Origin of the sequence: Mediterraneibacter agrestimuris, from assembly GCF_943193195.1 — a bacterium.
Lineage (GTDB): Bacteria > Bacillota > Clostridia > Lachnospirales > Lachnospiraceae > Schaedlerella > Schaedlerella agrestimuris.
In genome coordinates, this window is the sequence record NZ_CALPDG010000028.1 from 1 (window position 1) to 51833 (window position 51833).

Here is a 51833-nt window from a genome sequence, read left to right on the forward strand (position 1 = left end):
CAACAGATAACCCTGTTCGAATACTTTAAAATAGCGGATTGTGGGGCATGAGGAATTAAAAAATGGGGAAACTCAAAATCGGATTTTTATATGGAAAAAGCGAAATCATTATGCTATAATGAGATGATTTATACGGTCTGATGATAAAGGAGAAAGAGGATGAAAAAGAGACCATTTGTAACAAAAGAGCAGTTGGATGAAATTGTAAAGACATATCCGACACCCTTTCATTTGTATGATGAGAAAGGGATCCGGGCAAATGTAAAGGCGCTAAAAGAAGCTTTTTCATGGAATCCGGGGTTTAAAGAATATTTTGCAGTTAAAGCAACACCGAATCCGTTTTTGATACAGATTCTTCAGGAATACGGCTGCGGCTGTGATTGTTCTTCTTATACAGAGCTTATGATTTCAGAGGCGGTCGGAGCAGTGGGAGAGGATATTATGTTTTCTTCTAATGAGACTCCGGCAGAGGAATTTGTCTATGCAGATAAACTGGGGGCAATCATTAATCTGGATGATTTTACTCATATAGAATTTTTGGAGAAAACACTCGGACATATTCCTGAGACAATCAGCTGCCGTTTCAATCCAGGTGGATTGTTTAAAATCAGTAATGATATTATGGATAATCCAGGGGATTCTAAGTATGGAATGACGCCAGAGCAGATTGTTGAGGCATTCAAAGTGCTTAAGAGCAAGGGAGCAAAGGAATTTGGACTTCATGCATTTCTTGCCAGCAATACGGTGACAAATGAATATTACCCGATGCTTGCCAAAATACTCTTTGAGCAGGCTGTAAAATTACAGAAAGAAACAGGGGTACACATTAAGTTTATCAACTTGTCCGGCGGAATTGGTATTCCGTATACACCAGATCAGGAGCCGAACGATATCCGCATTATCGGAGATGGAGTGCGCCGTGTTTATGAAGAAGTTCTTGTTCCGGCAGGTATGGGAGATTTGGCAATATATACCGAGTTGGGACGTTACATGATGGGACCTTACGGCTGTCTGGTAACGACTGCTATTCATGAGAAGCATACTTATAAAGAATATATTGGTGTGGATGCCTGCGCAGTCAATCTGATGCGTCCGGCTATGTACGGGGCATATCATCATATTACCGTTATGGGAAAAGAGGAACAGTCGTGTGACCATCAGTATGACGTGGTGGGATCACTTTGTGAGAACAATGATAAGTTTGCAATCGACCGGATGCTTCCTAAGATTGAAAAGGGAGATTATCTTGTGATCCATGATACAGGAGCGCATGGATTTTCTATGGGATACAGTTATAACGGAAAATTAAAATCAGCAGAAATTCTTTTGAAAGAGGATGGGAGTACACAGCTGATACGCCGTGCGGAAACTCCGGCAGACTATTTTGCAACATTTGATTGTTTTGAGATAAGAGATAAATTGATTTGAATTTATATTTTGAATATCTTGTTAATAAAAAATTGGTTGAGTGAAAAGGTTAAGTGCATGAGGGTGGAATTTAGAATTTAGAATTTCATTCAAGGGTAGAAAAAAGTTCTTGCATTATCTGGCAGAATATGCTATGATATAAAACGGTTTGAAGAGGATGATATTCAAGCCGTTAAGCGGATGTGGCGGAATGGCAGACGCACAAGACTCAAAATCTTGCGGGGGTGACCTCGTGTGGGTTCAAGTCCCACCATCCGCATTAGAAGGCGCGAGGCAGAACGTAAGTAGTTCAGGCTTTGCGCCGTTTTGCGCAGTTAATTGAATTCACCGGATACTGTGATGAGCGGTTGTCTGGTGTTTTTTTATGATATAAGAAATTTTTGAGGGGATTCTGTGAAGTGCGAAGCAGGTGAAACGAAAGAAAGTGAAAGGGGAGCATTTATGAGTGACAGAATTACCGGGAATACAAGGCTTACAGGGCTTTTGGGCAGTCCTGTGGCACACAGTATTTCTCCGATGATGCACAATGAAGCATTTAAGAAACTTGGACTGGATTATGCATATCTGGCATTTGATGTGGGAACAGAAAAATTGGCAGCAGCAGTGGAAGGGCTGAAAGTGCTGAACGTAAGAGGATTCAATCTGACGATGCCAGATAAGAATCTGATGTGTACACTTTGTGATAAGCTGTCTCCGGCAGCGGAAATCATTGGTGCAGTCAATACGGTTGTGAATGATGATGGTGTACTTACAGGACATACGACAGATGGAACCGGATATATGATGTCATTAAAAAATGCGGGATATGATATCATTGGAAAGAAGATGACGATTTTGGGTGCCGGAGGCGCAGGAACTTCAATTCTTGTACAGGCGGCGTTGGATGGTGCAGCGGAGATTGCGGTGTTTAACAGAAGAACGCCGTTTTTTGAACGGACGCAGGAGATCATTGGGAAGCTGAAAGAACGAACGAAGTGCAGAATCCGGTTATATGATTATGAGGATCCGTCATTGCTTCGCAGGGAGATCAGTGAAAGTGTGATTCTGATAAACGCGACGTCTTTGGGGATGGCGCCAAATGTGGATGCATGTATCATACAAGATCCTTCAATGCTTCATCCGGAGCTGATCGTATCAGATGTGATTTATAATCCAAGGGAAACAAAGCTTTTGCGGATGGCAAAAGAGATCGGATGTCCGACTTTTAACGGAATGTATATGCTGTTGTATCAGGGAGCGGAAGCATTTCAGATATGGACAGGACAGGAGATGCCGGTGGAGCATATTAAAAATATGTTTTTCTGTTCATAAAAAGAGGAGTATCAAAATATTTTGATTGTTTTAAATATTTTGAATGCTCCTCTATATTTTTTGTATTCAGTGTAGTAAATGTGCAGATAGTAACGTTTATAATTCCATGTTTAATAATTCTGAAATGGAATCAATCTTTGTTTCAGCCTCAGGAACATCTCCGAATCCGTAAGCAGCAAAGATGAACGGGATTTTTGCTTCTTTGCAGGCATCTGCATCCCCTTGTGTGTCACCGATGTAAACGACATCATTCAGATTGTTGCGTTCCATCAGGGTACGGATCGTCTGTCCTTTGGAAGTCAGTGTCTGTCCATAGCAGAGGGTATCTTTAAAATAGTCTTTCAGACCACAGGTTCTTAAAAGTATTTCTATATAACCACATTGGCAATTACTTACAATATACAGATTTGTCCTGCGGGAGAGCATCTGTATGGTTTCGGCAGCACCGTCATACAGTGTACCCGGTTTTTCTTCCAAAAGTGCATTTTCATATTGGAAACACAAGTCTCCGATTCGTTTCTGTTCTGTATCGGTAAGCTGTGGGAAAAGAGCCTGATATATCTGCTCCATTGTTTTCCCGAACAGAGTTTTAAGACGTTCGCCGTCTATTGTGATATCCAGATTGGAGCCATCGCGAATTGCCTTGTTCCATGATTCTGCAACGGTATCTGTGGAATCCCAAAGGGTTCCGTCTACATCAAATATAATTCCATCCATAATTGTACCTCCATTATATGTTGTTACAGACCTTGCAGTAAATGCAAAGTCCGATGTTAAACTGCTGTCAACCATAACTATAACACAAAAGGGCAAAACTGCAAAAATAAATTTTCTATTTTCCCAACACGCATTTTTACGGAGTTTTGCAGCAAGTGCAAACCCACATGGGTGGACTGGGGTAGATGTATGAAGAGAATTGTGTTATACTTCCGTTATGTAGATTCATCAGACAAGATAGGAGAAGTATAGTATGAACGTAATGCCCGTTTCGGAATTAATAGAGAAAGTTACGGAAATCTGTAAGGAAAATGGCGTAAGGGGACTGGAGCTATTTGGATCTTTTGCGACTGGTACGGCAACTGATACCAGTGATATTGATTTTGTTGTATATGGCTGTAAAGATGTGCTGAGACTGGAACAGGCGCTGGAAGACATTGAAACACTTCGCAAGATAGATATTTTTGATTATGACAGTATTCATAATGAGTTTTTATTGGAGGATATTAAGAAATATGGAAAGAAAATATATTAATCGATACCATACATTTTGCAGGAGTATGAAGAATCTGGAAAAAAGCCGGATGGCAGATCCAAGTGCGGATTTTGTTCTGGCTGCTACCGTTTTGAACTTTAATCTTACGTTTGATATAGCATGGAAGGTTATGAAGGATATACTTGTAAAACAGATGGGAATATTGGATTTTGCAATGGGATCGCCAAGGGAAACCTTACAGCAGGCATTTACAAATGGGATTATCGAAGATGATCAATGGATGCGGATGTTGAAAGATAGAAATCAATTGGCACATGATTATGACGGAACGTTTGCGGCGGAAAAATTTCGAGACATTGTTCAGATATATTATGCGCTGTTTGAGCAATTAAAAAATAAGTGTGAGAAATATTATATTTAAGTTGATAATGCTGCAAAGACACTTTTAAAAAGATTCCTTTTAGTGTATACTAAACTGGGATTTAAGGAAGTTCTAGAAGACGGGTTATGAAACCAGCGAGGTATTCGATTTATGAGCGATAAAATAGTTTTGATTGATGGACATAGTATCTTGAACCGTGCATTTTACGGCGTGCCAGATCTGACCAATGCAGAAGGACTGCATACCAATGCGATTTATGGATTTTTGAATATTATGTTTAAGATTCTGGATGAGGAGAAGCCGGAATATCTGACTGTGACTTTTGATGTGCACGCACCGACCTTCCGGCATGAGATGTTTGCAGAGTATAAGGGTACCAGAAAGCCTATGGCGGAAGAGCTTCGCCAGCAGGTACCGGTAATGAAGGAAGTTCTGCAGGCAATGGGGATTGCTACGATAGAAAAAGCGGGACTGGAAGCAGATGATCTGCTGGGGACGATTTCCCGTATCTGTGAAGAAAAGGGGATGGAAGTGTCTATTATTTCCGGAGACAGAGACACACTGCAGCTTGCTACAGAGCGTGTGAAAATCCGGATTCCGAAGACAAAACAGGGACGTACCGAGGTGGAGGACTACTATGCGGCGGACGTTCAGGAGAAGATGGGAGTCACCCCGGTTGAATTTATTGATGTAAAAGCATTGATGGGAGACACTTCGGATAACATTCCGGGCGTGCCAGGTGTGGGAGAGAAGACAGCGACCAAGATTATTGCGGAATATGGCTCTATTGAAAATGCGTATGCTCATGCAGAAGAATTAAAACCGCCGAGAGCGAGCAAGAATATACAAGAATTCTGGGAGCAGGCATGTATGAGCAAGACGCTTGCAACCATTGATACCTATGCGGAGATCACGTTTGATCTGGAGAATGCACGGTATGGCGATCCATATACAAAGGAAGCCCATGATTATTTCCAGAGGCTTCAGTTTAAAAATCTTTTGAATCGGTTTGATGTGGAATCTACGGCCAACAATGTAGAAGAATACTTTCGGGAAGTAACTGACAGGGCAGAGATGGAGAAGATTTTTGCAGAAGCAAAGCAGGCGGAGACTGTGGGCGTGTCCATTTCCAAAGATGCGGGAAATGTACTGCCCTTATTTGCACATGAGTCGGGATACGGACGGATCGCAATTGCTTATGGAAATGAGAAGATTTATTCAATTCCATGTGATATGGATGTGACGATGGACAAATTGTTTGAAATGCTGCGGGAGATCTCTGGCACGGCGAAACAGTTTGTTATGTTTGACATGAAAACGTATCTTCCGGTTGTTCCGGTACAGAAACCCGAGCATTGCTTTGACGGAACAGTTGCAGCATACCTTCTGAATCCTTTGAAGAATGATTATACTTACGAAGACGTGGCAAGGGAGCAGTTGAATCTCATCATAGACGAGAACACAGATGAGATGAAATATTCCTGTTATGAGGCATATACCGCATTTGCGTCTGTGCAGCCTTTGACAGAGAAGCTAAAAGAGACGGGCATGTATGAACTGTTCACGGATATTGAGATGCCGCTGTTATTTACGCTGTATGATATGGAACGGGCAGGGGTTCAGGTCGAGGCAGATGAACTGAAGGAGTATGGCGGGCAGCTGGGCAGCAGAATTGTGGAATTGGAAAAAGAGATTTATGAACTGGCGGGTGAGGCTTTTAATATCAATTCTCCAAAGCAGCTGGGTGTCATTTTATTTGAAAAGATGGCGCTGCCGGGCGGCAAGAAGACAAAGACCGGATATTCCACCGCGGCGGATGTGTTGGAGAAGCTGGCTCCGGAGGCTCCGGTTGTAGATAAAATATTGGAATATCGGCAGTTGACCAAGTTAAAATCAACATATGCAGATGGATTGGCGAATTACATCGGTTCAGACGGAAGGATTCATGGGAAATTTAATCAGACCATTACGGCTACCGGACGTATCAGCAGTACGGAGCCGAATTTACAGAACATTCCGGTGCGGATGGAACTGGGAAGGCTGATCCGAAAGGTTTTTGTGCCGCGGAATGGTTATATATTTCTGGATGCGGATTACTCGCAGATTGAGCTTCGGATTCTGGCGCATTGTTCTGGAGATGAACAGTTGATCGGTGCATACAGGGAAGCACAGGATATTCACCGGCTGACGGCGTCACAGGTATTTCATATTCCGTTTGACGAAGTGACAGATCTGCAGAGAAGGAATGCAAAAGCAGTAAACTTCGGCATTGTGTATGGGATCAGTTCGTTTGGACTGAGTCAGGATCTGAGTATTACGAGAAAAGAGGCGGCTCAATATATTGACAGTTACTTTGAAACCTATCCGGGAATCAAACAGTTTCTGGATGAACAGGTGGCGCACGCCAAGGAGAACGGATATGTGTCGACTTTGTTCGGACGCCGCAGACCTGTGCCTGAATTGAAATCCAGCAATTTTATGCAGAGAAGCTTCGGGGAACGTGTAGCGATGAATGCGCCCATTCAGGGAACGGCGGCAGATATTATCAAGATTGCAATGATCGGTGTGAACAGAGAATTAAAAGAACAAAAACTACAGTCCAGACTAATCCTGCAGGTACATGATGAACTTCTCATTGAAACACATTTGAGCGAAGTGGAGCAAGTGAAAGCAATATTGCAGAAGCAAATGGAACAGGCGGCGAAGCTGGAGGTTCCATTGATCGCAGACGTTCACTCTGGACAGAACTGGTATGAGGCAAAATAAGTCGCTTGATATTACAGAAAATAGGAAAAAGTGAAATGAAAGTATTGGGAATTACCGGCGGTGTGGGTTCGGGAAAGAGCTGTGTGCTGGAATATCTAAAAACCGAATATGGCGCTGTCATATGTCAGTTGGATGAGGTGGCAAAGGCGTTGCAGAAGAAAGGGCAGTCCTGCTACAGCAGGATCGTGGAAGCTTTCGGACAGGTGATTTTGACAGATGACGGCGAACTGGACAGGGGGAAGCTTTCGCAGATCGTATTTCGGGATGCAAGCAGGCTGAAGCTGCTGAATACAATTGTCCATCCGGCTGTAAAGCAGCAGGTGCAGCGTTATATTTCCGAAGAAAAGGCGAAACGGACATCTTTGTATGTTATTGAAGCGGCGCTTTTGCCAACGGCAGGGTATGAGGATATTTGTGATGAAATGTGGTATATTTTCGCGGCGGAGGATGTGCGGCGGGAACGTCTGAGGGCATTCCGCGGATATACAGATGAAAAAATAACAGATATGATACAGTCTCAGCCGGCGGAAGAGATATTTCGCTTGGCATGTACCGCTGTGATTGATAACAGCGGGGGATTTGAAGAGACGAAGAAACAGATAGGAGAGTTACTGATATGAGAATGTGCAGCATTGCCAGCGGAAGCAGCGGCAACTGTATTTATGTGGGAAGCGACAATACCCATCTTTTAGTGGATACAGGCATCAGCAAGAAACGAATTGAAGAGGGATTAAAGCAGTTAGAAATTAAAGGAGAAGAGTTAGATGGAATTCTTGTGACCCATGAGCATTCGGATCATATTCAAGGGCTGGGAGTATTCAGCCGGAAATATGAAGTTCCGATTTATGCTACAGAAGGAACTATAGAAGGCATCAAGGCAAGTTCCTCGCTGGGGAAAATGCCCGAAGGACTGCTTCATCCGATTGTCGTTGACGAGTCATTTACGATAGGGGATATAATGGTGGATCCTTTTGAGGTTTCCCATGACGCCAGACAGCCATCGGCATACCGGATGGAATGCAACGGCAGGTCAGCAGCGGTTGCGACGGATCTGGGAATGTACAATGAATATATAGTGAAGAAACTAAAAGGACTGGATGCAATCCTTTTGGAAGCTAATCATGATGTCCATATGCTGGAGGTGGGCGGATATCCGTACCCGCTGAAGCGGAGAATTCTGGGGGATAAAGGACATCTTTCAAATGAATTGTCGGGAATGCTTCTTTGTGATATACTACATAATGGTCTGAAACACATCGTTCTCGGACATTTGAGCAAGGAAAATAATTATGCCAGACTGGCATATGAAACTGTAAAACTGGAAGTAACACTGGGCGACAACCCGTACAAAGGAGAAGAACTGGATATGCAGGTTGCGAAGAGAGACAGTGTTTCTGATATATTAACCTTCTGAGGAAGGGCGTTCGGATCAACCGGGTAGGAAACTCAGTGTAAATGAATCACAAGGAGGAAATCATCATGAAAAAATGTATTGTAACTGTATTAGGAAAGGATACCGTTGGTATTATTGCAAAGGTCTGCACATATCTGGCAGAGAATAAGATCAACATTCTGGATATTTCCCAGACGATCGTTCAGGGATATTTCAACATGATGATGATAGTGGATGTGTCTGCAATCGAGAAAGATTTTACTGTCATCAGTGATGAGATGGACTCACTGGGTGCGGAAATCGGGGTAAGTATCCGTTGTCAGAGAGAAGAGATCTTTGAGAAAATGCATCGGTTGTAAGGGGACACTGACTATGATAAATATGTATGAAGTTACAGAGACGAATAAAATGATCGAGCATGAGAATCTGGACGTGCGTACGATCACACTTGGAATCAGTCTTCTGGATTGTATTGATTCAAATCTGGAAGAACTAAATCGGAAGATTTATGAGAAGATTACCACAGTTGCGAAGAATCTTGTCAGCACAGGAGAAGAGATTGAGAAGGAATTCGGGATTCCGATCGTCAATAAGCGAATCTCCATTACTCCGATCGCACTGGTGGGGGCAGCAGCCTGTAAAAGTTCCGAGGATTATGTGACGATTGCCCGGACGCTGGACAAGGCGGCAAGAGAAGTGGGAGTCAACTTTATAGGCGGATATTCAGCGCTGGTGTCCAAAGCAATGACTCCGTCGGATGAGAACCTGATCCGTTCCATTCCGCAGGCATTGGCGGAGACAGAACGGATCTGCAGTTCTGTGAATGTCGGTTCTACAAAGACCGGAATCAATATGGATGCAGTCCGGCTGTGCGGAGAAATTGTAAAGGCTGCTGCAGAGGCAACCGCGGATAAGGATTCTCTTGGCTGTGCGAAGCTCGTGATCTTCTGCAACGCTCCGGACGATAATCCATTTATGGCGGGAGCTTTCTTAGGCGTGACAGAAGGAGATGCTGTTATCAATGTAGGTGTCAGCGGTCCGGGAGTTGTGAAAAAGGCCTTGGAAAAGGTAAGAGGAAAAGGCTTTGAAGAGCTTTGCGAAACGATCAAGAAGACAGCATTTAAGGTGACTCGTGTTGGTCAGCTTGTGGCAGGAGAGGCATCCAGACGTCTCGGCATTCCATTTGGTATTGTTGATCTGTCCCTGGCTCCGACACCGGCGATCGGTGACAGTGTGGCAGAGATCCTGGAAGAGATTGGGCTGGAACGTGTAGGCGCTCCGGGAACAACGGCTGCGCTTGCCATGTTAAACGACCAGGTGAAAAAAGGCGGAGTTATGGCATCCTCTTATGTAGGGGGCTTAAGCGGCGCATTTATCCCGGTCAGCGAAGATCAGGGAATGATTGATGCAGTCAATGTGGGAGCTCTGACTCTGGAAAAGCTGGAGGCTATGACATGTGTTTGTTCCGTAGGATTGGATATGATCGCAATTCCGGGCAAGACAAGCGCAGCTACTATTTCCGGTATTATTGCGGATGAGATGGCAATCGGAATGGTGAATCAGAAGACAACAGCGGTGCGCCTGATTCCGGTCATCGGCAAGGATGTAGGAGATGTGGCAGAGTTCGGCGGTCTGCTTGGATATGCGCCGATCATGCCTGTTAATGAATTTGGCTGTGAGGCATTTGTGAATCGTCAGGGAAGGATCCCGGCGCCGATCCATAGTTTTAAGAACTAATTACAGATAATTAAGAAGGAAAATAAGGAATAAGAATAATTATGAAAAAAATAGCAATTGTAACGGATAGTAACAGCGGAATTACACAAGCACAGGCAAAAGAATTGGGAATTACGGTTCTCCCAATGCCGTTTTTTATCAATGAGGAATTGTTCTTTGAGGACATTTCGCTTAGTCAGGAAGAGTTTTATCAGAGATTGGAAGAGGATGCGGATATTTCCACATCCCAGCCCTCACCTGGAGATGTGATTGATCTTTGGGACAAGCTGCTGGAAGAGCACGAGGAAATTGTACATATTCCGATGTCCAGCGGACTGAGCAGTACCTGCGAGACAGCAATCTCTCTGTCTCAGGACTATGACGGAAGAGTGCAGGTTGTGGACAATAAGAGAATTTCCGTGACATTGGTAGAATCTGTGATGGATGCCATTAAACTGCGTGATGCAGGGAAATCAGCGGCAGAGATCAAGGAGATTCTGGAACGTGAATGGGCAGAAGCTACGATTTACATCACTGTGGATACATTAAAATACTTGAAAAAGGGCGGAAGAATCACACCTGCGGCGGCAGCTCTTGGTACGGTGCTGAATCTGAAACCAGTATTGACCATACAAGGAGATAAGCTGGATGCTTTTGCGAAAGTACGTGGCTGGAAGGCTGCCAAGAAAACAATGCTGAAGGCAATCGACAAGGATATCAAGGAACGGTTTGCCGGAAAAGAAAAGAATCTGGTGCTGGGGATGGTATATGGCGGCAATCCGGAAGAGGCGGCTGAATGGAAACAGGAGATTCAGGCGGCATTTCCGGGATATGAAGTGGCAGAAGCACCGTTGTCATTGAGTGTGGCATGTCATATCGGAAAGGGAGCGTTGGCAATTACTTGTACGAAAAAGGCGGATTTCACACTTTAATAATGGCCTGGTGATATTCATTCTCATAAGCTGTTTTGTATTTGTCTGTAACAACAGAGTTATACAGGTTGGATGCAAGTATATCCTGGGTCAGCATCCTGCGTCCGGTGTCAGACAGAAAATCTGTATCGTACAGCTTGGTCAGAAGTGGGATCCGGCTCTGTTTTGCCACGGCAGAAATGACCTTTTCTGAATCTTTGCGGAATCCAAGTAAGTGTGCATAGGCATGAGCCCCTTCTTCAAGATAGAGGGTGACTGTGTCCTTTTTGATCCCCAGCATAATATGAAGCAGGGATCGGTTGATACGTGTCTGGGTCAGTTCCCTTGTCTTTAACAGTTCACAGTACTGTTTGTAGTTAAAGTAGTTGTTGAGCTGACCGGAGATCCGGTTGGCAAGATCCGGAGACACATCCATATACATGGTCAGTGTCTCCGGTGTTTTGTTCAGCAGTTTATATTTCAGTAAAAGAGAAAAGTCATTTTGATAAACAGGATATTTTACCCTGTGATAATCTTTTAAAAGTTCCAGACAGTCGGATGGAACCTGATCTTCCAGTGCGCCGAGAAGGTGATGGAATGTGGAATTTTCAAATGTCTCCGGGCTTTCCGTATGCACCATGGAACCAGAGTAAGCCAACAGAGACCGGATGGCAGAGGCAGAACTGTTTACCGGATGGAGAGTTTCATCGTGGTAATGGGCGCCGTGCCGTTTGATGGTGTAAGGCTTCATAGAACTGTTCAGCTTTTTTAAGGCTTTTAAGTACTCGATGCCGAGAATGTTATTTGGGTTATTTAGTAAGGAATAATTTTGAATATGCATATAAGCAGATAAAGCCGCTTGTCTGGCATGTGGATAAGAAACCCCGTTTTTTAGGTGTTTACGGAGTTCCACACGGTATTCTTCTGGTTCTTCAAGCAGAACATCTGCAATTGTTTGTAAACCATCCAAATCATTACATTCGCTGCCAAAGCAAATGGAGTCTACAACTCCCAGATGATCGAAAAAGGAGACAGCTCCTTCGGCAAATAATTCGGCGCTTCCAGTGGCATAACAGACAGGCAGTTCAAAGACCGCAGACGCACCGCTTTTGAGCGCCATTTCTGTGCGGAGACGCTTGGGCATAATTGCCGGAACACCTCTCTGAACATAATCCCCGCTCATAATGACAACTGCATAATCTGCGCCTGTAAGCTCTTTTGCTTTGGTAATATGGTGCAAGTGTCCGTTATGGAATGGGTTATATTCTGCAATTAATCCGACAACTTTCATGATTTTCTCCTTGTATATATTTTTGTAAACCATTATACTATAAAAGGGTAAAGAAGAAAAGAGGTGGATGACATGGAGAGAGAACGCATAGAAGTGTTGCTTGATGAGAGAAGGTTCAAAGAGCTAAAAGAACAACTGGAAACCATGCATCCTGTTGATATAGTGGACGTACTGAATGAACTGGAAGAACGTCAGATGATACTGGTCTTCCGTCTTTTGGCAAAGGAAGAGGCTGCTGAAGTATTTACAGATATGGAAAGCGATATGCGTGAGTATCTGATCAATACACTGACAGATGCCGAGCTGGAAGAGATCATGGACGAGATGTACGTGGATGATACAGTAGACGTATTGGAAGAGATGCCTGCAAACGTGGTAGACCGTCTTCTGATGGCAACGGATGAGGATACCCGCCGTAAGATTAACATCCTTTTGCAATACCCGGAAGACAGTGCGGGAAGTATCATGAACGTGGAGTATATCAGTCTGCGTAAGGAAATGACCGTAGAGGAAGCTATTTTGAAGATCCGGCAGGTCGGTATTAACCGGGAGACGATTTACACTTGTTATGTAACAGAAAAGAAGAAACTGATCGGAGCCGTGGATATTAAGGATCTTCTGACAGCTGGAGAATCTCGTCTTATAGAGGATATTATGGAGGAAAATGTACTCTATGCCAAGACCATGGACGACCAGGAAGAAGTAGCCAAGACTATTCGGAAGTATGGTCTTGTGGCAATCCCGATCATTGATCATGAGAATTGTCTGGTCGGTATCGTAACAGTAGATGATGCCATGCTTGTTATGCAGGACGAGACAACAGAAGATATCAGTATCATGGCCGGTGTCAGTCCGAATGAGGATTCTTATTTCGGAACCTCGGTATTTCAGCATGCAAGGAACCGTACCCTGTGGCTTATGCTTCTGATGCTTTCGGCAACTGTGAGCGGAGAGATTTTGGCATATTATGAAGATGCAATGGCAGCCATGCCGATTTTGATTACGTTTATTCCGATGCTGATGGGGACAAGCGGTAACAGTGGATCCCAGAGTTCTACCATGGTGATCCGGGGACTGGCGGTAGGAGAAATCCGGTTTAAGGATTTTTTCAAGGTGTTGTTTAAGGAACTGCGGATCGCACTGCTGGTAGGAACGCTTCTGGCAGTGGTCAACGGAATCCGTGTTTATCTGATGTATGATCAGGATGTGATGTTGGCGGTATCCATCGGAGTGACGATGATCGGCATTGTCTGTATGGCAAAATGTGTGGGCTGTGTCCTGCCGCTTCTGGCAAAAAAAATCGGACTGGATCCGGCATTGATGGCGGCTCCGCTGATTTCCACAATTATGGATACATGTACGATTTTATTGTATTTTGCGATTATCACATCGATATACAGAATGTAAAGGACAGAGGTTTCATTGGATATAGAATAGGTGAGAGCGCTTCAGGCAGAGAAAGCTGTCTGGAGCTTTTTTTATGATATAGGAAAGTTTTCATTTTCCTATATCATCTAACCTTTTTGTTTTTAGGCGATAGGAAATATGAGAGGAAACGATTGCTTTGTATGATTAGAAACAGGATGGAAAGAACTTTCAATCCCTATGTGCATCTATCAAATTGAATAAAAAATCTTTAATGAAATTAGCACATTGTGCTGAAAGAAATGAAAGTACTTTCTAAACAAAGATATTATGTTGAAAAAGCTTGCAAAATGGATATACTGAGAATATAGATGAGCGAAAGCAGAAAGGAGAATGAGATGGAAAAACAAGTTGAGCAGCTAAAAGGAAAGTTGATTGTATCCTGTCAGGCATTGCCCCATGAGCCCCTTCACTCTTCCTTTATTATGGGAAGAATGGCGCGTGCCGCAGCAGAGGGCGGGGCATATGGAATACGTGCGAACACGAAAGAAGATATCGCAGAAATCAAGCAGAATGTAGAGCTTCCGATTATCGGTATCGTAAAGCGGGATTATGATGACAGCAAAATTTATATTACCCCGACGATGAAAGAAATCGAGGAACTGAGGGAAGTGAAGCCGGAGATTATCGCTGTGGATGCAACAAATGCAATCAGACCGGGCAATATAACTCTGGATGAGTTTTACCGGAATATTCGGGAAAAGTATCCAAAACAGTTATTAATGGCAGATTGTTCGACTGTGGAAGAAGCACTTCATGCAGATGAACTTGGATTTGATTTCATTGGAACAACTCTGGTCGGATATACGGAACAGAGCAAGAATGATCGGATCGAGGAGAATGATTTCGAGATTATACGCAGGATTCTTGAAGGGATAAAGCATCCGGTGATTGCGGAAGGAAACATCAATACCCCGGAGAAAGCAAGAAGAGTAATTGAACTCGGATGTTACAGCGTGGTGGTAGGATCGATCATTACGCGTCCGCAGCTAATTACAAAGTCCTTCACAGAGGCATTGAAAAAAGCAGAATAATATGAAAAGAAATGAAGGAGCATGAAAACGGAGCGTTCAAGATTTAAGGAGGAAAACAGATGAGTAATTTGGAAAAATACAAAGGAATTATCCCGGCATTTTATGCATGTTACGACAGCGAAGGCAATGTAAGCCCGGAGGGTGTACGTGCGTTGACACAGCACTTTATTGACAAGGGTGTGAAAGGTGTATATGTCAATGGTTCATCCGGTGAATGTATTTATCAGGGTGTTGAAGAAAGAAAAATTATCATTGAAAATGTAATGGCAGCGGCAAAAGGAAAAATGACTGTGATCAATCATGTTGCGTGTAACAACACAAAGGACAGTGCAGAACTGGCAAGACATTCAGAGGAAGTGGGAGTTGACGCGATTGCTTCCATTCCTCCGATCTACTTCCGTCTTCCAGAATATTCCATTGCTGCTTATTGGAATGCAATCAGTGCGGCTGCTCCGAATACTGACTTTATCATCTACAACATCCCACAGCTTGCAGGCACAGCTCTGACAATGAGTCTGTTTGCAGAAATGATGAAGAATCCGAAGGTTGTAGGCGTAAAGAATTCTTCTATGCCGACGCAGGATATTCAGATGTTCAAGTCTGCCGGAATTGCGGCAAAGGGCGGATTTGTTGTATTTAATGGACCAGACGAACAGTTTGTTGCCGGACGTGCTATAGGAGCAGACGGCGGAATCGGCGGAACATATGGTGTGATGCCGGAGCTGTTTTTGAAAATGAATGAGCTGATTGTAAATGGAGAGCGGGAGACTGCAGCCGAACTTCAGTATGCAGTCAATGAAATTATTTACAAAATGTGCTCCAGCCATGCAAATATGTATGCAGTTGCAAAAGAGATTCTTCGTATAAACGATAACCTGGATTTGGGAGGTGTTCGTCTTCCGCTGGAAAACCTGCAGGAGAATGATAAGCTGATCGCCAAGGAAGCAGCAACAATGATCTGTGATGCAAAGGCAAAATATTTGTAAGAGAAGATTATATTTAAGAGAATGATAGAAGAGTAGAGAAAAATAAAAGACAGGGAGGTATAACATGCAAGGTTTTACAGTAGTAGATTTAGTTATTTTGATTGTATATCTGGCAGCAGTACTATTTGCGGGACTTCATTTTGCCAAAAAAAAAATGAAGGGAAAAGAGTATTTCAAGGGTGACGGAACTGTGCCGTGGTGGGTTACTTCCGTATCCATCTTTGCTACACTTTTAAGTCCGATTTCCTTTTTATCACTTGCGGGAAATTCCTATGCGGGAACATGGATCATGTGGTTTGGACAGCTTGGAATGATATTAGCGATTCCTTTGACAATCCGTTTTTTTCTGCCGATCTACAGTAAGCTGGATATTGACACGGCATATCACTATTTGGAACTGCGTTTCCACAGCAAGGGACTGCGAGTACTTGGCGCGGTGATGTTTATCGTTTATCAGATTGGCCGTATGTCTATTATCATGTACCTGCCGTGTATGGTACTTTCAAGTCTGATGGGAATCAATGTAAATATACTGATCATCATCATGGGTATTATCGCAATTATTTATTCCTATACAGGAGGACTGAAATCTGTACTTTGGACAGATTTTATTCAGGGTTCTGTTTTATTGATCGGCGTAACATTTGGCTTGTTCTTCTTGATTGGGCATATTGACGGCGGAATGGGTGCGATCTTCCACGAATTTACGACAGGACATAAATTCTTGGCGGAAAATCAGCCGATATTTGATGCAAATATTTTGAGAGACAGCGTGTTTCTTCTAATCGTCGGAGCAGGATTGAACACAATGGGCTCTTATGTATCGAGTCAGGATATCGTGCAGCGTTTTACAACTACAACAGATACAAAGAAACTGAATAAGATGATGCTGACAAACGGCGCACTGTCTATTTTTATTGCAACTGTATTCTACTTGATCGGAACAGGATTATATGTATTCTATCAGGTACAGGGCAACGTACTTCCGCCGGCAGCACAGCAAGATCAGATTTTTGCATCCTGGATTGCCTTTGAATTGCCGGTAGGTATTACAGGACTGCTTCTGGCAGCTATTTACGCAGCGGCTCAGTCTACATTGTCTACAGGATTGAATTCAGTAGCATCCAGTTGGACGTTGGATATTCAGGAACGCCTGTCCAAAAAAGAACTGAGTTTCGAGAAGCAGACAAAGATCGGGCAGTATGTGTCTCTGATTGTTGGTATCTTTTCAATTGTAGTAGCAATGGTACTGGCTAACGGCGGTGTGAAGTCAGCTTATGAGTGGTTCAACGGATTTATGGGACTGGTACTTGGAATTCTGATCGGAACATTTATTTTGGGAGCATTTACAAAGGTGGCGAATACGTTTGGCGCAACACTTGCATTTATCGCAGCATCTGCAGTGATGGTTTATATCAAGTATTTCGTACCGGCTGCAGAAATATCCATCTGGTCTTATTCCATCATCTCCATAGCGGTATCACTCGTAGTGGGTATTCCTGCAAGTATTATTTGGAGAAAGGTGAAGGGAGACAATTCCAAACCGGATCCGAATACGACAATTTTTAAGAATTAACAGGACAGAGCCGGAGGAAGAATAAATGATTTTTGGAAATATCGGAGACTTACAAGATTATAGTTATCTGGAAAAAGGAATATTGGAATGTTTTGCTTATGCCGGAGAACATGATTTGAAATTATATGAAAAAGGCAGTCATGAAATTGATGGCGACAGACTCTTTGTAAATATTGTAGAGTATGAGACAACAACATCGGAAGAACGTTTCTGGGAGGCTCACAGGCAATATCTGGATCTGCATCTGATGTTGGATGGAACAGAACAGATTGATCTGAATTTTATTGATAATCTGGAACAGGGGGATTTCGTGGATAAAGATGATTTTCTTCCGCTTGAGGGAGACAGCAACAGTCATGTAGTTCTGCGAAACGGAGATTTTTTGATTTGTTATCCGAAAGACGGGCACAGAACCGCAGTGCAGGTGAAACAGCCGGAGAAGATTAAAAAAGCCATTTTCAAGATTCGTATTGCATAAGGAGTAATGAAAATGAAAGAATACATCTGTATTGATATCGGAGGAACATCAATAAAGTACGGATTAATCCGGTCAGATGAACAGTTTGCAGAGACCGGGGAGATGCCGACGGAGGCAATGAAGTACGGCGGTCCGGGAATCGTAGAGAAAGTAAAGCAGATCATTGAAGTATATTTGCAGAAATATAATCCTTCTGGAGTTTGTATTTCTACGGCCGGTATGGTAGACTGGAAACAGGGCAGGATTACTTATGCGGCGCCTCTGATCCCGGATTATACAGGAACAGAGATGAAGAGGATCGTAGAAGAGACATATCATCTGCCTTGTGAGATGGAGAACGATGTCAATTGCGCAGGACTGGCAGAATATTTTGCAGGAGCGGCAAAGGGCAGCAGTATCAGTCTGTGTCTTACAGTCGGAACGGGAATTGGAGGAGCAATTGTTATAGACGGCAAAGTCTTTCATGGATTTTCCGGAAGCGGATGTGAAGTGGGATATATGCATCTGCGGGACGGGTGCTTTCAGGACTTGGGCGCAAGCAGTATCCTTGTAAAGAAGGCTGCCGAATATAAGCAGATAGACGAGTCGGATATTAATGGGAAATATGTATTTGAGCAAGCCAAAGCCGGGGATATGGATTGTATCCGGGCAATCGATGAAATGACAGATGTGCTTGGTATGGGGATCGCAAATATTTGCTATGTATTGAATCCGGAAGTAGTCGTACTTGGCGGCGGCATTATGGCGCAGAAGGCTTATCTGGAAGAAAGGATTCAAAAGAGTCTGGACAAATATTTGATTCCGGCAGTTTCCGCACATACCAGACTGGAGTTTGCGAAACATCAGAATCAGGCAGGAATGCTGGGCGCGTATTATCATTTTATTGAACGGCAGAAAAACACGTTCTGATATGGCAGGCGGACGTCTGTATCAGTAAATTTACAGATTGGAGTTTGAAATGAATCAGTATGAGAAAGATATTGTGCCTTTGATCGAGGCAGTTTATGGGAAACTGACCCCGTCGGAGAAAAGTATTGCAGATTTCTTCATCCATCATGGGCAGGAAGAGGATTTGTCATCTAAGAGTGTTTCTCAGCGGTTGTTTGTATCAGAGGCCACACTTTCTCGTTTTGCAAAGAAATGCGGCTTTAAAGGTTACCGGGAGTTTTTGTTCCGGTATAAGCAGACGGAGAAGATGACAGATGACGTATCGGCAAGCGATCATATCAAACTTGTATTGAATACGTATCAAGAACTGCTGAATAAAAGCTATTCGCTTCTGGATGAGGAGCAGATCGGCAGAATCGTGCAGATTCTTTCAGAAAAGAAACGAATTTATGTATATGGCAAGGGAAGCTCCGGAACGGTTGGTATGGAGATGAAGATGCGATTTATGCGTATCGGAGTCAATATTGAGGCTACCATGGACGAGCATATTATGAAAATGAATTCGGTTCTGTTAAATGAGGAATGTGCAGTCATAGGCATCAGCGTCAGCGGAAAGACAAAAGTTGTACTGGACTCTTTGAAAATTGCGAAGAAATGCGGGGCGGCAGTTATTTTGATGACATCCCGAAAGGAAAAACAGTTTGCTGAATTTTGTGACGAAGTGATGCTTGCGGCAGTGAAAGAGAACCTGGAAGGAGGAAAGGCGATCTCACCGCAATTCCCGATTCTGGTTATGGTAGATATGCTGTATTCCAGAATGATCCGGTCAGATCATGTCCGAAGAGAGACTCTGCATGAGTACACACTGGAAGTACTGAACGAGAAAAGTGCCGGAAAAGAATAGGAAGAATATTAAGAAACGTGAGCAGATAAATGATACCTCTAAAGCAGACAAGGTGAATAACCAAAATCTACTTTGGAGGTATTATTACGTTCTTACGTTTTAGACAGCATTTGTGCTTCGCCCCTGGGATTGTACTGAAAAATAGACATGGAAACATCTTGTATACAAAAAACCTTTGCGCTATAATAAGGGCAGTTAGAAAAAATGAAAGGTGGCATTTTATCATGGGATTTATTGATGAAATCAAAGCAAGAGCAAAGCAGGACATTAAAACAATCGTACTTCCGGAGACAGAAGACGAAAGAACTTACAAAGCAGCAGAAGCAGTCCTGAAAGAAGGTACTGCAAAGCTGATTCTTGTAGGAAGCAAGGAAGAGGTTGAAAAGAATGGCGCAGGATATGATCTGACAGGCGCAGTAATTGTAGATCCGTCTACATGTGAGAAGACTGAAAGCTACATTGCTAAGCTGGTAGAGCTGAGACAGAAGAAAGGAATGACAGAAGAACAGGCAAGAGAACTGCTTCTGAGCAACTATCTGTACTATGGCGTTATGATGGTAAAGATGGGGGATGCTGACGGTATGGTATCCGGAGCTTGCCACTCTACAGCAGATACACTTCGTCCATGTCTGCAGATTCTGAAGACAAAACCTGGAACAAAGCTTGTTTCTGCATTCTTTGTTATGGTAGTTCCGAATTGTGATATGGGGGCAGACGGAACATTTATCTTTGGAGATTCCGGTCTTGAGCAGAATCCCGATCCGGAGAAGCTGGCAAATATTGCGATTTCTTCTGCAGATTCCTTCAAGGCTCTGACAGGAAAAGAGCCGATTGTTGCAATGCTGTCACATTCCACAAAGGGAAGTGCGAAGCACGCTGACGTGGACAAGGTTGTAGAAGCTACAAGAATCGCAAAAGAGATGGCGCCGGAACTGAAACTGGACGGAGAATTACAGCTTGATGCAGCGATCGTACCGGAAGTCGGACAGTCTAAAGCTCCGGGAAGCCCGGTTGCAGGATATGCTAATGTACTGATCTTCCCTGACCTGGATGCAGGAAATATCGGATATAAGCTGGCACAGAGACTGGCAAAAGCCGAAGCATACGGACCGCTTACACAGGGAATCGCAGCACCGGTCAATGACCTGTCACGCGGATGTTCAGCAGAGGATATCGAAGGTGTAGTAGCAATTACAGCGGTACAGGCTCAGGCACAAAGCTAAAGCACTTCATGAGGCATTTCCGAATGTAGTGCGCAGCTTGTTTGATGAACTTAGTGAATCGAATTTCCTAAAAAACAAATGGAGGAAAATATAATGAATGTTTTAGTAATCAACTGTGGAAGTTCATCCTTGAAATTCCAGTTAATCAATTCAGAATCCGAGGCAGTTCTGGCAAAAGGACTTTGTGAGAGAATCGGGATCGACGGCAGACTGACTTACCAGCCGGCAGGCGGAGAAAAGGAAGTAAATGATCTGGCTATGCCGACACATACAGAGGCGATTCAGTTTGTTATTGACGCTTTGACCAATGATAAGACTGGTGTTGTGAAGAGTCTGGACGAAATCGGAGCAGTGGGACACCGTCTCGTACACGGCGGAGAGAAGTTTGCATCTTCTGTTGTGATTACAGATGAAGTGAAGAAGGCAGTGGAAGAGTGCAACGACCTTGCACCGCTGCACAACCCGGCAAACTTAATCGGTGTTAATGCATGTGAGAAGTTGATGCCGAATACACCTATGGTTGCCGTATTCGATACTGCATTCCACCAGACGATGCCGGAGAAGGCTTATATGTATGGGCTTCCATATGAGTATTATGACAAATATAAAGTAAGACGTTATGGTTTCCATGGAACAAGCCATAGCTTCGTATCCAAACGTGTTGCTGAGATTGTCGGTGTTCCGTATGACCAGACAAAGACTATTGTGTGCCACCTTGGAAACGGCGCCAGTGTATCCGCAGTGCAAAACGGCAAGTCTGTAGATACTTCCATGGGACTGACTCCGCTGGAGGGTCTTGTAATGGGAACACGTTCTGGTGACATTGATCCGGCGATCTTAGAGTTCATTGCAAAGAAAGAGGGTCTTGATATTGCAGGTCTGATGAATATGCTGAATAAGCAGTCGGGGGTATTTGGTCTGTCAAATGGTGTATCCAGTGACTTCCGTGATCTGTGTGCCGCAGCAGAAGAAGGACAGAGACCGGCTCAGATCGCACTGGAAGTATTTGCATACAGAGTAGCAAAATACATTGGCGCATATACAGCTGCAATGAACGGTGTTGATAATATTGTGTTTACAGCGGGTATCGGTGAGAATGATGCTCAGATGAGAGAAGACATCTGCGCATATCTCGGATTCCTTGGAATTACGATCGACAAAGAGGCGAATGCAAAGCGAGGCGAAGAAATTGTTGTTTCCACACCGGATTCCAAAGTAAAGGTACTTGTTGTACCGACTAACGAAGAACTGGCAATTGCAAGAGAAACAGTTGCATTAGTTTAAGCGCCGGGTTTGGACAGAAGAATCATTGATGTGGGCAAATTCCCATCACTGGTTCTTCTGTTGTGTTTTTTGACAGAGCAAGAGTGTGCCGCAGCAGATGGTTTTGGCGCAATATGTCAGTATCTAGTATGTTTTTGAAAAAAGAGAGGAAAAATCAGAGAAAATCTGCAATATTATAGTTGACAAACCTAATTCCCATGATATAATAGTTTAGGTATGAATAGGAGTAATAAAAATGTTAATTAACCTATCAGACGTATTGTCAGAACAGCACAAGCCGATTGATGTTACGGTAGATTTTGAGATGGAGCAGTTTCAGGCGAAGTCAGAAACATTTCCGATCATAGAGAAATTGCCGGTACATGTTGTTATTTCTCATATCAAGGGCAAGGAACTAAGGATTCATGCAGAGACGAAAGTTACTGTTGTGATTCCCTGTGACCGGTGTCTGAGTGATGTGAAACAGGAGTTTTCGCTGGATTTTACAAAATATGTGGATCTGGCAGTGTCGGATGCTGAACTGAAAGAAGGATTCGATGAATCTAATTTTATTGACGGATATCATCTTGACGTGGACAAAATGCTCTATAACGAGATATTGGTAGGATGGCCGACGAAAGTTCTTTGCAGCGAAGACTGTAAGGGCATTTGCAGCGTTTGTGGTCAGAACCTAAATGAGGGTGCCTGTGCCTGTGAAGATACAGGTCTTGACCCAAGAATGTCAGTTGTCCGTGATCTGTTTAAGAATTTTAAGGAGGTGTAACCTATGTCTATCTGTCCAAAGAATAAATCTTCAAAAGCTAGAAGGGATAAAAGAAGAGCTAACTGGAAGATGAGCGCTCCGAATCTGGTAAAGTGCCCGAAGTGCGGAGAGCTGATGATGCCTCACAGAGTATGTAAGGCTTGCGGCAGCTACAACAAAAAGGAAATTGTATCTGTTGACTGATTTATGAAAACAGCACAAAACAACGAGTTTTCACAATTTTGTGGAGGCTCGTTTTTTTGCGGGGTAGAATCGTCATTTTTCGCAGATTTTATTATTGATTTTTAGGTGGATGTCTAGTAGAATGAATAGCAGTAATATAAGGAGGAAAAGTAATGTCTAAGATAATTACAGTTGCTCTGGATGCCATGGGCGGAGATAATGCGCCCGGCGAGATTGTCAAAGGTGCGGTCGAAGCAGTTCAGAAGCGTAAGGATATTAAGGTACTGCTGACAGGTAAGCAAGAGTTACTGGAACAGACTCTTTCCGGATATACTTACCCGACGGAACAGATTGAAATTGTCAATGCATCAGAGGTTATTGAAACAGCAGAACCGCCGGTGATGGCAATTCGCAGAAAAAAGGATTCTTCTCTTGTAGCTGCTATGAATCTGGTAAAACATGGAGAGGCAGACGCCTTTGTTTCAGCAGGCAGTTCGGGAGCGGTACTGGTCGGCGGACAGGTACTGGTCGGACGTATTAAGGGGATAGACAGAGCTCCGTTAGCGCCATTGATTCCAACGGCAAAAGGAGTATCTTTGCTGATCGACTGCGGCGCCAATGTGGATGCCAGACCAGCACATCTGGTGCAGTTTGCAAAGATGGGGTCCCTTTATATGAAGCATGTTGTGGGCAAAGAGAATCCGACAGTCGGTATTGTAAATATCGGTGCTGAGGAGGAGAAGGGAAATGCACTGGTGAAAGAGACATTTCCGATGTTAAAGGCATGTGAGGATATCAATTTTGTGGGAAGTGTGGAAGCAAGGGAAATTCCTAAGGGAGACGTGGATGTGATCGTCTGTGAAGCGTTTGTCGGAAATGTCATCCTTAAACTATATGAGGGACTTGCAGGCACGTTGGTGAAGAAGATTAAAGGGGGCATGATGTCTTCTATGCGGAGTAAGATCGGCGCGCTTCTTGTGAAGCCGGCGCTGAAAGCCACACTAAAAGAGTTTGATGCCAGTGAGTATGGCGGAGCGCCTCTTTTGGGACTGAATGGGCTGGTTGTAAAGACACATGGGAGTGCAGCTTCCAAAGAAGTGTGTAATTCGATCATACAGTGTGTCACATTTACAGAGCAGCGGATCAATGAGAGGATTCGCGAAGCGATCGTAGTTCCGGAAGGGAAATAACAGTAACAACAAAATAGAATAAATCATATCTAATGAAAAGACGAAATATAACAAGAAAGGAAGTAGTATTATGGAATTTGAAAAGTTGCAGAAAATCATTGCAGAAGTAATGGATGTGGAACCAGAGGATGTTCGTCCGGATATGGCGTTTGTAGATGATCTTGGAGCGGATTCACTGGATGTTTTCCAGATCATCATGGGAATCGAAGAAGAGTTCGATATCGAAATTGACAATGATGACGCGGCGAAGATCACAACAGTGCAGGATGCGGCGGATGAGATTAAAAAAGTGGTAGAACAATAAAAAGGTTCAGTCGAAAAAGCCCGCTATGGGCTTTTTCGAGTTTCATAAAGGAAGAAGATCATGAGTGAAAAATTAAAAAAACTGGAAAAAAGTATAGGATATTATTTTCAGAATGAAGGTCTGCTTAAGCAGGCTATGACGCACAGCTCTTATATCAATGAACATCATTTGAAGAAAACAGAGTGCAATGAAAGACTGGAATTTCTGGGTGATGCGGTATTAGAACTAGTTTCTAGTGAGTTTTTGTATCATGGGCACCCAGATGTGTCCGAAGGAGAACTGACGCGTACCCGTGCCAGTATGGTGTGTGAACCGTCTCTGGCATTTTGTGCAAGAGATATTGAGCTGGGAAGTTACCTTTTGTTAGGAAAGGGAGAAGAGGCTACCGGAGGCAGAGAACGGGATTCTGTGACATCAGACGCGATGGAAGCATTAATAGGTGCTATTTATCTGGACAGTGGTTTTACTAGTGCAAAAGAGTTTATCCACAGGTTTATACTGTCGGATCTGGAGAATAAAAAGCTCTTTTTCGATAGCAAGACCATTTTACAGGAAATCGTACAGGCGGAGGACGGACAGACAGCATCTTACCGACTGCTTGGAGAAGAGGGACCCGATCATAACAAGATATTTTTTGTGGAAGTATCTATCGGAGGAACCTGTTACGGTAAGGGAAAGGGACGCACAAAAAAGGCAGCGGAGCAGGAAGCTGCGTATCAGGCAATCCTGAAACTGCAAAAAGCGCAGAAGGGATAGTACGAAACGTAAATATTCAGTGCATGGTCTTGTGCTTGCTGTAAAGTCTGTAAGAAAATGTACTGGAAAAGATAAGCAGGTGTTTTATGTATTTAAAGAGTATTGAGGTGCAGGGGTTTAAATCCTTTGCAAATAAGATAAAATTTGACTTTCATCAGGGAATTACAGGAATCGTAGGACCCAACGGAAGCGGAAAGAGTAACGTTGCGGATGCGGTGCGCTGGGTACTCGGTGAACAGAGAGTCAAACAGCTTCGGGGCGGCACTATGCAGGATGTTATATTCTCAGGAACTGAAAACAGGAAGCCGCTGAGTTATGCATCTGTTGCGATTACGCTGAACAATACAGACCACCATCTTCCGGTAGATTATGAGGAAGTAACGGTGACACGTAAGCTTTACCGCTCGGGTGAAAGTGAATATCTCATCAACGGCGCGTCATGCCGTCTTAAGGATATCAATGAGATGTTTTATGATACCGGTATTGGCAAGGAAGGTTATTCCATTATCGGTCAGGGACAGATTGATAAGATTTTGAGCGGTAAACCGGAAGAGAGACGCGAGCTTTTTGACGAAGCAGCGGGAATTGTGAAGTTTAAGCGCAGAAAGAATACATCCTTAAAGAAACTGGATGAGGAACGTCAGAATCTGACCCGTGTAAATGATATTTTGTCAGAGCTGGAAAAGCAGATAGGACCTTTGCAGAAGCAGTCTGAGGTGGCAAGAGAATATTTAAAGAAGAAGGAAGAACTGAAAACCTTTGATATCAATATGTTTCTTCTGGAAACCGAAAGAATTAAGGAGCAGATCCGTGAAATTGATGAGAAGCTGAGAATTGCAACGGAGGAATTAGAAGAGGCAGATGTTCGTTATGGCGAGATGAAAACGGAGTATGACGCTATTGAGGAAGAGGTGGATCAGATAGATCTGTCCATTGAGACGGCAAAAAATCAGCTGAATAAGACAACCCTTTTAAAACAGCAGTTAGAAGGGCAGATCAATGTATTAAAGGAGCAGATCAATACAGTCCGCATGAATGATGAGCATTACGACAACCGCCAGCAGACGATCCGTATTGAGATTGAGACAAGAGAGGGGCAGCACAAAGAACTTGTAAAAGAGCAGACAGAAGTGCAGGCGAAATTGTCTGAGGTTTCCAAAGCGGATGAGGAAGCAAAGAAAAGTCTGATAGAAGTACAGAGCGGCATTGCGGCGCATACGGCGGAGATTGAACAGAGCAAGCAGGAGATTATGGAATTGCTCAATAACCGTGCATCTACCCGTGCCAAGATCCAGCATTACGATACTACGCAAGAGCAGATCACAGTTCGGAAAGCGGAACTTAATAAACTGCTTATTGAGATAACTGGAAGCGGCGAGAAGCTGGCAGGAACATTGAAAGAACACGAAGCACAGCTTGCCGGAGTCAAAGGAGAGATTGAAGGATATACATCTCAGATTCAGGAAAATGAAGCCAAGATCGCATCTTACCAGAAAGCGCTGAGCGATGGACAGGAAAAGCTCAGGATCGGACAGACAGCTTATCATAGAGAGTCTTCCCGTCTGGAGTCTTTGAAGAATATTACCGAACGTTATGACGGTTATGGCAACAGTATCCGTAAGGTTATGAGCAATAAGGATAAAGTTCCGGGACTTCTGGGAGTGGTTGCTGATATTATCAAGGTAGACAAGGAATATGAGATTGCTGTAGAGACCGCTCTGGGCGGAAGTATTCAGAACATTGTGACAGATACAGAGGAAACGGCAAAACGGATGATTCAGTATTTGAAGCAGAATAAGTTCGGACGGGCCACTTTCCTTCCGCTGACCAGTATGCATGGGAACGGAGGAATCCGAAATGAGGAAGCGCTGCGTGAGGCCGGAGTGATTGGTCTTGCAAGCACGCTGGTGACTGTGGATAAACGTTTTCAGGGACTGGCAGAACAACTGCTTGGCAGAACCATCGTTGTAGATCATATTGATCATGGAATTGCCATTGCAAGAAAGTACAGACAGTCATTACGTCTTGTTACACTGGAGGGAGATTTGATCAATCCAGGCGGTTCCATGACAGGAGGAGCTTTTAAGAATTCCAGCAACCTGCTCAGCAGACGGCGTGAAATCGAAGAATTTGAAGGAACGGTCGCACTGCTGAAAAAAGATATGGATGCGATGGAAAAATCTGTCAGTGAATTAAAAGAGAAGCGTGCAGCCTGCTATAATGAAAATGATGAATTGCAGCAGAAACTGAGCCGCGCGTCTATTTCTGAGAATACAGTGAAAATGAACATGGAGCAGGTGCTGAATCGTCTTCGTGAATTTGAAGAACGGAACAGAACATATAAGGCTGAGCAGGAAGGGCTTCACAGACGCCTGAAAGAGATTCTGGACAATGAAGATTCCATACAGATGGAACTGGAAACTTCTGAACGTCTGGAAAAGGAATTGAATGAGAAGATAGAACTTCTTAGCGGACAACTGGAAACAGAGCGTGCAAAAGAGGCAGTCCAGTTAAAACATTCAGAGGAAGTACATTTGTCCTATGCAAGTCTGGAGCAGCAGAATACATTTATTTCGGAAAATCTTTCACGTGTGGAAGAAGAGACTGCAAGGTTTGAATCGGAATTAAAGGAACTGGATATGCAGAAAGGCAACGCTTCCGGAGAGATTGCAGAGAAAGAAGAGCAGATCGGAGATTTACGGAAGACTATTGCTGATTCCACCGAATTATTTGCGGAGATTCAGGAAGAAATCAAGAGTCAGACTGCAAAACGGGAAGAACTGAACCGCCGGCATAAGGCATTTTTGGGTAAGCGTGAGGAATTATCCAGGCATATGGCAGATCTGGATAAGGAATGTTTCCGCCTGAACAGTCAGAAGGAGTCTTATGAAGAAGCATCTGACAAGCAGATAAACTATATGTGGGATGAATATGAACTGACTTATGGACGTGCGATGGAGTTAAGAGATGTTAACCTGACAGATCTGGCTTTCATGAAGCGTCAGATTCAATCACTGAAAAATGAAATTCGTAAGCTTGGCAATGTAAATGTCAATGCGATTGAAGATTATAAAAATGTTTCTGAACGTTATGAGTTCCTAAAAGAGCAGCATGACGATTTGGTAGAGGCAGAAACAACGCTTGTGAAGATTATTGAGGAACTGGATACAGCGATGCGCAGGCAGTTCCAGGAGCAGTTTGCATTGATCTGTACAGAATTTGATAAGGTGTTTAAGCAGTTATTCGGCGGCGGAAAAGGAACACTGGAACTGATGGAAGATGAGGATGTGCTAGAAGCAGGAATTAAGATTATTGCGCAGCCGCCGGGAAAGAAATTACAGAATATGATGCAGCTTTCCGGTGGAGAAAAAGCATTGACGGCGATTTCACTCTTGTTTGCGATCCAGAACCTGAAGCCATCTCCGTTCTGTCTGCTTGACGAGATCGAAGCGGCGCTGGATGACAGCAATGTGGTAAGATTTGCGCAGTATCTGCATAAGCTGACTAAGAATACACAGTTTATTGTTATTACCCACCGGCGGGGTACGATGACGGCAGCAGACCGCCTGTACGGAATTACGATGCAGGAAAAGGGTGTGTCTACACTTGTATCTGTGGATTTATTGGAAGATGAACTTACCAAATAATGTAAATGCACAGTTTATGTGCATTTTGGCTGTGAACGGTAAGGAGAAAGTAACGGTTCAACTGTTGTATAAGGATAAGGAGAGGGCAGATGGAGGAAAAGCAGGGATTTTTTAAACGACTGGTATCCGGTCTGACAAAGACCAGAGATAATATTGTATCTGGAATGGACAGTATTTTTTATGGATTTTCTCATATTGATGAGGACTTTTATGAAGAACTGGAAGAAGTATTGATCATGGGAGACTTAGGTGTCCGTACAACTATGAATATTCTGGATGATTTACGCGATAAGGTAAAAGAACAGCATATTAAAGAGCCGGCGGACTGCCGTCAGCTTTTGATCGACAGTATCAAGGAACAGATGGATGTAGGAGAGACTGCTTATGAGTTTGAAGACAGACAGTCCGTTGTATTTGTAATCGGAGTCAACGGTGTGGGAAAAACGACTACAATCGGAAAACTGGCGGGCAAGTTCCATGCAGAGCATAAAAAGGTCATTCTGGCAGCTGCAGATACCTTCCGTGCAGCTGCGGGAGAGCAGTTAAAGGAATGGGCCTTGCGTGCTCAGGTGGATATGATCGGCGGACAGGAGGGATCAGACCCGGCAGCCGTTGTCTTTGATGCAGTTGCGGCAGCAAAAGCGAGAAAGGCAGATATTCTTCTATGTGATACAGCCGGACGGCTGCATAACAAGAAGAATCTGATGGAAGAGTTGAAAAAGATTAACCGTATCATCGACCGGGAATATTCAGAAGCCTATCGGGAAACGTTGGTTGTTCTGGATGCAACGACCGGACAGAATGCATTGAATCAGGCGAAAGAATTCAATGAGGCGGCAGACATTACAGGCGTGATCCTGACTAAGATGGACGGAACTGCCAAAGGCGGAATCGCCGTTGCAATTCAGGCGGAATTGGGAATTCCGGTGAAATATATCGGAGTAGGCGAAGGAATTGATGATTTACAGAAATTTGATGCAGATAGGTTTGTAAACGCACTGTTTTTCCGTGAGGATGAGAGTGTATAACAGTTCAGGGGAGGAAGAAATATGTTGACATTAGAGAAATTTGAAGAGGCCAGTGAAGCAGTAAAGCGCGTCACCAGTCAGACGAAATTAGTATACAGTGAATATCTAAGTGAACAGACAGGTGGAAAGATTTACTTGAAACCGGAAAATATGCAGCGTACAGGAGCATATAAGCTGCGCGGCGCCTATTACAAGATCAGCACCATGACAGAGGAAGAGCGGGAACGGGGGCTGATTACAGCCTCTGCGGGAAACCATGCCCAGGGCGTAGCCTATGCGGCAAAGGCATTTGGATGTAAGGCAGTTATAGTGATGCCTACAGTTACTCCTCTGATCAAGGTGAACCGGACGAAGAATTACGGGGCAGAAGTTGTCCTGTATGGAGATGATTACGATGCAGCCTGCGCACATGCTTTAGAACTGGCTGAGAAAGAAGGATATACCTTTGTTCACCCGTTTAACGATCTGGATGTGGCTTCCGGACAGGGAACGATTGCTATGGAAATTGTACAGGAATTGCCGACAGTGGATTATATTCTTGCTCCGGTGGGCGGAGGCGGACTTTTGACAGGTGTGTCTACGCTTGCTAAAATGCTGAATCCAAAGATTCAGGTGATCGGTGTAGAACCGCTGGAGGCAGCCAGCATGACAGCAGCTTTAGAAGCCGGAGAAGTAGTAGAGCTGGAAAGTGCTAATACTATTGCAGACGGTACTGCAGTTCGTGCGGTAGGGGACAAGCTGCTTCCGTATGTGAAAGAAAATGTAGAGAAAATACTGTTGGTAGAAGATAATGAGTTGATCGGCGTCTTTTTGGATATGGTTGAGAATCATAAGATGGTTGTGGAAAATTCGGGACTTTTGAGCGTAGCAGCTTTGAAACAGCTTGACCTGAAAGGAAAGAAAGTTGTCTGTATCTTAAGCGGAGGTAACATGGATGTAATTACGATGTCCTCTGTAGTGCAGCATGGTCTGATTCAGAGAGACCGTATTTTCTCTGTATCAGTGCTCTTGCCGGATAAGCCAGGAGAACTGGTGAGTGTTGCGGCTGCCATTGCCGAGAATCAAGGCAATGTCATTAAGCTGGAGCATAATCAGTTTGTCAGTACCAACCGAAATGCGGCGGTAGAACTGCGTATCACGATGGAAGCGTTTGGAACGGAACATAAACACAGGATTATGGATGCATTGGAAAAGAAAGGATTCAGACCGAAGCTGATCAGCGCAAAGCTGTATTAAAATTGGATATTTAGTAATAGTTCAGCCTTATGGCTGCACTGTTACGGTATTTATGTTACTGTGCACAGCGTGCTGCTGTGCACAGTAACTATTTATTCTCTGAATGCGCTGTTTTTTGTGAGATGGAAAAGGAAAAATTCTATCCCCGGTGTTTCTCGAGAAGTGTATGAATCTTTACGGTCGGATCGAGAACCGTGCTGATCGATGTATCGTGATTCAGGGAATCTATGATAAGCGCAAGGAATTTGCTCATATCGGCGGTTACAAAGTACGGCTTCTCTTTCGCATACTGAGGCAGGTAGTTTAAATTGGTCGTGACAACTTTGTTGATATACCCCTTTTCGTAAAATTCATCAAATTTATCAAAGCCATCTGTAAACAATCCGAAAGTAGTGCAGACAAACACTCTGTCTGCATGACGTTCCTTGAGCTGCTTTGCCACATCCAGCATACTTTCACCAGAAGAAATCATATCATCTACAATAATAACATCTTTGCCGGCGACATCATCGCCGAGGAATTCATGGGCAACGATCGGGTTCTTGCCGCCTACGATCGTGGAGTAATCGCGGCGTTTGTAGAACATACCCATATCTACACTGAGGATATTGGAGAAATAGACGGCACGGTGCATAGCTCCTTCATCCGGACTGACAATCATCAGATGATTTTTATCCGCCTTAATATCAGGAACTGTGCGGAAGAGCGCTTTCATAAACTGATATGCAGGAGTAAAGGAATCAAATCCTTTCAGCGGAATCGCATTCTGTACGCGCGGATCATGGGCATCAAAAGTCAGGATGTTGGAAACACCCATTGCAGTCAGTTCTTTCAGTGCAAGGGCACAGTCCAGAGACTCCCTTTTGCTGCGCTTATGCTGACGGCTCTCGTACAAAAAAGGCATGATGACGTTGACGCGGTGGATTTTGCCGGTAGCTGCGGAAATGATACGTTTTAAATCCTGAAAATGATCATCCGGTGACATATGGTTGATATGTCCGTTGACGGTATATGTCAGGCTATGGTTACAGACATCCGTCATAATAAAGAGGTCGGCTCCTCGGATCGATTCTTTTAAGGTTCCTTTTGCCTCGCCGCTTCCGAAGCGGGGGCAACTACAGTCTACAAGATAGGTGTTAGTCTTATAATTCAGATACAGAGGGGAACTTTCGATGTCGTTAATTGTATTTTGACGAAAAGCGACAATGTAGTCGTTAATTTTTTGTCCAAGTTCCTTACAACTCTCCATAACTGCCAGCTTTAATGGCGCTACGGGCAATGTTTTTTCCATTTGTTCAATGTTTGGCATGACATTCTCCTATTATGTATAAATTATTCTCAGACAGACAATGAACAGCATACCAAAGGCATGATGCGGGGAGTCTGATACAAAAAGAGGGAGGGTTTGTTACTGTTCACACCCTGCTGCTGTGCACAGTAACCGCATTTGCGCATTTAAAATCGCCTGCGGCGAGGCACAAATGCCTGTAAACTTTACTGTATTGGGTCGTAAATGCACAGTTTATGCGCATTTCGACTGTGAACAGTAACGAGAATTTCCCATCTGACAATTATGATTATAACATTTTTTAACATAAATTCAAGCATTTGTGGTATACTGATTGCACGAGTGCAATAAAAGCCGATACATCAAAAATCCAAAGGAGTTATTATGGAACACAGGCATATGATCAGTTCCGTGGCAAAAGGAAGTATTGCCCGTGAAATGGGAATCGAACCGGGTGATATTCTCCTTAGTGTAAACGGACACGAAATAGAAGATATATTTGATTATAGATACTATATAGAAGATGAATATTTGGAGCTTTTGATCGAGAAGCCAGACGGTGAACAGTGGGAACTGGAGATTGAAAAGGAAGAGTATGAAGATCTGGGGATGGAATTTGAGCAGGGGCTGATGGATGAATACCGTCACTGTCACAACAAGTGTATATTCTGCTTTATCGACCAGATGCCGCCTGGGATGCGGGACACGTTATATTTTAAGGACGATGATTCGCGGCTGTCCTTTTTGCAGGGGAATTATGTAACGCTGACAAACATGAGTGAACATGATATTTCCCGAATTATCAAGTACCGTCTGGAGCCTATCAATATTTCTTTTCAGACCATGAATCCAGAACTTCGATGCCGTATGCTGCACAATCGCTTTGCGGGTGAGGCATTGAAAAAGGTGGATATTCTCTATGAAGCGGGGATTGAAATGAATGGGCAGATCGTACTCTGCAAGGGATTTAATGACGGGGATGAGCTGGAATTCAGTATACGCGAATTGACAAAGTATCTGCCGAATCTGCGGAGCGTGTCAGTGGTTCCGGTGGGATTGTCCAAGTACAGGGATGGACTGGAGCCGTTGATATCTTTTACAAAAGAGGATGCACGCCAGGTTCTGGAGACTGTTCATAAATGGCAGGAGATGCTCTATCCTGAGCATGGAGTTCATTTTATTCATGCAAGTGATGAGTGGTATCTGCTGGCGGAGGAAGAACTGCCGGAAGAATCCTGTTATGATGGATATTTGCAGCTGGAAAACGGTGTTGGTATGCTGCGTCTTCTGGAAAATGAATTTACAGAGGCATTAGAATCAGAGATTGGGGATGATATTGAACGGAACGTTACGATTGCAACCGGACAGCTTGCATATCCGGCGCTTTGCCGTCTGATGGAACGGCTGAGGGAGAAATTTCCGAATACGAAAGCAGATGTGCGTCCTGTTAAAAATAAGTTTTTCGGGGAGAGTATTACTGTATCAGGACTGATCACAGGAGGCGATCTGATTGAACAGATGAAGGAGATCACACTGGGTGAGAGGATGCTGATCCCATGCAATATGCTCCGTATTGATGAGGAGGTTTTTTTGGATGATTATACAGTGTCAGAAGTGGAGAAGGCTTTACAAGTGCCGCTTAATATTGTAAAATCAAGCGGACAAGACTTGTTGGATACTGTGCTTGGACGGAATATATGATTTTGAAGGTGAAATCAAGAAAGAGGTAGTAGATAGATGAAAAAGAAACCAGTAGTTGCGATCGTGGGCAGACCGAATGTCGGAAAATCCACATTGTTTAATGTATTGGCGGGAGAGATGATCTCCATCGTCAAAGACACTCCCGGGGTGACCAGAGACCGTATTTATGCGGATGTATCATGGCTCGACAGGGAATTTACAATGATTGATACAGGCGGAATCGAGCCGGACAGCAAGGATATTATTTTATCTCAGATGCGGGAACAGGCGCAGATTGCTATTGATACCGCAGATGTCATTATTTTTATTACAGATGTAAAGCAGGGGCTTGTAGATTCGGACTCTAAGGTGTCAGATATGCTTCGCCGTTCAGGTAAGCCGATTGTGCTGGCTGTCAATAAAGTAGACAATTTTGATAAATATATGCCCGATGTATATGAGTTTTATAATCTGGGAATCGGCGATCCTGTACCAATTTCAGCGGCATCACGGCTGGGATTGGGAGATATGCTGGATATCGTTATTTCTTATTTCCCAGAGGGGGCAGAGACAGAAGAAGAGGATGAACGTCCGAGAATTGCCATTGTAGGAAAACCGAATGTAGGGAAATCTTCTATCATCAACAAACTGGCAGGAGAGAGCCGAGTGATCGTATCGGATATTGCCGGAACGACCCGTGATGCCATTGATACTGAAGTAAAGTATGACGGCAAAGAATATATTTTTATTGATACGGCGGGACTTCGCAGAAAGAATAAGATCAAAGAAGAGCTGGAGCGTTACAGTATTATTCGTACGGTAACAGCGGTAGAGCGTGCAGATGTGGTTCTGATGGTCATTGACGCTGTAGAGGGTGTAACCGAACAGGATGCAAAGATTGCTGGAATAGCTCATGAGAGAGGCAAGGGAATCATTATCGTTGTCAATAAGTGGGATGCCATTGAGAAGAATGACAAGACCATGAAGGAATACGAGGGCAAGGTGCGCCAGATTCTTTCCTTTATGCCGTATGCCGAGATTATGTATGTATCTGCATTGACGGGACAGCGGCTTTTGAAGCTGTATGACATGATTGATATGGTCATACAGAATCAGACACTGCGTGTGGCAACGGGTGTACTCAATGAGATTATGACAGAAGCTGTGGCAATGCAGCAGCCGCCGTCAGATAAGGGAAAGCGTCTGAAGCTATATTATATTACACAGGTAGCGGTGAAGCCGCCTACTTTTGTTATTTTTGTAAATGATAAAGAACTGATGCATTTTTCTTACACAAGATATCTGGAAAACAAGATCCGTGAGGCTTTTGGGTTCCGCGGAACTTCGTTGAAATTTTTTATCCGAGAAAGAAAAGAGAAGGAGCAGTAGAGTATGGAACGAATTATCTGTCTAATTGTAGGTTATGTATTCGGGCTGTTTCAAACCGGGTATCTGGTCGGTAAATTGCATCATATTGATATCCGTCAGCAGGGCAGCGGCAATGCGGGGACGACCAATGCGCTGCGTGTGATGGGGTGGAAAGCCGGAGCGCTTACATTTGCAGGAGATGTGCTGAAATGTGTGCTGGCAGTAGCATTGATGCGGTTCGTTTTCCGGGAGACGAAGTGTGTGCCGCTGCTTGGAATGTATACAGCAGTAGGAGTTACTTTGGGTCACAACTTTCCATTTTATATGAAGTTTAAAGGTGGAAAGGGAATCGCCGTACTGGCAGGACTGGTCGTATCTACCGGTTTAATGATGGTGCCGATTCCGCTGGCAGCATTTCTGGCAGCAGTGCTTTTGACAAGATATGTATCACTTGGCTCGCTTCTGGCATCAACTACATTCTTTCTGGAAGTGGTACTATTTGGAGAGCTGGGTGGATTTGATATGGCGTTGAATTACCGGCTGGAAATGTACGGAGCAGCTTTTCTTTTGATGGTGCTGGCATGGGTCCGGCATAAGGATAATATCAAGCGGCTGATGGCAGGCGAAGAGAGCCGTTTCGGAGTGAAGAAGTAAATCATAGAAATATCTACATAATGATACCCGTTCAGTTATGACAGTCTGTCTGAATGGGTATATATAAACAATAGTATATGAATATTGGCTGAAAAGGAGATTGGAGATTATGGCAAATGTAGGGATCATCGGTGCGGGAAGCTGGGGAACAGCTCTTTCATCGCTTCTTTATGATAACGGACACCAGGTAACGGTCTGGTCTATTGATGAAAATGAAGTGCGGATGCTGAATGAGGAGCGGGAACATAAGACAAAACTGCCGGGAGTAAAGTTGCCGGATGATATGATATTTACAGGAGATCTGGAAAGTGCTGTAACAGAAAAAGATGTTCTCATACTGGCAGTACCGTCTCCATTTACTCGTGCTACAGCAAAGAAGATGGCTTCCTATGTGGCAGAGGGACAGATTATCGTAGATGTGGCAAAGGGAATTGAGGAGAGCAGTCTGAAGACACTGTCCCAGCAGATTGAAGAAGAGATTCCGCAGGCAGATGTGGCAGTTCTTTCTGGCCCGAGTCATGCAGAAGAAGTGGGACGCAGGCTCCCGACTACCTGCGTGATTGGCGCAAAGTCAAAAGAGACTGCGGAATATCTGCAGAAAATGTTTATCAGTAAGGTGTTCCGTGTGTATACCAGCCCGGATATATTAGGAGTTGAGCTGGGCGGTTCCCTGAAAAATGTGATCGCTCTGGCAGCAGGTATTGCAGATGGGCTGGGATATGGTGATAACACGAAGGCGGCTCTGATCACAAGAGGAATTGCGGAAATAGCAAGACTGGGTGTGAAGATGGGCGGTAAGATCCAGACATTTACCGGATTGACGGGGATTGGCGACCTGATCGTGACTTGTGCCAGTATGCACAGCCGAAATCGAAAGGCAGGATATTTGATCGGGCAGGGCAAGTCTATGCAGGAAGCAATGGATGAAGTCAAGATGGTTGTAGAAGGAGTGTATTCTGCAAAGGCGGCAGCGGCGCTGGCAAAGAAGTATGGTGTGTCCATGCCGATTGTAAGTGAAGTTAATGCAGTGCTTTTTGAGGGGAAGAATCCGGCAGAGGCGGTAGATGATCTGATGCAGAGGGAACTTCGGAGCGAAGCGGCAGCTCTTTTGTGGGAAGAATAAATAAAAACAGATTGCGTTTAGGAATAACCCCCGTGGATTCTGCATACATTGGTATCAGCAGAACAAGGGGGTATTTTTATGGATTCATTTCAGTTATACAAAGACATGAAAGCCAGAACCAATGGCGAAATCTACATTGGAGTAGTCGGACCGGTTCGGACAGGCAAATCAACCTTTATCAAGAGATTTATGGATCTTCTCGTACTGCCCAATATGGCGGACGAACATGCAAAGGAAAGGACGAAGGATGAGCTGCCCCAGTCAGCTTCAGGAACAACAATTATGACTACAGAGCCTAAGTTTGTTCCAAAGGAGGCGGCGGAAATCCGTCTGGCGGAGGATGTGGATGTAAAAGTCCGTTTAATTGACTGTGTGGGATTTATGATAAAGGGAGCTTCCGGACACACAGAGAATGATACAGAGCGCCAGGTAAAAACACCATGGTTTGATTATGAGATTCCATTTACAAAAGCAGCAGCTATCGGAACGCAGAAAGTCATTCATGACCATTCTACTATAGGAATTGTGGTAACGACAGATGGCAGCATCGGAAATCTTCCGAGAGAAAATTATGAGGCAGCAGAAGAAAAGACGGTGCAGGAGCTTCGTTCCATTGGCAAGCCGTTTCTTATGCTCTTAAATTGTAAGAAGCCATATACGGAAGAAGCGAAGGCATTGAAGACGGAACTGGAAGAAAAATATCAGGTATCGGTTTTGCCGGTCAACTGCGAACAGATGAAAGAGGAAGATGTACATAATATCATGCGGCAGGTATTATATGAGTTCCCGATTTCAGAGGTAGAGTTCTTTATTCCCAAATGGGTGGAAATGCTTTCCAGAGACCATGACATCAAACAAGATCTGCTAAAAGCAGTGCGGGCGGTGATGGACGGGATGCAGGATATCCGCAGTGCGGCAGCAGGTATACCGGAGTGTGACAGTGATTACATAGAGAGAATTCAGATTGAAAAAATCGAGATGGATAGTGGAAAAGTAAGAGTGCGGATTGCTTTTGACCAGAAATTTTACTACGAGGTGCTTAGTGACCTGACAGGAACTTCGATTCAGAGTGAGTATGAATTGATATCTGTGATGAAAGAACTGTCTGCTATGAAGGAAGAATATACACAGATCAAAGATGCTTTTGCTGATGTGAAGATGAAAGGCTATGGTGTGGTGAGTCCGAAACGAGAAGAAATCCGCCTGGAGGAACCGTTGATCATCAAGCAAGGCAACAAATTCGGTGTAAAGATTCGTTCTGAGGCTCCGTCCATCCATATGATCCGTGCCAATATTGAAACAGAGATTGCGCCGATTGTGGGAAATGAACAGCAGGCACAGGATCTTGTAGATTACATCAAGGCAGAGAGTGAAACAGAAGACGGTGTGTGGGCGACAAATATTTTTGGAAAGTCAGTGGAAGAACTGGTAATGGATGGAATGAGAGGTAAGATGGCGATGATCAATGATGAGAGCCAGGTGAAACTGCAGGATACAATGCAGAAAATTGTGAATGAGAGTAATGGAGGGCTTGTCTGTATTATTATCTGAGAGAAAAGTGAAGAATCTGGCAAGGGACGGGAATTTTTTGAAGCCTTATAAGCTGCGCCTGAATTTCCTTACTTTGTCAGATCTGGCTCATTTTTGTAACTATCCAGCCATATACAAATCCTACAAAAAACGTCTTGTTGTAAGCAAGCTTACCAATTCGTTTTTGTAGATTTATGCATGGCTGAACTGTTACCTCAATTTTTTTATATTTATAAGTTTTTCTTGTGGGGGAAGGGGAGTCTATGTATAATAGTATTCATAGTGTAGACATTGTAATCATGAACTGTAAGATGAATGGTTATGACTTGGAAAAATAAATTTTGAAAGGACAAAAGAATCATGAGTGCACAGTATGAAAAGTTGATGAAGTGTTATGAGTATTGTAGAACGGTGACGGATTTTCAGCCGAAGGTGGGATTGATACTAGGTTCCGGTCTGGGAAATTATGCGAAGAATATGAGGATAGAATGTGAGATTCCTTACGGGGATATTCCGGGATTTCCGGTGTCTACTGTTCAGGGGCATGACGGACGTTTCCTGTTTGGATATATCGGGGATGTTCCGGCGGTTTTGATGAAAGGAAGAGTGCATTATTATGAGGGGTACTCTATGGAAGAGGTTGTGCTTCCAACCCGGCTGATGAAGCTTTTTGGCATAGAGGTTTTGGTTTTGACCAATGCGGCAGGCGGTATCAACCGAAAGTTTTCTGCCGGCGATTTTATGATGATCACAGATCAGATTTCTAATTTTGTACCGTCTCCGTTGATTGGGAAGAATGTAGATGAGTTGGGAGAACGATTCCCGGATATGACGCATATTTATGATGTAGAATTGCAGCAGTTGATTCTGAAAACTGCAAAGGAAGAAAAAATTCCGATTCAGCAGGGAATCTATGTGCAGACATCGGGACCGAATTTTGAAAGTCCGGCAGAGATTAGAATGTTCGGGATGCTGGGAGCAGATGCAGTCGGTATGAGTACTGCCTGTGAGGCATTAGCGGCAAGACATGCGGGAGTCCGGGTATGTGGTATTTCATGTATTTCTAATATGGCATGCGGAATTTGTGATGAGGAATTGAGCCATCTGGATGTACAGGCTGTGGCGGACAAGCGGGCAGGAGAGTTTGAGCGCCTCGTGACACGGATGATAGAAAACTTAAACTAAGATGGAGGATAGGATGAACATAAGAATTTATAATGTACGGATTATGACGATGGAAGAGGGACAAGCGCCTTTTATTGGGGAAGTGCGGATTGAAGGGGATACTATTTCTTATGTGGGAGAAATGAAAGAAGACACAGAAGGAAAGTGGAACCGGGAGATTGACGGAAAAGGTAATCTTCTGATGCCGGGATTTAAGAATGCCCATACCCATACGGCAATGACATTTTTAAGATCTTATGCAGACGATATGAAACTGGATGAGTGGCTGCATCAGCAGGTATTTCCGAATGAGGCGAAATTGACAGGAGAATCTTTGTACTGGTTTACAAAGCTGGGGATTATGGAATATCTGACAAGTGGAATCACAGCGGCTTATGACATGTATTTTAAAGTGGATGACGGCGCAAGAGCAGCAAAGGACTGCGGTTTCCGCTATGTATTCTGCGATAGTATCAATGATTTCGGCGGAACGGTGGAAGGCGTGGAACAGGATTATCTGCGTTTGAATCAGGATGAGAAGAGAGAAATCAGTCACCGCATTGGATTCCATGCTGAGTATACAACGAGTAAGGAACTGATGGAGGGGCTTTCTGCGTTGGCAGACAAGTATGAGGCTCCGGTGAGCGCTCATTGTTCCGAGACAAAAAATGAGGTGGAAGGGTGTAAAGAACGATATGGTATGACTCCGGTCGCGCTGTTGGATTCTCTGGGAATGTTCCGTCATGGAGGCTCCTTGTTCCATTGTGTTCATATGGAGGAAGATGATTTCAGAATTTTGAAAGAACGAGGTGTTTATGTAGTGACGAATCCGGCATCTAACTTGAAGCTGGCAAGCGGGATTGCGCCGATTCAGAGATTTCTGGAGGAAGGAATTCCGGTAGCTATCGGAACAGACGGAGCTGCAAGCAATAACTGTCTGGATATGTTCAGGGAAATGTTCCTTGTTACAGGACTTCAGAAAGTAGTCTGTGATGATCCAGAAGTGGTTCCGGCGAGTGAAGTATTGAAAATGGCAACAGTCAACAGCGCACTGGCGATGGGACTGACAGAATGTGATACACTGAAAGCAGGGAAGAAGGCAGATATGATCCTGATCGATCTGAATCAACCGAATATGCAGCCGGTTCAGAATGTGGAGAAAAATCTGGTGTACAGCGGAAGCAAACAGAATGTGAAAATGACCATGGTAGGCGGAAAGATACTTTACGAGGATGGAGAATTTTTCTTAGATGTACCGAAGGAAGAGATTTATGCCAGAGCAAATGAATATGCGAGACAGATTCTAGGGTAAATTAAGAATATAGGAAAAAGGGATGACCGTCAGGACCGGTCACATATTGGATGAAAAGCAGAGAGGAAGTATAAGATTGAAAGCAGCGATTTTTACGATTAATACGAAATTATATCAAGAGAAAAAGGACAGCCCGGCAACCGTGGTATTAAAACGGATCCTGGGGCAGGCAGGACTAGAAGTAAGAGCGGGGGCGCTGCCGGAAGAGAGGGATGTAATATCTGCTGTGATGAAGCAGCTTGCAGAGAATCATTCTGTACAGCTGATTCTGACAGTGGGGGCGAATGGATTCCAAAAGCAGGATTGTGCACCGGATGCTCTGTGTGACGCGGTAGAACGCCTCCTTCCGGGGATCCCGGAAGCAATGCGCGCTTATCATATGCGGTCTTCCAGAAAAATGGTCCTGGATTGTTCCAGGGCAGGAATCTGTGAGAATACACTGATTGTCAATCTTCCTGGAAACTCAAAGCTTGCAAAGGAAGGGCTTGAATATGTACTGCCGGAGATAATGCAGGTAGTGGAAGCTCTGAATCTTTAAAAGAGATGTCACAGCAGGTGAACTTAGCATAGAGCGGATTGTGTAATAGTGCAGCAGGAGTAACAGTTCAGCATAGGACTTTTCACTTGCTGAAAAGTCCGTAAGAATATGTAGTGGAGAAATAGAATCCGCCCTTTCACAGCAGGTGAATTTAAAATAGGGCGGATTCAGTAACAGTTCAGCCTTTCGGCTGAACTGTTACCAGAGAGGATAAAATGTTATGAAAGTAGTATTATATACGGATGGGGCGGCAAGAGGTAATCCAGACGGACCCGGCGGATACGGGGCAGTGCTGGAATATGTAGACGGCAAAGGAACATTACACACAAAAGAATTATCCCAGGGATACGTCAAGACAACTAACAACCGGATGGAGCTGATGGCGGTCATTACTGGTTTGGAGGCATTGAACCGTCCCTGTACGGTGGATGTGTATTCTGATTCTAAATATGTGGTAGATGCTTTCAACCAGCACTGGATTGACGGATGGCTGAAAAAAGGATGGAAGCGGGGCAAGAATGAGCCTGTAAAAAATGTGGATTTGTGGAAACGGCTATTGTTGGTGAAGGAAAAGCATGATGTGACATTTCACTGGGTAAAGGGTCATGACGGACATCCCCAGAATGAGCGGTGCGATGTGTTGGCAACAACTGCGGCAGATGGCAGTGAACTGATTGCAGATGAAGGTTTGAATGAAAACTAGAAGTGCAGTACTGTGGTAACAGTTCAGCCCAGGGCTTTGCACTTGCTGCAAAGTCCGTAAAAATATGTGATGGAAAAACAGAATCCGCCCTTTCACCGTAGGTGAACTTAAAATAGGGTGGATTCAGTTGCCAAGCATGCGTTAGTTTGGCATGAATATGTTCGGCATGGAAAAGAAAAAAAGATTTACAAGAGTAAAAAGTTGAGTTACAATAAAAAACGGTTTTATTAGTCAAGTAGGACAGGCAATCGCGGCTGCAGATGCCGAAAGGCTGCAGGTGAGGAAAGTCCGGGCTTCATAGGGCAGGATGCCGGATAACGTCCGGTGGAGGTGACTCCAAGGCCAGTGCAACAGAAATATACCGCATGAGCAATGAGCCATGCGCCATTACAGCAAGGACTGCATGGTAAATGTATTACCAAAGCAGTTGCTGCTGTAATGGGATACGGTGATTACCGCAGGGTTTGTGTAATGACACATGGCTCATTGTTCATGTAAGGGTGGAAAGGCAGTGTAAGAGACTACCGCCTCTCTGGTAACAGCGAGGGCACATGTAAACCCCATCCGAAGCAAGACCGGAAAAAAGCAATGTGGCTGCCCGTCACGCTTTAGGTAGGTCGCTTGAATCCGGCGGCGACACCGGAACTAGATAGATGATTGTCCAACGACATAACCCGGCTTATCGTCCAGCTTGACTATTGAAAGCAGAAATATATACTGTCTTTTCCGCATTGCAAAAAGCAGGTGTGAAAAGGCAGTTTTACAATTGTATTGATATATAAAGGAATGAGGTATGACAGTATGGGGATGAGAGTGAATGCGGAGCTGCCGCTTCCGGCAGACTTAAAATCAAAGTATCCGGTACCGGAGCATCTGCGCGCGGTCAAAGAAAAAAGAGATAAGGAAATCAAAGACATTTTTACAGGAAAGTCTGACAAGTTTATCGTTATTGTCGGTCCTTGTTCTGCAGACAATGAAGATTCTGTATGCGAGTATGTGAACCGCCTGGCAAAACTGAATGAGAGAGTGTCAGAGCGTCTGATGATAATTCCCCGTATTTATACAAACAAGCCACGTACAACAGGAGCAGGCTATAAGGGAATGCTGCATCAGCCGGAACCGGACAAGGCGCCGGATCTTCTGGCGGGAATCATTGCGATCCGTAAGATGCATTTGCGTGCTATAGAAGAAAGTGGGCTGACTTCGTCAGATGAGATGCTCTATCCAGAGAACAGAAGCTATCTGGATGATATTCTTTCCTACGAGGCGATCGGCGCCCGCTCTGTAGAGAATCAGCAGCACCGACTGACAGCAAGCAGCATGGATATCCCGGTGGGAATGAAGAACCCAACCAGCGGCGATTTTTCCGTAATGCTCAATTCCGTTGTTGCGGCGCAGAGCGCTCACAGCTTTATTTACCGGGGAATGGATGTGACCACAGATGGAAATGAACTGGCACATGTGATTTTGCGCGGCGGCGTAGACAAGTACGGAACAGGTATTCCAAACTATCATTATGAGGATTTGATGCGTCTGTATGAGATGTATCAGAAGATGGATTTAAAGAATCCGGCGGCAATTATTGATGCGAACCACTCCAATTCTGATAAGAAGTTCAAAGAGCAGATTCGTATTACAAGTGAAGTGATGCACAGCAGAAATTATAATCCGGAACTGAAAAAACTGGTAAAAGGTGTGATGATTGAAAGCTATCTGGAAGAAGGGTGTCAGTCTATCGACAGCGAGAGAATGTATGGCAAATCCATTACAGACCCGTGTCTCGGCTGGGAAGATACAGAACGCCTGATATATGAGATAGCAGAAAAATGTTAAGATAAAGGGGAGATCGGGAATGACTCAGTTTCCTGATTCCCCTTTTATTGTTCTATCTTTAAATTGATTCGTTATCCGGAAATACTTTGGATTCTATTTTTTACCGCGGTATTTCTCTTCACAGTATTTACAGCGATATACTTCATTTTTCTTATCAGTCAGAACGAATACATGATCAAGACCCTGTTCGATGGAAGTAATACATCGCGGGTTTTTACAGTGAATCACATTCTTAATCTCTTTTGGAAGGTGAAGTTCCATTTTATCAACGATTTCTTCATCTTTAATGATATTAACTGTAATGTTATGATCAATGAAACCAAGGATATCCATATCCATGAAATCAATCGGGCATTCGATTTTCATGATATCCTTTTTGCCCATTTTTTCGCTCTTTGCATTTTTGATAATGGCTACGCAGCAGTCAAGCTTGTCCAGATGCAGGTATTTATAGATTTCCATACTTTTTCCGGCTTCAATGTGGTCCAGCACAAATCCTTCGGAAATTTTTCCTACGCTTAATTTGTTTTCTACCATAAGAAATTCTCCTTTTGTTGTTCTTGCTTAACAGGTTATAAAATTGTGACGGTATGTGATCAGTCTACTTTGATTTCCAGCAATGTTAAAATCAATGCCATGCGCACATAGACACCGTACTGTACCTGTTTGAAATATGCAGCACGCGGGTCTTCATCTACTTCAACAGAAATTTCATTAACACGCGGAAGTGGATGCAGTACATACATATCTTCCGGAGCAAGTTTCATTTTCTGCTTGTCAAGAATATAAAAGTCTTTCATGCGGACATAGTCGTCTTCATTGAAGAAACGTTCTTTCTGAACACGCGTCATATACAGAATATCCAGCTCAGGAAGCGCTTCCTCCAGACGGACAACCTCTGTGTAGGGAACATTCTCTTTGTCCAGTACATCCTGACGGATATAGTCCGGGAGACGGAGCTCTTCAGGGGAAATCAGAACAAAGCGGATTCCGGTATAACGAACCAGCGCCTGAATAAGAGAATGTACAGTACGTCCGAACTTTAAGTCTCCGCAAAGACCAATAGTCAGATTATCCAGACGACCTTTTAAGCTGCGGATCGTCAGCAGGTCAGTCAGTGTCTGTGTCGGATGCTGGTGTCCGCCGTCTCCGGCATTGATGATCGGAATCGGGGAATTAGCACTTGCTACCATTGGGGCACCTTCCTTTGGGTGTCTCATGGCAGCGATGTCTGCATAGCAGGAGACAGTACGGATTGTATCGGCAACACTTTCTCCCTTGGATGCAGAACTGGAATCTGCGGAAGAAAATCCCATGGTATTTCCGCCTAAGTTCAGCATAGCAGCTTCGTGGCTCAGCCGTGTCCGTGTACTTGGCTCATAGAAAAGCGTAGCCAGTGTCTTGCCGCTGCAGGCATGTGAGTATTTTTCACGGTGTGCTTCAATGTCCTGCGCCAGATCCAGTAAGTTGTTTAGTTCCTCCACACTTAAATCAAGAGGACTCATCAAGTGTCTCATAAAAAACCTCCTTAAAATTCATTTAGCAAAGTTTGTGTTATCAGTAATGTAACAAAAATCCCATAATGACCGTTTCAGATCCACACTTTTTGGATAAAATTGTCCGCAATTAATACAGGTACTAGTCTGCTAACTTTGGAATTGTAATATGGGGTGAACTTTTTTTGCAATTGCTCCGGGAATGGAAGAAACTTCAATTGCAATATAACGGATAATATGGGTGGCTGCCCAGAAGGAAAAATAGAAACGTCAATAACAATAGAACTAATGATGGAATGAAAAAAAGGCTTGAGCCTATATTTAAAAATATTTCTTCGGCTTCTGATATATTCCGTGACGTTCATGCTATACCTCCAGTTAGGGTGCTAAAGCAACGGCGGATAAATCGTTCGCATTGCTCTTCGGGATATTATATACTAAGTCAGTAGGATTTTCAACAGTATTTATGGGAAAAAATGTGCGAAACTGGTATGCTCAAAATTGTGCAAAATAGGGAAGTTTCCAAAAATCAAAATCTGACATGGATTTTTAATATAAAATGTATTATAATTAGGAATAGTTTTTTATTTTAAAGGAGAAAAAAGATGGCAGCATTGGAAGAACTGAGAGAGCGCCTGGACGTCATTGACGATCAGATTGTCCGCCTCTATGAAGAGCGTATGAAAGTATGTGAGGAAGTAGGAGCTTATAAGGTACAGTCGGGGAAACGCGTTCTGGACAGGCAGCGTGAAAAGAACAAACTGACAGATGTAGCTTCCAAAGTAGAGGGGGACTTTAATAAGAAGGGTGTACAGGAGCTGTATGAGCAGCTAATGTCTATGAGCCGGAAGCTTCAATATCGTCAATTAGTTGAGACCGGAGCGCTTGGAAGACTTCCTTTTATTGAGATAGCTTCTTTGGAAAAGGAGACGGCAAGAGTCGTTTTTCAGGGAACGGAAGGGGCTTACAGCCAGGCAGCTATGCGGCAGTATTTCGGGAAAGGCTGCAATAATTTTCATGTACATACGTTCCGTGAGGCGATGGAAGCAATTGAGGAGGGGGCTGCCGATTATGCCGTGCTTCCGATTGAAAATTCCTCTGCCGGTTCGGTTAATGAGATTTATGATCTGCTTGTGGAATTTGAAAATTATATTGTGGGCGAAACAATTCTTTCGGTGACCCATACACTTGCGGGGCTTCCGGGCACACAATTAAGTAAGATAAAGCGTGTTTATTCTAAGGCAGAAGCACTGATGCAGACAACACGTTTTCTGGATGAGCAGTCAGCATGGGAGCGGATCAGTGTGGCAAATACTGCCGCAGCGGCACAGAAAGTGCTGAATGACGCAGACTGTACACAGGCGGCTGTATGCAGTGCTTATGCGGCGGAGGTCTATGGACTGGAGGTGCTGGCAGATGATATTAACGATGAGAAGAATAATTCCACCCGCTTTATTGTGATAACGAACCAGAAAGTATTTTTAAAAAATGCGTCCAGAATCAGTATATGTTTTGAAGTGCCGCATGAGAGCGGCTCATTATATCAGATGCTGTCTCATTTTATTTACAATGATTTGAGTATGACAAGAATCGAATCCAGACCAATTGAAGGAAAGACGTGGGAGTATCGGTTCTTTGTAGATTTTGAGGGGAATCTGGAGAACCCTGCGGTGAAGAATGCCATCCGCGGTTTGCGGGAAGAGGCAAAAAATCTGCGGATTCTGGGGAATTATTAGAAACGGTGTGGAGAAAGAGGGAAAGATAATGCGTACCAATGAACTGATGTTATATAAGAATATGGAATATGGAGAAATCCTTTCGGATATGACATTTCTGATGGAGAATTATGACAACGAATTCTATAACAGAGAAGATTTGCGAAGTCTGTTGTTTGAGTGTGTCAATGAGCTTTTGGAGATTTCGGTCAGTCATGGTTTTGAAGGGAACCTCTGGCATACGTATCTGACCTTCCTTTTGGCAAATGATGAGAATGCTTACAGCACCTCATGTGAGATTGTAGGAGAAGTTGACGGCAGTATTAACAAGATTGCCTGTCATGACTTTGAAATCATGAAAGAATTGTTTGATTATGATTTTGAAGATTTAGAGAAAGTGCTGGATGCGTCCTGCATTTCTATACTGATGAAGTATGAGAAGAGCACTGAAAGAAGCCATGTTTTTAATAAGAGAATCAGGGACAGAATCTGCAGACTCAGTAAGTCTCTCGGACAGACGCAGAGTGTGGAAGAGTTTAAGATACGGCTGACCCGGTTCTATAAAGAGTTTGGAGTCGGTAAATTGGGACTTCACAAGGCATTCCGGGTAGAGCATATAGAGGGGGACAGGGCAGAGATCGTACCGATCACGAATATTGCACATGTACATCTGGATGATCTGGTAGGATATGAAATTGCAAAGAAGAAGCTGATTGATAATACAGAAGCATTTGTAAGCGGAAAACGGGCAAATAATTGTCTGCTTTACGGCGATGCGGGCACGGGAAAATCTTCTTCGGTCAAGGCAGTCCTGAATCAGTATTATGACAGAGGACTGCGTATGATAGAAGTGTATAAACATCAGTTTCAGGATCTGAATGATATTATTGCCCAGATTAAGAACAGAAATTACAAGTTTATTATTTATATGGATGATTTGTCTTTTGAAGAATTTGAGATTGAGTATAAGTATTTAAAGGCAGTCATTGAGGGCGGTCTGGAGAAGAAGCCGGACAATATACTGATTTATGCCACTTCTAACCGCCGTCATCTGGTACGGGAAACTTTTAAAGACAAGGCGGACCGGGATGAAGAACTGCACACCAATGATACGGTGCAGGAGAAGTTATCTTTGGTATCAAGATTTGGGGTGACTATTTATTATGGTTCTCCAGAGAAGAAGGAGTTCCAGCAGATTGTAAAGGAGCTGGCGCAAAAAAACGGAATTGATATGCCGGAAGAGATACTTCTTCTGGAAGCCAATAAGTGGGAGCTAAGCCATGGCGGACTTTCAGGAAGAACAGCACAGCAGTTCATTGACTACCTGCTGGGGCAGAAATAATACAGGGTATAAGACACAATAAAGGAAACGAGATATTTTATGAAAAAACAAAAAAACAGCAGGTGTATAGCGGTTTTGATAGTAGGCTTATGTATCTGCCTGCTTGCCGGATGCAGCGGTGAAGTAACTCCAAAAAAAATAATGAACCGAATTGAAAAGAATTTGTCGGAGGTTACTTCATTTTCTAATCAAGTGGAAATGAACATTAAGATGGAAGAGCTTGTTCATTATACAAAGGTAACAATGGACATGGAGATGGAAAATACAATGGAACCGAAGGCAGGACATGCCAAAGGAATTGCAGAAGTCAGTATGCGCGGCGTGAATCTGAACAGCCAGATGGAGATTTATCAGGTAGAGGAGGATGGTTCCCAAGTAACATACAGTGGTTTGGACGGCACATGGTTTAAAGAAACAGCGGGCGAGAGCAGCGGAGGAATTGCACTGGACAAGAATCTGTTTGCAGAAATGGGAGAATCGGCAGATGAGTTCCAACTGGCGGATGAAACAATAGAGCTGGATGGGAAATCTTGTTATGAAATGTATGGAGATGTGACAGGAAAAGAGCTGATGAGTGTTCTCGGAAGCCAGATGCTCCATGGATTTGGACTAGTAGAACTGCCGGATGACAGTGCTGTTGCACAGCTGGAGATTCCGGTGATTTTTGACGTATATGAGGAAGAACTGCTTCCGGCACGTATGCATGTAGATATGACAGATGTGCTGAATGACCTCTATGACAGTCTTGGGGAATCAGCGGATGTGACACATTATGTGATTCAGCTGTCCTTTAAGGAATACAATACAGTGGAAGAGATACAGGTGCCCGAAGAGATCAGGGAGACAGCAGTGGAGGAGTAAGAAAGAAGGAGAGTAAAGAGTCTGATACCTCTTTACTCTCCTTCTTTGATATCACTGATATCGCTGTCAATGACAAGAGAATAATTTGTGTAATATACGACAAAACCAGGCTTTCCGCCCTTTGGTTTCTTGACATGTTTTTTCTCTACATAGTCGATCTCAACTTTGTCCGTTCCTCTCATGCTGGAATAGTATGCAGCCAGTTTTCCGGCTTCTTCAAATGTTCTGTCCGGCAGTTCGTCCCCGTTGCTTTTTACGATAACATGGGAGCCGGGAGCCTGTTTGGCATGAAACCACCAATCATTGCCGGCTGCAAAGTTGAACGTCAGATCCTCATTCTGGAAATTATTCTTTCCTACATAAATATGATACCCGTCACTGGAAATATAGTGGAGCGGTTGATTTTTTACTTTTATTTTTTTCTTTGTAAATCTCCGTTTCATATAGCCGGCATCTATCAGCTCGTCCTTGATCTGTGCAAGATCCTCTTCACTGCGGGCAATATCCAGAGCAGTTTGTACGGATTCCAGATAACGGATATCATCGGAAGTCTCTTCAATTAACTTGGAGAGTGCTTCAAAAGTACGTTTCTGTTTGTTATATTTATTAAAATAGCGCTGTGCATTTTCCTGCGGTGTCATTGTATCATCCAGAGGAATAGAAATCATTTCATTTGTGTAGTAGTTAAGCGCTTCTAGTTTCTTTGCACCCTTTTCCAGATCGTAGCCGTAGACATTGATCAGTTCGCCGTAAACCTTATATTTGCCGCGGTTTTCAGTATCCCTTAGCTGTTTTGACTGAAGGTCATATTTCTTCCGGTTCCGTTCCAGTGCGGTCAGTACGATATGGCGCAGATCCGTGGATTTCTGACGTATGCGGGTGATGGTATTTTTTGTGGCATAGTAGGTTTCCAATACTTTGGAAATGCTGTCAAATGTTGTACAGCTATATTCTGTAAAGTGACTCAGCGGCAGCGCAGAGAATTCTTTCGGTTCTTTGCCCTGATAGTAGATGGACGGTGTAAATTTTCCTTGCCGTACTCCATCAAAATATAAAGAAAACTGATTATATAAGTGGAGCATTACATCATCAGACAATTCTCTTGGCGGAAGAACCGGGTCAATTCCGGTAATATAGCAGATTTCTTCTGCGGTAACTGGACTGATTCCGGTAAAACTAGTGTAGATCGCTTTGGAAAGCGGCACTGGTCTGGCAGACAGGACAGCAGAAAATTCTTTGCCTGTCACCGTCAGTGGATCAGCCTTTTCCATTGTATCTGGTATGAAATAGGTTCGTCCGGGAAGGATCTCGCGTACGGAACTGACCTGTGCCGAGACATGTTTGATACTGTCGATGACAGTGCCGTCTTCGGTACAGAATATAATGTTGCTGTGTTTTCCCATAATCTCCACGATCAAATCCTTGCGGCAGAGGTCTCCCATTTCGTCCAGATGTTCAATGGTAAAGTGGATGATACGCTCCATTTTCGGTTGGAAGATGTCCACAATCCGTCCATTGGCGATGTGCTTTCGCAGCAGCATACAAAAATTGGGAGCTGTCATTGGACTTGGTTTATTGGTTTCTGTCAAATATATCAAAGGGAGAGATGCGCTTGCAGACAGATACAGACGGCGCTGACCTGCAGGCGCCTTTATAGTGAGCAAAAGCTCATCTGCTTCTGGTTGAGCAATCTTTGCGATTCTTCCATTTAAAAGTTCATTTCGTAGTTCCAGGGCTAGATTCGCCACGACGATTCCGTCAAAAGCCATAGTGTAACCTCCTGTTGTTTTCAAAATAATACATGAAGCGCAATCATTATAACATGATTTGCTGATGGTCACAACTGTTACTATGTTTTGAGTTTCCCCATTTTTTAAAGTCATCACAATTACTGTTTTTTAAATAAAAATGCAAAAACACTGGATCTTTGT

At 43.8% G+C, this 51833-nt stretch carries 46 protein-coding genes, 1 tRNA gene and 1 other RNA gene; 42 read left to right on the forward strand and 6 right to left on the reverse strand.

What is annotated here, in order from left to right; all coding sequences use genetic code 11:
- Nucleotides 1–159 precede the first annotated feature (159 nt).
- From NFS18_RS12845 to NFS18_RS12855, 3 genes are all read left to right on the forward strand, one after another.
- Entirely contained in the window at nucleotides 160–1428 is a 1269-nt protein-coding gene (locus NFS18_RS12845) for a diaminopimelate decarboxylase (protein WP_251390740.1), read from the forward strand.
- Nucleotides 1429–1604: 176 nt separating this feature from the next.
- Nucleotides 1605–1687 (forward strand) — tRNA-Leu (locus tag NFS18_RS12850).
- A gap of 182 nt (nucleotides 1688–1869) precedes the next feature.
- On the forward strand, nucleotides 1870–2739 hold the full coding sequence (locus NFS18_RS12855; protein WP_251390742.1) for a shikimate dehydrogenase: 870 nt from the start codon (nucleotides 1870–1872) through the stop codon (nucleotides 2737–2739).
- A gap of 96 nt (nucleotides 2740–2835) precedes the next feature.
- Here NFS18_RS12855 and NFS18_RS12860 read toward each other — a convergent pair whose 3' ends face one another.
- Nucleotides 2836–3456, reverse strand: coding sequence for an HAD family hydrolase (locus NFS18_RS12860; protein ID WP_251390745.1), 621 nt, complete (start codon nucleotides 3454–3456; stop codon nucleotides 2836–2838).
- A gap of 253 nt (nucleotides 3457–3709) precedes the next feature.
- Between NFS18_RS12860 and NFS18_RS12865 the strand changes: the two genes are divergently transcribed.
- From NFS18_RS12865 to NFS18_RS12900, 8 genes are all read left to right on the forward strand, one after another.
- Nucleotides 3710–3991, forward strand: coding sequence for a nucleotidyltransferase family protein (locus tag NFS18_RS12865; protein ID WP_251390747.1), 282 nt, complete (start codon nucleotides 3710–3712; stop codon nucleotides 3989–3991).
- Nucleotides 3972–4373: an HI0074 family nucleotidyltransferase substrate-binding subunit gene (locus NFS18_RS12870; RefSeq protein WP_251390749.1), complete on the forward strand. Its 402-nt coding sequence runs from the start codon at nucleotides 3972–3974 to the stop codon at nucleotides 4371–4373. Before NFS18_RS12865 ends, NFS18_RS12870 begins: the two co-directional genes overlap by 20 nt.
- Nucleotides 4374–4484: 111 nt before the next feature.
- A complete protein-coding gene (gene polA, locus NFS18_RS12875; RefSeq protein WP_251390751.1) occupies nucleotides 4485–7100 on the forward strand; it encodes a DNA polymerase I in 2616 nt (871 codons plus the stop codon).
- Nucleotides 7101–7135: 35 nt separating this feature from the next.
- Nucleotides 7136–7720, forward strand: coding sequence for a dephospho-CoA kinase (gene coaE / locus NFS18_RS12880; protein WP_251390753.1), 585 nt, complete (start codon nucleotides 7136–7138; stop codon nucleotides 7718–7720).
- A complete protein-coding gene (locus tag NFS18_RS12885) occupies nucleotides 7717–8514 on the forward strand; it encodes an MBL fold metallo-hydrolase (RefSeq protein ID WP_251390755.1) in 798 nt (265 codons plus the stop codon). Before coaE ends, NFS18_RS12885 begins: the two co-directional genes overlap by 4 nt.
- Nucleotides 8515–8579: 65 nt before the next feature.
- A complete protein-coding gene (locus tag NFS18_RS12890; RefSeq protein ID WP_251390757.1) occupies nucleotides 8580–8852 on the forward strand; it encodes an ACT domain-containing protein in 273 nt (90 codons plus the stop codon).
- 13 nt (nucleotides 8853–8865) lie between these two features.
- Nucleotides 8866–10230: a PFL family protein gene (locus NFS18_RS12895; protein ID WP_251390759.1), complete on the forward strand. Its 1365-nt coding sequence runs from the start codon at nucleotides 8866–8868 to the stop codon at nucleotides 10228–10230.
- A gap of 41 nt (nucleotides 10231–10271) precedes the next feature.
- Nucleotides 10272–11141, forward strand: coding sequence for a DegV family protein (locus NFS18_RS12900; RefSeq protein ID WP_251390761.1), 870 nt, complete (start codon nucleotides 10272–10274; stop codon nucleotides 11139–11141).
- On the opposite strand, the gene NFS18_RS12905 is transcribed toward NFS18_RS12900, so the two are convergent.
- Nucleotides 11131–12411 carry a nucleotidyltransferase gene (locus tag NFS18_RS12905; protein ID WP_251390763.1) on the reverse strand — a complete coding sequence of 427 codons (1281 nt, stop codon included), beginning with the start codon at nucleotides 12409–12411 and terminating at the stop codon, nucleotides 11131–11133. The genes NFS18_RS12900 and NFS18_RS12905 overlap by 11 nt on opposite strands.
- A gap of 72 nt (nucleotides 12412–12483) precedes the next feature.
- Here NFS18_RS12905 and mgtE point away from each other — a divergent pair, with 72 nt between their 5' ends.
- The 17 genes from mgtE to ilvA all read left to right on the forward strand — a co-directional run bounded on the left by mgtE (nucleotide 12484) and on the right by ilvA (nucleotide 31295).
- A complete protein-coding gene (mgtE, locus tag NFS18_RS12910; protein WP_251390765.1) occupies nucleotides 12484–13818 on the forward strand; it encodes a magnesium transporter in 1335 nt (444 codons plus the stop codon).
- 356 nt (nucleotides 13819–14174) lie between these two features.
- Entirely contained in the window at nucleotides 14175–14870 is a 696-nt protein-coding gene (locus tag NFS18_RS12915; RefSeq protein WP_251390767.1) for an N-acetylmannosamine-6-phosphate 2-epimerase, read from the forward strand.
- Nucleotides 14871–14929: 59 nt separating this feature from the next.
- Complete coding sequence (locus tag NFS18_RS12920; RefSeq protein WP_251390769.1) at nucleotides 14930–15856, forward strand: dihydrodipicolinate synthase family protein; 927 nt, start codon at nucleotides 14930–14932, stop codon at nucleotides 15854–15856.
- A 64-nt stretch (nucleotides 15857–15920) separates the two neighbouring features.
- Nucleotides 15921–17432, forward strand: a complete 1512-nt coding sequence (locus tag NFS18_RS12925) for a sodium:solute symporter (protein ID WP_251390771.1) — start codon at nucleotides 15921–15923, stop codon at nucleotides 17430–17432.
- A gap of 25 nt (nucleotides 17433–17457) precedes the next feature.
- On the forward strand, nucleotides 17458–17910 hold the full coding sequence (locus NFS18_RS12930) for a YhcH/YjgK/YiaL family protein (protein ID WP_251390773.1): 453 nt from the start codon (nucleotides 17458–17460) through the stop codon (nucleotides 17908–17910).
- A gap of 12 nt (nucleotides 17911–17922) precedes the next feature.
- On the forward strand, nucleotides 17923–18819 hold the full coding sequence (locus NFS18_RS12935; protein ID WP_251390776.1) for an ROK family protein: 897 nt from the start codon (nucleotides 17923–17925) through the stop codon (nucleotides 18817–18819).
- Between the two features lie 49 nt (nucleotides 18820–18868).
- On the forward strand, nucleotides 18869–19702 hold the full coding sequence (locus NFS18_RS12940; RefSeq protein ID WP_251390778.1) for a MurR/RpiR family transcriptional regulator: 834 nt from the start codon (nucleotides 18869–18871) through the stop codon (nucleotides 19700–19702).
- Between the two features lie 224 nt (nucleotides 19703–19926).
- Complete coding sequence (pta, locus tag NFS18_RS12945; protein ID WP_251390780.1) at nucleotides 19927–20925, forward strand: phosphate acetyltransferase; 999 nt, start codon at nucleotides 19927–19929, stop codon at nucleotides 20923–20925.
- A gap of 93 nt (nucleotides 20926–21018) precedes the next feature.
- Nucleotides 21019–22209 carry an acetate kinase gene (locus tag NFS18_RS12950; RefSeq protein ID WP_251390781.1) on the forward strand — a complete coding sequence of 397 codons (1191 nt, stop codon included), beginning with the start codon at nucleotides 21019–21021 and terminating at the stop codon, nucleotides 22207–22209.
- A 235-nt stretch (nucleotides 22210–22444) separates the two neighbouring features.
- Nucleotides 22445–22972: a YceD family protein gene (locus tag NFS18_RS12955; protein ID WP_251390783.1), complete on the forward strand. Its 528-nt coding sequence runs from the start codon at nucleotides 22445–22447 to the stop codon at nucleotides 22970–22972.
- 3 nt (nucleotides 22973–22975) lie between these two features.
- Nucleotides 22976–23155 (forward strand): 50S ribosomal protein L32, encoded by a 180-nt coding sequence (gene rpmF, locus NFS18_RS12960; protein ID WP_178599565.1) that lies wholly within the window; start codon nucleotides 22976–22978, stop codon nucleotides 23153–23155.
- 152 nt (nucleotides 23156–23307) lie between these two features.
- Entirely contained in the window at nucleotides 23308–24324 is a 1017-nt protein-coding gene (plsX, locus tag NFS18_RS12965; protein WP_251390785.1) for a phosphate acyltransferase PlsX, read from the forward strand.
- A 70-nt stretch (nucleotides 24325–24394) separates the two neighbouring features.
- Entirely contained in the window at nucleotides 24395–24628 is a 234-nt protein-coding gene (acpP, locus tag NFS18_RS12970) for an acyl carrier protein (protein ID WP_251390787.1), read from the forward strand.
- 60 nt (nucleotides 24629–24688) lie between these two features.
- Nucleotides 24689–25384 carry a ribonuclease III gene (gene rnc / locus NFS18_RS12975; RefSeq protein ID WP_251390789.1) on the forward strand — a complete coding sequence of 232 codons (696 nt, stop codon included), beginning with the start codon at nucleotides 24689–24691 and terminating at the stop codon, nucleotides 25382–25384.
- An 86-nt stretch (nucleotides 25385–25470) separates the two neighbouring features.
- On the forward strand, nucleotides 25471–29031 hold the full coding sequence (gene smc, locus NFS18_RS12980) for a chromosome segregation protein SMC (protein WP_251390791.1): 3561 nt from the start codon (nucleotides 25471–25473) through the stop codon (nucleotides 29029–29031).
- A gap of 89 nt (nucleotides 29032–29120) precedes the next feature.
- Nucleotides 29121–30059, forward strand: a complete 939-nt coding sequence (gene ftsY, locus NFS18_RS12985; protein WP_251390793.1) for a signal recognition particle-docking protein FtsY — start codon at nucleotides 29121–29123, stop codon at nucleotides 30057–30059.
- Nucleotides 30060–30080: 21 nt separating this feature from the next.
- Entirely contained in the window at nucleotides 30081–31295 is a 1215-nt protein-coding gene (gene ilvA, locus NFS18_RS12990) for a threonine ammonia-lyase (protein ID WP_251390795.1), read from the forward strand.
- Nucleotides 31296–31434: 139 nt separating this feature from the next.
- Here ilvA and NFS18_RS12995 read toward each other — a convergent pair whose 3' ends face one another.
- Nucleotides 31435–32604, reverse strand: coding sequence for a ribose-phosphate pyrophosphokinase (locus NFS18_RS12995; protein WP_251390796.1), 1170 nt, complete (start codon nucleotides 32602–32604; stop codon nucleotides 31435–31437).
- 363 nt (nucleotides 32605–32967) lie between these two features.
- Here NFS18_RS12995 and NFS18_RS13000 point away from each other — a divergent pair, with 363 nt between their 5' ends.
- The 11 genes from NFS18_RS13000 to NFS18_RS13050 all read left to right on the forward strand — a co-directional run bounded on the left by NFS18_RS13000 (nucleotide 32968) and on the right by NFS18_RS13050 (nucleotide 44488).
- Nucleotides 32968–34284 carry a DUF512 domain-containing protein gene (locus NFS18_RS13000; protein ID WP_251390798.1) on the forward strand — a complete coding sequence of 439 codons (1317 nt, stop codon included), beginning with the start codon at nucleotides 32968–32970 and terminating at the stop codon, nucleotides 34282–34284.
- Nucleotides 34285–34320: 36 nt separating this feature from the next.
- Nucleotides 34321–35652, forward strand: a complete 1332-nt coding sequence (der, locus tag NFS18_RS13005; protein WP_251390800.1) for a ribosome biogenesis GTPase Der — start codon at nucleotides 34321–34323, stop codon at nucleotides 35650–35652.
- Nucleotides 35653–35655: 3 nt separating this feature from the next.
- The gene (gene plsY / locus NFS18_RS13010; RefSeq protein WP_251390802.1) at nucleotides 35656–36285 is read left to right on the forward strand and encodes a glycerol-3-phosphate 1-O-acyltransferase PlsY; all 630 of its coding nucleotides are present in this window, start codon (nucleotides 35656–35658) and stop codon (nucleotides 36283–36285) included.
- A 109-nt stretch (nucleotides 36286–36394) separates the two neighbouring features.
- Nucleotides 36395–37408 carry an NAD(P)H-dependent glycerol-3-phosphate dehydrogenase gene (locus NFS18_RS13015; RefSeq protein ID WP_251390804.1) on the forward strand — a complete coding sequence of 338 codons (1014 nt, stop codon included), beginning with the start codon at nucleotides 36395–36397 and terminating at the stop codon, nucleotides 37406–37408.
- Between the two features lie 78 nt (nucleotides 37409–37486).
- The gene (spoIVA, locus tag NFS18_RS13020; protein ID WP_251390806.1) at nucleotides 37487–38959 is read left to right on the forward strand and encodes a stage IV sporulation protein A; all 1473 of its coding nucleotides are present in this window, start codon (nucleotides 37487–37489) and stop codon (nucleotides 38957–38959) included.
- A 339-nt stretch (nucleotides 38960–39298) separates the two neighbouring features.
- The gene (locus NFS18_RS13025) at nucleotides 39299–40123 is read left to right on the forward strand and encodes a purine-nucleoside phosphorylase (protein ID WP_251390808.1); all 825 of its coding nucleotides are present in this window, start codon (nucleotides 39299–39301) and stop codon (nucleotides 40121–40123) included.
- A 13-nt stretch (nucleotides 40124–40136) separates the two neighbouring features.
- A complete protein-coding gene (locus tag NFS18_RS13030; RefSeq protein ID WP_251390811.1) occupies nucleotides 40137–41414 on the forward strand; it encodes an amidohydrolase in 1278 nt (425 codons plus the stop codon).
- 76 nt (nucleotides 41415–41490) lie between these two features.
- Nucleotides 41491–41952 (forward strand): MogA/MoaB family molybdenum cofactor biosynthesis protein, encoded by a 462-nt coding sequence (locus tag NFS18_RS13035; RefSeq protein ID WP_251390813.1) that lies wholly within the window; start codon nucleotides 41491–41493, stop codon nucleotides 41950–41952.
- A gap of 220 nt (nucleotides 41953–42172) precedes the next feature.
- The gene (gene rnhA, locus NFS18_RS13040) at nucleotides 42173–42655 is read left to right on the forward strand and encodes a ribonuclease HI (protein ID WP_251390815.1); all 483 of its coding nucleotides are present in this window, start codon (nucleotides 42173–42175) and stop codon (nucleotides 42653–42655) included.
- A gap of 232 nt (nucleotides 42656–42887) precedes the next feature.
- Nucleotides 42888–43353, forward strand: an RNA gene (gene rnpB / locus NFS18_RS13045) — RNase P RNA component class A.
- A gap of 103 nt (nucleotides 43354–43456) precedes the next feature.
- Nucleotides 43457–44488, forward strand: a complete 1032-nt coding sequence (locus tag NFS18_RS13050; protein WP_251390818.1) for a 3-deoxy-7-phosphoheptulonate synthase — start codon at nucleotides 43457–43459, stop codon at nucleotides 44486–44488.
- 93 nt (nucleotides 44489–44581) lie between these two features.
- On the opposite strand, the gene NFS18_RS13055 is transcribed toward NFS18_RS13050, so the two are convergent.
- On the reverse strand, nucleotides 44582–45025 hold the full coding sequence (locus tag NFS18_RS13055) for an aspartate carbamoyltransferase regulatory subunit (protein ID WP_251390820.1): 444 nt from the start codon (nucleotides 45023–45025) through the stop codon (nucleotides 44582–44584).
- A 59-nt stretch (nucleotides 45026–45084) separates the two neighbouring features.
- Nucleotides 45085–46005 (reverse strand): aspartate carbamoyltransferase, encoded by a 921-nt coding sequence (gene pyrB / locus NFS18_RS13060; protein ID WP_251390822.1) that lies wholly within the window; start codon nucleotides 46003–46005, stop codon nucleotides 45085–45087.
- A gap of 584 nt (nucleotides 46006–46589) precedes the next feature.
- Here pyrB and pheA point away from each other — a divergent pair.
- Genes pheA through NFS18_RS13075 form a run of 3 tightly spaced genes read left to right on the forward strand, consistent with a single transcriptional unit; the run spans nucleotide 46590 to nucleotide 49902 of the window.
- Complete coding sequence (pheA, locus tag NFS18_RS13065) at nucleotides 46590–47720, forward strand: prephenate dehydratase (protein WP_251390824.1); 1131 nt, start codon at nucleotides 46590–46592, stop codon at nucleotides 47718–47720.
- 28 nt (nucleotides 47721–47748) lie between these two features.
- Nucleotides 47749–49041 carry an ATP-binding protein gene (locus NFS18_RS13070; protein ID WP_251390826.1) on the forward strand — a complete coding sequence of 431 codons (1293 nt, stop codon included), beginning with the start codon at nucleotides 47749–47751 and terminating at the stop codon, nucleotides 49039–49041.
- Nucleotides 49042–49080: 39 nt separating this feature from the next.
- The gene (locus NFS18_RS13075) at nucleotides 49081–49902 is read left to right on the forward strand and encodes a DUF6612 family protein (RefSeq protein WP_251390828.1); all 822 of its coding nucleotides are present in this window, start codon (nucleotides 49081–49083) and stop codon (nucleotides 49900–49902) included.
- 32 nt (nucleotides 49903–49934) lie between these two features.
- On the opposite strand, the gene NFS18_RS13080 is transcribed toward NFS18_RS13075, so the two are convergent.
- On the reverse strand, nucleotides 49935–51671 hold the full coding sequence (locus NFS18_RS13080; RefSeq protein ID WP_251390830.1) for an Rqc2 family fibronectin-binding protein: 1737 nt from the start codon (nucleotides 51669–51671) through the stop codon (nucleotides 49935–49937).
- Between the last annotated feature and the right edge of the window lie 162 nt (nucleotides 51672–51833).

What these genes read in the sequence shown, in the direction of transcription:
- NFS18_RS13000 (WP_251390798.1), top strand. Translation starts at nt 32,968, where the DNA reads ATGGAACACAGGCATATGATCAGTTCCGTGGCAAAAGGAAGTATTGCC.
- der (WP_251390800.1), top strand. Translation starts at nt 34,321, where the DNA reads ATGAAAAAGAAACCAGTAGTTGCGATCGTGGGCAGACCGAATGTCGGA.
- NFS18_RS12930 (WP_251390773.1), top strand. Translation starts at nt 17,458, where the DNA reads ATGATTTTTGGAAATATCGGAGACTTACAAGATTATAGTTATCTGGAA.
- NFS18_RS13070 (WP_251390826.1), top strand. Translation starts at nt 47,749, where the DNA reads ATGCGTACCAATGAACTGATGTTATATAAGAATATGGAATATGGAGAA.
- NFS18_RS13050 (WP_251390818.1), top strand. Translation starts at nt 43,457, where the DNA reads ATGGGGATGAGAGTGAATGCGGAGCTGCCGCTTCCGGCAGACTTAAAA.
- coaE (WP_251390753.1), top strand. Translation starts at nt 7,136, where the DNA reads ATGAAAGTATTGGGAATTACCGGCGGTGTGGGTTCGGGAAAGAGCTGT.
- ilvA (WP_251390795.1), top strand. Translation starts at nt 30,081, where the DNA reads ATGTTGACATTAGAGAAATTTGAAGAGGCCAGTGAAGCAGTAAAGCGC.
- NFS18_RS12855 (WP_251390742.1), top strand. Translation starts at nt 1,870, where the DNA reads ATGAGTGACAGAATTACCGGGAATACAAGGCTTACAGGGCTTTTGGGC.
- pta (WP_251390780.1), top strand. Translation starts at nt 19,927, where the DNA reads ATGGGATTTATTGATGAAATCAAAGCAAGAGCAAAGCAGGACATTAAA.
- NFS18_RS12900 (WP_251390761.1), top strand. Translation starts at nt 10,272, where the DNA reads ATGAAAAAAATAGCAATTGTAACGGATAGTAACAGCGGAATTACACAA.
- NFS18_RS12925 (WP_251390771.1), top strand. Translation starts at nt 15,921, where the DNA reads ATGCAAGGTTTTACAGTAGTAGATTTAGTTATTTTGATTGTATATCTG.
- NFS18_RS13015 (WP_251390804.1), top strand. Translation starts at nt 36,395, where the DNA reads ATGGCAAATGTAGGGATCATCGGTGCGGGAAGCTGGGGAACAGCTCTT.
- mgtE (WP_251390765.1), top strand. Translation starts at nt 12,484, where the DNA reads ATGGAGAGAGAACGCATAGAAGTGTTGCTTGATGAGAGAAGGTTCAAA.
- pyrB (WP_251390822.1), bottom strand. Translation starts at nt 46,005, where the DNA reads ATGAGACACTTGATGAGTCCTCTTGATTTAAGTGTGGAGGAACTAAAC.
- NFS18_RS12955 (WP_251390783.1), top strand. Translation starts at nt 22,445, where the DNA reads ATGTTAATTAACCTATCAGACGTATTGTCAGAACAGCACAAGCCGATT.
- NFS18_RS12940 (WP_251390778.1), top strand. Translation starts at nt 18,869, where the DNA reads ATGAATCAGTATGAGAAAGATATTGTGCCTTTGATCGAGGCAGTTTAT.
- ftsY (WP_251390793.1), top strand. Translation starts at nt 29,121, where the DNA reads ATGGAGGAAAAGCAGGGATTTTTTAAACGACTGGTATCCGGTCTGACA.
- NFS18_RS13025 (WP_251390808.1), top strand. Translation starts at nt 39,299, where the DNA reads ATGAGTGCACAGTATGAAAAGTTGATGAAGTGTTATGAGTATTGTAGA.
- NFS18_RS12950 (WP_251390781.1), top strand. Translation starts at nt 21,019, where the DNA reads ATGAATGTTTTAGTAATCAACTGTGGAAGTTCATCCTTGAAATTCCAG.
- NFS18_RS12870 (WP_251390749.1), top strand. Translation starts at nt 3,972, where the DNA reads ATGGAAAGAAAATATATTAATCGATACCATACATTTTGCAGGAGTATG.
- NFS18_RS12885 (WP_251390755.1), top strand. Translation starts at nt 7,717, where the DNA reads ATGAGAATGTGCAGCATTGCCAGCGGAAGCAGCGGCAACTGTATTTAT.
- NFS18_RS12895 (WP_251390759.1), top strand. Translation starts at nt 8,866, where the DNA reads ATGATAAATATGTATGAAGTTACAGAGACGAATAAAATGATCGAGCAT.
- NFS18_RS13030 (WP_251390811.1), top strand. Translation starts at nt 40,137, where the DNA reads ATGAACATAAGAATTTATAATGTACGGATTATGACGATGGAAGAGGGA.
- plsX (WP_251390785.1), top strand. Translation starts at nt 23,308, where the DNA reads ATGTCTAAGATAATTACAGTTGCTCTGGATGCCATGGGCGGAGATAAT.
- NFS18_RS12865 (WP_251390747.1), top strand. Translation starts at nt 3,710, where the DNA reads ATGAACGTAATGCCCGTTTCGGAATTAATAGAGAAAGTTACGGAAATC.
- NFS18_RS12845 (WP_251390740.1), top strand. Translation starts at nt 160, where the DNA reads ATGAAAAAGAGACCATTTGTAACAAAAGAGCAGTTGGATGAAATTGTA.
- NFS18_RS12890 (WP_251390757.1), top strand. Translation starts at nt 8,580, where the DNA reads ATGAAAAAATGTATTGTAACTGTATTAGGAAAGGATACCGTTGGTATT.
- spoIVA (WP_251390806.1), top strand. Translation starts at nt 37,487, where the DNA reads ATGGATTCATTTCAGTTATACAAAGACATGAAAGCCAGAACCAATGGC.
- acpP (WP_251390787.1), top strand. Translation starts at nt 24,395, where the DNA reads ATGGAATTTGAAAAGTTGCAGAAAATCATTGCAGAAGTAATGGATGTG.
- NFS18_RS12905 (WP_251390763.1), bottom strand. Translation starts at nt 12,411, where the DNA reads ATGAAAGTTGTCGGATTAATTGCAGAATATAACCCATTCCATAACGGA.
- polA (WP_251390751.1), top strand. Translation starts at nt 4,485, where the DNA reads ATGAGCGATAAAATAGTTTTGATTGATGGACATAGTATCTTGAACCGT.
- NFS18_RS12935 (WP_251390776.1), top strand. Translation starts at nt 17,923, where the DNA reads ATGAAAGAATACATCTGTATTGATATCGGAGGAACATCAATAAAGTAC.
- NFS18_RS12995 (WP_251390796.1), bottom strand. Translation starts at nt 32,604, where the DNA reads ATGCCAAACATTGAACAAATGGAAAAAACATTGCCCGTAGCGCCATTA.
- rnc (WP_251390789.1), top strand. Translation starts at nt 24,689, where the DNA reads ATGAGTGAAAAATTAAAAAAACTGGAAAAAAGTATAGGATATTATTTT.
- NFS18_RS13080 (WP_251390830.1), bottom strand. Translation starts at nt 51,671, where the DNA reads ATGGCTTTTGACGGAATCGTCGTGGCGAATCTAGCCCTGGAACTACGA.
- NFS18_RS12920 (WP_251390769.1), top strand. Translation starts at nt 14,930, where the DNA reads ATGAGTAATTTGGAAAAATACAAAGGAATTATCCCGGCATTTTATGCA.
- NFS18_RS13055 (WP_251390820.1), bottom strand. Translation starts at nt 45,025, where the DNA reads ATGGTAGAAAACAAATTAAGCGTAGGAAAAATTTCCGAAGGATTTGTG.
- NFS18_RS12860 (WP_251390745.1), bottom strand. Translation starts at nt 3,456, where the DNA reads ATGGATGGAATTATATTTGATGTAGACGGAACCCTTTGGGATTCCACA.
- NFS18_RS13075 (WP_251390828.1), top strand. Translation starts at nt 49,081, where the DNA reads ATGAAAAAACAAAAAAACAGCAGGTGTATAGCGGTTTTGATAGTAGGC.
- pheA (WP_251390824.1), top strand. Translation starts at nt 46,590, where the DNA reads ATGGCAGCATTGGAAGAACTGAGAGAGCGCCTGGACGTCATTGACGAT.
- smc (WP_251390791.1), top strand. Translation starts at nt 25,471, where the DNA reads ATGTATTTAAAGAGTATTGAGGTGCAGGGGTTTAAATCCTTTGCAAAT.
- rpmF (WP_178599565.1), top strand. Translation starts at nt 22,976, where the DNA reads ATGTCTATCTGTCCAAAGAATAAATCTTCAAAAGCTAGAAGGGATAAA.
- rnhA (WP_251390815.1), top strand. Translation starts at nt 42,173, where the DNA reads ATGAAAGTAGTATTATATACGGATGGGGCGGCAAGAGGTAATCCAGAC.
- plsY (WP_251390802.1), top strand. Translation starts at nt 35,656, where the DNA reads ATGGAACGAATTATCTGTCTAATTGTAGGTTATGTATTCGGGCTGTTT.
- NFS18_RS12915 (WP_251390767.1), top strand. Translation starts at nt 14,175, where the DNA reads ATGGAAAAACAAGTTGAGCAGCTAAAAGGAAAGTTGATTGTATCCTGT.